At 60.9% G+C, this 57,671-nt stretch carries 48 protein-coding genes and 1 pseudogene (2 of these 49 cut by a window edge); 17 read left to right on the top strand and 32 right to left on the bottom strand.

Annotated elements, in window-relative coordinates; genetic code table 11:
* The 3 genes from CFE428DRAFT_RS33160 to CFE428DRAFT_RS06920 form a co-directional block, all read right to left on the bottom strand.
* Positions 1-342, bottom strand: the 5' end (the start) of a protein-coding gene (locus CFE428DRAFT_RS33160; protein ID WP_006978771.1) for a PVC-type heme-binding CxxCH protein. It extends 1,470 nt beyond the left edge of the window; the window shows 342 of its 1,812 coding nt (coding positions 1-342); the start codon lies at positions 340-342; its stop codon lies beyond the left edge, outside the window.
* 224 nt (positions 343-566) lie between these two features.
* The gene (locus tag CFE428DRAFT_RS06915; RefSeq protein ID WP_006978772.1) at positions 567-1,820 is read right to left on the bottom strand and encodes an FG-GAP repeat domain-containing protein; all 1,254 of its coding nucleotides are present in this window, start codon (positions 1,818-1,820) and stop codon (positions 567-569) included.
* Positions 1,821-2,008: 188 nt separating this feature from the next.
* Positions 2,009-4,975, bottom strand: a complete 2,967-nt coding sequence (locus CFE428DRAFT_RS06920; RefSeq protein ID WP_006978773.1) for a M28 family peptidase — start codon at positions 4,973-4,975, stop codon at positions 2,009-2,011.
* A 139-nt stretch (positions 4,976-5,114) separates the two neighbouring features.
* Here CFE428DRAFT_RS06920 and CFE428DRAFT_RS06925 point away from each other — a divergent pair, with 139 nt between their 5' ends.
* Complete coding sequence (locus CFE428DRAFT_RS06925; protein ID WP_006978774.1) at positions 5,115-5,780, top strand: glutathione S-transferase family protein; 666 nt, start codon at positions 5,115-5,117, stop codon at positions 5,778-5,780.
* Positions 5,781-5,928: 148 nt separating this feature from the next.
* Here the strand turns inward: CFE428DRAFT_RS06925 and CFE428DRAFT_RS06930 are convergent, their stop codons facing one another.
* The 4 genes from CFE428DRAFT_RS06930 to CFE428DRAFT_RS06945 all read right to left on the bottom strand — a co-directional run bounded on the left by CFE428DRAFT_RS06930 (position 5,929) and on the right by CFE428DRAFT_RS06945 (position 9,481).
* Positions 5,929-6,579, bottom strand: a complete 651-nt coding sequence (locus CFE428DRAFT_RS06930; protein ID WP_042724537.1) for a type II secretion system protein — start codon at positions 6,577-6,579, stop codon at positions 5,929-5,931.
* Positions 6,580-6,691: 112 nt separating this feature from the next.
* Positions 6,692-7,351, bottom strand: coding sequence for a type II secretion system protein (locus CFE428DRAFT_RS33165; protein WP_006978776.1), 660 nt, complete (start codon positions 7,349-7,351; stop codon positions 6,692-6,694).
* 42 nt (positions 7,352-7,393) lie between these two features.
* Positions 7,394-8,710, bottom strand: coding sequence for a type II secretion system F family protein (locus CFE428DRAFT_RS06940; RefSeq protein ID WP_006978777.1), 1,317 nt, complete (start codon positions 8,708-8,710; stop codon positions 7,394-7,396).
* Positions 8,711-8,911: 201 nt separating this feature from the next.
* Positions 8,912-9,481 (bottom strand): hypothetical protein, encoded by a 570-nt coding sequence (locus tag CFE428DRAFT_RS06945; protein WP_006978778.1) that lies wholly within the window; start codon positions 9,479-9,481, stop codon positions 8,912-8,914.
* Positions 9,482-10,345: 864 nt separating this feature from the next.
* Here CFE428DRAFT_RS06945 and CFE428DRAFT_RS33170 point away from each other — a divergent pair.
* The gene (locus CFE428DRAFT_RS33170) at positions 10,346-12,955 is read left to right on the top strand and encodes a transglycosylase domain-containing protein (RefSeq protein WP_006978779.1); all 2,610 of its coding nucleotides are present in this window, start codon (positions 10,346-10,348) and stop codon (positions 12,953-12,955) included.
* Between the two features lie 123 nt (positions 12,956-13,078).
* Positions 13,079-14,176, top strand: a complete 1,098-nt coding sequence (locus CFE428DRAFT_RS06955) for a hypothetical protein (protein ID WP_131989888.1) — start codon at positions 13,079-13,081, stop codon at positions 14,174-14,176.
* A gap of 382 nt (positions 14,177-14,558) precedes the next feature.
* Here the strand turns inward: CFE428DRAFT_RS06955 and CFE428DRAFT_RS06960 are convergent, their stop codons facing one another.
* The 4 genes from CFE428DRAFT_RS06960 to ilvD all read right to left on the bottom strand — a co-directional run bounded on the left by CFE428DRAFT_RS06960 (position 14,559) and on the right by ilvD (position 21,313).
* Entirely contained in the window at positions 14,559-16,244 is a 1,686-nt protein-coding gene (locus tag CFE428DRAFT_RS06960; protein ID WP_006978781.1) for a GspE/PulE family protein, read from the bottom strand.
* 15 nt (positions 16,245-16,259) lie between these two features.
* A complete protein-coding gene (locus CFE428DRAFT_RS06965; RefSeq protein ID WP_042724615.1) occupies positions 16,260-17,330 on the bottom strand; it encodes a type IV pilus twitching motility protein PilT in 1,071 nt (356 codons plus the stop codon).
* A gap of 125 nt (positions 17,331-17,455) precedes the next feature.
* Positions 17,456-19,156 (bottom strand): GspE/PulE family protein, encoded by a 1,701-nt coding sequence (locus tag CFE428DRAFT_RS06970; protein ID WP_006978783.1) that lies wholly within the window; start codon positions 19,154-19,156, stop codon positions 17,456-17,458.
* Positions 19,157-19,537: 381 nt separating this feature from the next.
* Entirely contained in the window at positions 19,538-21,313 is a 1,776-nt protein-coding gene (gene ilvD, locus CFE428DRAFT_RS06975) for a dihydroxy-acid dehydratase (protein ID WP_006978784.1), read from the bottom strand.
* A gap of 213 nt (positions 21,314-21,526) precedes the next feature.
* Here ilvD and CFE428DRAFT_RS06980 point away from each other — a divergent pair, with 213 nt between their 5' ends.
* Complete coding sequence (locus CFE428DRAFT_RS06980; protein WP_006978785.1) at positions 21,527-21,751, top strand: type II toxin-antitoxin system HicB family antitoxin; 225 nt, start codon at positions 21,527-21,529, stop codon at positions 21,749-21,751.
* A 38-nt stretch (positions 21,752-21,789) separates the two neighbouring features.
* Here CFE428DRAFT_RS06980 and CFE428DRAFT_RS06985 read toward each other — a convergent pair whose 3' ends face one another.
* Entirely contained in the window at positions 21,790-23,883 is a 2,094-nt protein-coding gene (locus CFE428DRAFT_RS06985; RefSeq protein ID WP_006978786.1) for an acetylxylan esterase family protein, read from the bottom strand.
* Between the two features lie 98 nt (positions 23,884-23,981).
* On the opposite strand from CFE428DRAFT_RS06985, the gene CFE428DRAFT_RS06990 reads away from it, so the two are divergent.
* Positions 23,982-24,401 carry a SufE family protein gene (locus CFE428DRAFT_RS06990; protein WP_042724539.1) on the top strand — a complete coding sequence of 140 codons (420 nt, stop codon included), beginning with the start codon at positions 23,982-23,984 and terminating at the stop codon, positions 24,399-24,401.
* The gene (locus CFE428DRAFT_RS06995; protein WP_006978788.1) at positions 24,398-25,195 is read left to right on the top strand and encodes a TatD family hydrolase; all 798 of its coding nucleotides are present in this window, start codon (positions 24,398-24,400) and stop codon (positions 25,193-25,195) included. The genes CFE428DRAFT_RS06990 and CFE428DRAFT_RS06995 overlap by 4 nt, the downstream gene beginning before the upstream one ends.
* A gap of 391 nt (positions 25,196-25,586) precedes the next feature.
* On the opposite strand, the gene CFE428DRAFT_RS40980 is transcribed toward CFE428DRAFT_RS06995, so the two are convergent.
* The 10 genes from CFE428DRAFT_RS40980 to CFE428DRAFT_RS07035 all read right to left on the bottom strand — a co-directional run bounded on the left by CFE428DRAFT_RS40980 (position 25,587) and on the right by CFE428DRAFT_RS07035 (position 33,171).
* Complete coding sequence (locus CFE428DRAFT_RS40980) at positions 25,587-25,805, bottom strand: addiction module protein (protein WP_006978789.1); 219 nt, start codon at positions 25,803-25,805, stop codon at positions 25,587-25,589.
* A gap of 28 nt (positions 25,806-25,833) precedes the next feature.
* Positions 25,834-26,658 carry a tRNA threonylcarbamoyladenosine dehydratase gene (locus CFE428DRAFT_RS07000; RefSeq protein ID WP_006978790.1) on the bottom strand — a complete coding sequence of 275 codons (825 nt, stop codon included), beginning with the start codon at positions 26,656-26,658 and terminating at the stop codon, positions 25,834-25,836.
* Positions 26,633-27,439, bottom strand: a complete 807-nt coding sequence (locus tag CFE428DRAFT_RS07005) for an Hsp33 family molecular chaperone HslO (RefSeq protein WP_006978791.1) — start codon at positions 27,437-27,439, stop codon at positions 26,633-26,635. The genes CFE428DRAFT_RS07000 and CFE428DRAFT_RS07005 overlap by 26 nt, the downstream gene beginning before the upstream one ends.
* A 191-nt stretch (positions 27,440-27,630) precedes the next feature.
* Positions 27,631-28,254, bottom strand: a complete 624-nt coding sequence (hisH, locus tag CFE428DRAFT_RS07010) for an imidazole glycerol phosphate synthase subunit HisH (RefSeq protein ID WP_006978792.1) — start codon at positions 28,252-28,254, stop codon at positions 27,631-27,633.
* Between the two features lie 96 nt (positions 28,255-28,350).
* The gene (gene hisB / locus CFE428DRAFT_RS07015; protein ID WP_006978793.1) at positions 28,351-28,941 is read right to left on the bottom strand and encodes an imidazoleglycerol-phosphate dehydratase HisB; all 591 of its coding nucleotides are present in this window, start codon (positions 28,939-28,941) and stop codon (positions 28,351-28,353) included.
* Between the two features lie 182 nt (positions 28,942-29,123).
* Positions 29,124-30,491, bottom strand: coding sequence for a PTPDL family protein (locus CFE428DRAFT_RS07020; protein WP_042724540.1), 1,368 nt, complete (start codon positions 30,489-30,491; stop codon positions 29,124-29,126).
* A gap of 119 nt (positions 30,492-30,610) precedes the next feature.
* Positions 30,611-30,991: an N-acetylmuramoyl-L-alanine amidase family protein gene (locus tag CFE428DRAFT_RS40330; RefSeq protein WP_337442645.1), complete on the bottom strand. Its 381-nt coding sequence runs from the start codon at positions 30,989-30,991 to the stop codon at positions 30,611-30,613.
* Entirely contained in the window at positions 30,988-31,869 is an 882-nt protein-coding gene (locus CFE428DRAFT_RS40335; RefSeq protein ID WP_006978796.1) for an N-acetylmuramoyl-L-alanine amidase, read from the bottom strand. The genes CFE428DRAFT_RS40330 and CFE428DRAFT_RS40335 overlap by 4 nt, the downstream gene beginning before the upstream one ends.
* 335 nt (positions 31,870-32,204) lie before the next feature.
* Positions 32,205-32,810, bottom strand: coding sequence for a peptide-methionine (R)-S-oxide reductase MsrB (gene msrB, locus CFE428DRAFT_RS07030; protein ID WP_202797377.1), 606 nt, complete (start codon positions 32,808-32,810; stop codon positions 32,205-32,207).
* Positions 32,811-32,859: 49 nt separating this feature from the next.
* Positions 32,860-33,171 (bottom strand): hypothetical protein, encoded by a 312-nt coding sequence (locus tag CFE428DRAFT_RS07035; protein ID WP_006978798.1) that lies wholly within the window; start codon positions 33,169-33,171, stop codon positions 32,860-32,862.
* Positions 33,172-33,600: 429 nt separating this feature from the next.
* On the opposite strand from CFE428DRAFT_RS07035, the gene CFE428DRAFT_RS07040 reads away from it, so the two are divergent.
* Both CFE428DRAFT_RS07040 and CFE428DRAFT_RS07045 read left to right on the top strand, forming a co-directional pair.
* Positions 33,601-35,406 (top strand): tetratricopeptide repeat protein, encoded by a 1,806-nt coding sequence (locus tag CFE428DRAFT_RS07040; protein ID WP_006978799.1) that lies wholly within the window; start codon positions 33,601-33,603, stop codon positions 35,404-35,406.
* Positions 35,407-35,454: 48 nt separating this feature from the next.
* Entirely contained in the window at positions 35,455-37,251 is a 1,797-nt protein-coding gene (locus tag CFE428DRAFT_RS07045; protein WP_006978800.1) for a tetratricopeptide repeat protein, read from the top strand.
* An 82-nt stretch (positions 37,252-37,333) separates the two neighbouring features.
* Here the strand turns inward: CFE428DRAFT_RS07045 and CFE428DRAFT_RS07050 are convergent, their stop codons facing one another.
* From CFE428DRAFT_RS07050 to CFE428DRAFT_RS07060, 3 genes are all read right to left on the bottom strand, one after another.
* A complete protein-coding gene (locus tag CFE428DRAFT_RS07050; RefSeq protein ID WP_042724541.1) occupies positions 37,334-39,274 on the bottom strand; it encodes a DUF4838 domain-containing protein in 1,941 nt (646 codons plus the stop codon).
* A 110-nt stretch (positions 39,275-39,384) separates the two neighbouring features.
* Complete coding sequence (locus tag CFE428DRAFT_RS07055; RefSeq protein ID WP_006978802.1) at positions 39,385-40,047, bottom strand: prenyltransferase/squalene oxidase repeat-containing protein; 663 nt, start codon at positions 40,045-40,047, stop codon at positions 39,385-39,387.
* Positions 40,048-40,101: 54 nt separating this feature from the next.
* A complete protein-coding gene (locus CFE428DRAFT_RS07060) occupies positions 40,102-40,752 on the bottom strand; it encodes a hypothetical protein (RefSeq protein WP_006978803.1) in 651 nt (216 codons plus the stop codon).
* 174 nt (positions 40,753-40,926) lie between these two features.
* On the opposite strand from CFE428DRAFT_RS07060, the gene hisA reads away from it, so the two are divergent.
* Together hisA and larC are read left to right on the top strand one after the other, a co-directional pair.
* A complete protein-coding gene (hisA, locus tag CFE428DRAFT_RS07065; RefSeq protein ID WP_006978804.1) occupies positions 40,927-41,661 on the top strand; it encodes a 1-(5-phosphoribosyl)-5-[(5-phosphoribosylamino)methylideneamino]imidazole-4-carboxamide isomerase in 735 nt (244 codons plus the stop codon).
* Between the two features lie 147 nt (positions 41,662-41,808).
* Positions 41,809-43,353, top strand: a pseudogene (larC, locus tag CFE428DRAFT_RS35470) (nickel pincer cofactor biosynthesis protein LarC).
* 7 nt (positions 43,354-43,360) lie between these two features.
* Here the strand turns inward: larC and CFE428DRAFT_RS07085 are convergent.
* The 3 genes from CFE428DRAFT_RS07085 to CFE428DRAFT_RS07095 form a co-directional block, all read right to left on the bottom strand.
* Positions 43,361-45,109 carry a tetratricopeptide repeat protein gene (locus tag CFE428DRAFT_RS07085; RefSeq protein WP_006978807.1) on the bottom strand — a complete coding sequence of 583 codons (1,749 nt, stop codon included), beginning with the start codon at positions 45,107-45,109 and terminating at the stop codon, positions 43,361-43,363.
* Positions 45,110-45,153: 44 nt separating this feature from the next.
* On the bottom strand, positions 45,154-46,041 hold the full coding sequence (gene murI / locus CFE428DRAFT_RS07090; RefSeq protein ID WP_006978808.1) for a glutamate racemase: 888 nt from the start codon (positions 46,039-46,041) through the stop codon (positions 45,154-45,156).
* A 121-nt stretch (positions 46,042-46,162) separates the two neighbouring features.
* Complete coding sequence (locus CFE428DRAFT_RS07095) at positions 46,163-47,401, bottom strand: LL-diaminopimelate aminotransferase (RefSeq protein WP_006978809.1); 1,239 nt, start codon at positions 47,399-47,401, stop codon at positions 46,163-46,165.
* A 109-nt stretch (positions 47,402-47,510) separates the two neighbouring features.
* Here CFE428DRAFT_RS07095 and CFE428DRAFT_RS07100 point away from each other — a divergent pair, with 109 nt between their 5' ends.
* From CFE428DRAFT_RS07100 to CFE428DRAFT_RS07125, 6 genes are all read left to right on the top strand, one after another.
* Positions 47,511-48,059, top strand: coding sequence for a hypothetical protein (locus tag CFE428DRAFT_RS07100; RefSeq protein ID WP_006978810.1), 549 nt, complete (start codon positions 47,511-47,513; stop codon positions 48,057-48,059).
* 83 nt (positions 48,060-48,142) lie between these two features.
* Complete coding sequence (locus tag CFE428DRAFT_RS07105) at positions 48,143-48,550, top strand: hypothetical protein (RefSeq protein ID WP_157447447.1); 408 nt, start codon at positions 48,143-48,145, stop codon at positions 48,548-48,550.
* A gap of 127 nt (positions 48,551-48,677) precedes the next feature.
* On the top strand, positions 48,678-49,622 hold the full coding sequence (locus CFE428DRAFT_RS07110; RefSeq protein WP_006978813.1) for a PEP-CTERM sorting domain-containing protein: 945 nt from the start codon (positions 48,678-48,680) through the stop codon (positions 49,620-49,622).
* 517 nt (positions 49,623-50,139) lie between these two features.
* Positions 50,140-50,724 carry an RNA polymerase sigma factor gene (locus CFE428DRAFT_RS33185; protein WP_006978814.1) on the top strand — a complete coding sequence of 195 codons (585 nt, stop codon included), beginning with the start codon at positions 50,140-50,142 and terminating at the stop codon, positions 50,722-50,724.
* Between the two features lie 16 nt (positions 50,725-50,740).
* Complete coding sequence (locus tag CFE428DRAFT_RS07120; RefSeq protein ID WP_006978815.1) at positions 50,741-51,172, top strand: hypothetical protein; 432 nt, start codon at positions 50,741-50,743, stop codon at positions 51,170-51,172.
* 19 nt (positions 51,173-51,191) lie between these two features.
* Positions 51,192-52,316 (top strand): hypothetical protein, encoded by a 1,125-nt coding sequence (locus tag CFE428DRAFT_RS07125; RefSeq protein WP_006978816.1) that lies wholly within the window; start codon positions 51,192-51,194, stop codon positions 52,314-52,316.
* A 131-nt stretch (positions 52,317-52,447) separates the two neighbouring features.
* Here the strand turns inward: CFE428DRAFT_RS07125 and CFE428DRAFT_RS33190 are convergent, their stop codons facing one another.
* Both CFE428DRAFT_RS33190 and CFE428DRAFT_RS07135 read right to left on the bottom strand, forming a co-directional pair.
* Positions 52,448-53,224, bottom strand: coding sequence for a hypothetical protein (locus CFE428DRAFT_RS33190; RefSeq protein ID WP_006978817.1), 777 nt, complete (start codon positions 53,222-53,224; stop codon positions 52,448-52,450).
* 165 nt (positions 53,225-53,389) lie between these two features.
* Positions 53,390-54,019: a superoxide dismutase gene (locus CFE428DRAFT_RS07135; protein WP_006978818.1), complete on the bottom strand. Its 630-nt coding sequence runs from the start codon at positions 54,017-54,019 to the stop codon at positions 53,390-53,392.
* A 237-nt stretch (positions 54,020-54,256) separates the two neighbouring features.
* Here CFE428DRAFT_RS07135 and CFE428DRAFT_RS07140 point away from each other — a divergent pair, with 237 nt between their 5' ends.
* Entirely contained in the window at positions 54,257-55,561 is a 1,305-nt protein-coding gene (locus CFE428DRAFT_RS07140) for an ATP-dependent 6-phosphofructokinase (RefSeq protein WP_006978819.1), read from the top strand.
* Between the two features lie 164 nt (positions 55,562-55,725).
* Here the strand turns inward: CFE428DRAFT_RS07140 and CFE428DRAFT_RS07145 are convergent, their stop codons facing one another.
* Complete coding sequence (locus CFE428DRAFT_RS07145) at positions 55,726-56,667, bottom strand: histone deacetylase family protein (RefSeq protein WP_006978820.1); 942 nt, start codon at positions 56,665-56,667, stop codon at positions 55,726-55,728.
* Positions 56,664-57,671, bottom strand: partial view of a class I adenylate-forming enzyme family protein gene (locus CFE428DRAFT_RS07150; RefSeq protein WP_006978821.1) — the 3' portion only. The gene runs 408 nt beyond the window's last position; only the last 1,008 of its 1,416 coding nucleotides appear in the window; its start codon lies beyond the right edge, outside the window; its stop codon occupies positions 56,664-56,666. Before CFE428DRAFT_RS07150 ends, CFE428DRAFT_RS07145 begins: the two co-directional genes overlap by 4 nt.

A 57,671-nucleotide genomic window follows, 5' to 3' on the forward strand; every position in this document is an offset into this window, starting at 1 on the left:
TTTGCGCGCTTTGCCATCGGGACCGAAGTCCTCGAAGATGATGATCTTGTCCTTCGGCTCGCCAGGACAAACCGGATAGTTCGTGTTTTGGATCACCCACAGACGGCCGCGGTCGTCGATGGTGTAGGCCACCGGCTGGACGATGTCGGGTTCACTGGCCACGAGTTGGGCGTGAAAGCCGGGCGGCAACGTCATCTTCGCCGGCGCTTCATTCGGCGGAACGCTTTTCGTAGTGGCGATAGGACGCCGGGGATCTTCGAGAGGCTTGTACTCGGCGGCACTCAGCAACGAAGACGTGCAGACTGCCGCGAGCAATAGCGCGGAGGTTTTCAGGGGAGGCATGGGGATAGGGAGATGAACATCCAACGCCCAACATCGAACATCCAACATCCACTGGGGCAAGCGCGTGGCCGGCCGCTTTCATTGGATGCTGGGGTTGGGCGTTGGGGACTGGGGTTGAATGTTCTTGAATAGTGAAGCGCAAGACCGCGCCCGGAGCTTGGCGATTCGCGCCAAATTCCGGTGCATTTGCGACATGCCCGAAAACGGAGTGGAAGACTTTCCGCCTACTTGCGCAGGAAGACGAAGGCGCCGCGCTTGTTGCCGACGATCACGTCGGGCTTGCCGTCGCCGTTGAGATCGCCCGCCATCACCTGGCAGCCGACGCCCGATTTGTCGTCGATCAAATGGGCGATCCACTCGACCTTGCCGGCGTTGCGCTTGAGCTCGAACCAGTAGAGCACCGGCGGCGAGTTGGGATCGATGTCACCCGTGGGACCATGCGCCCAGAAGCGTTTGCCAGTGACGAGATCGGGAAGGCCGTCACCGTTCATGTCTTGCAGCCACAAGGCATGCGGCTGGGTGAACATCACGCCCTGCGGGTTATCCTCCGGCTTGTCACCGACGATGATATGCTTGGTCCAGCCTTCGACGCCGTTGTCATTCGTCTGCTCGAACCAGGCGATGCCGTGCTTGTGCGCCTCGAGGCTGGTGATGATGTCCGGCTTGCCGTCGCCATTCACATCGTAGACGTACATTTGCGCGCCGCCGCTGCCGAACTGGAACTCGTGCTTCTTCCACACGGGATCGCCGTCGAGCGATTTCGGCTGCTCCCACCAACCGGTGGCTTCGAGGATGTCCATGCGACCATCGCCGTTCACGTCGCCGATGCCGATGCCATGCGTGTAGCGTTGATAGGTGCCTTTCGGAGAGACCGGGTGGAACTTCCATTTCTCCTCCGGATCCTTCCAATCCGGCTCGGCGTAACCGATGTAGCCGCCCGAGCAGCAGACGAGCACGGGTTTACCGGTGCCAAAGAGATCGGCGAGCATGGGCGATTCATTGTCCACCACGTCCCAGGCGAGATGCTTCGACCACGGCGTGTCCGCGCCTTTCGGATTCTCGTACCAGTAAGCTTCCTTGCCCGGCCAACCGATGACCAGGATGTCCGGCCAACCGTCGCCATTGAAGTCGTAGACGTAGGTGAGGAAATTGTCGGAGTAGCCGTTCTCGTTGCCGAGCGCACCTTTGAAGCCGGGGATTTCGATCTCCTTGCCATCGGCCGTCTTCACCTTCGATTTCTCGGTGTCGGGACGATAGGTGTGCCGCACCTTGAAGTCCGGCCCTTCGAACCAATACGGGCCGTAGACGACATCCATCTTGCCGTCGTGATTGAAATCGCCGTAAGCCGCGCCCTCCGCCCAGAACTGGTCGGTGAGCTGGATCTTGGTGAATTCGCCGGACGGCACCGGCTGTTGAGCAGAAGCGGCGGCGGTGAGAAGCGCGGCCAGGGAGAATACGATGGGGAGTCGGGTTTTCATGAAATGGGGCGGAGTGCGAGCGGAGCAGTTTCAGCGTAGAACCGCCTGCCACGCAAGGGCGTTAGATCCGGCAATAGGGTTTTAAGCCCGCGAATTACACAGATGACGCGAATGAAACAGACTCCATTCGCGTGATTCGCGTGATTCGCGGGCACTTTTCACAGTCTCTCAGAGCGATTCGACCGCGATCATTTGCGCGAACCAGGCGTCACCGTGAGTTCCACGCGCTGGCCGTTACGCTCGACGATCATCTTGACGGGCGTGCCGATTTTCACCGCATCGAGCGCATAGGTGTAGTCGTAGATATTGGCAATCTTCTGGCCGGCAAATTCGACGATGATGTCACCACCTTGGATGCCACCCTTCTCCGCGGGGCTGTCGCCGCGCACGCCGCTCAGCTTCACGCCTTTCACCTCGGAGGCGTAATCGGGAATGGTCCCGAGATAGGCCCGCAAGGAGTCGCGCGAACCGCTCTGCTGCTCGCTGCGCTGGACATGCGCATAGTCGGGGCGCTCGGGGACGGTGGCGAGGTCCGACACGATCTGGCGGGCAAATTTCGCGATTCGCTCCATGCCTTCGATGTTGAGCTTGTCCGGCGTGTCCGTCGGGCGGTGGTAGTCCTCATGTGCGCCGGTGAAGAAATTCAGCACCGGCACATGCTTCGGGTAAAAGCTCGTCGTATCGGTGGGCAGATACGGATCATCCTGCAATACGAGACTGAAGCCCGCGGCGACATTACGCTTCTCCAATTCCTTGCGCCAGATGCGCGAGGAACCGACGCCCTGCATCGTGAGCTTGTTGTCGCGCAGACGGCCGACCATGTCGAAGTTCACATAAGCCGCGATCTTGTCGAGGGGTACAGGCGGATGCTGGATAAAGGCAGCCGAGCCGATGAGCCCGATTTCCTCGCCGGACCACAGGGCAAAGATTACGCCGCGCCGGCGCTTGGTTGCATCCGAGGACGGCTTGGGTCCCCCCGGGGCGGCCAGGGACGCCGCCAGTTCCATAACCACCGCAGTGCCCGAGGCATTGTCATCCGCGCCGGGATGCACTTTCCCTTCCTCGCCAGCGTGCGCCATCGAGCTTCCTTTTCCACCGTGTCCGAGATGGTCATAGTGCGCGCCGACGACGATGTATTCATCGCTGCCGCCCGTCGGGGGCAGGCAGGCCACCACATTGCGATCGGTGCCTTTCAAATGCTCGACGCCGATGGAAAGACTTACCCGAACTTTCGGCAGCACAAGACTGCCTTCGGCGTGCGGATTCTCGGTATCGAGGCCCGTCTGCAGATCCTTCAGGCTCTTGCCGCTCGGCGCGAGCAAAGCATCGGCCACCTTGCTGCTGATCGATGCCGCGAGAATGCCGCTGCCGGTGTGACTGCCATCATCGGTCAACGGCACCAGTTCCCCTGCTCCCGGTGAATTTGGACCCGTCACCACCAGCACGGCTTTCGCTCCGCGTTCGCGGGCCATCATCGCCTTGTAGCGCAGACCGGAATAGCGATTGAGCTGCGCACGACGCGGCGCTTCGACGCCCTCCGGAACATAGCGGAAGAACAGGACGATTTTATCCTTCACGTCGAGATTGTCGTAGCTGTTGTAACGCGAGTTTTTCGCGTCCTCCGGCACGCTCAGTCCGTAGCCGGCGAAAACGATTTCACCATCGACGGAGCCATTCTCGCTGAAGGCCAGCGGGCGAAAATCCTTTTCCAGCGCATACGTCGCCGTGTCCTTGCCCTCGGTGATGGAGAGACTGGTCTTGGACGCCTCAACGCGGGCACCGGAATTGAACTCGAAGGGCTCGCGGAAATCGTCACCGAATGGCTTCAAGCCGAGGTTCCGGAAATAGCCGGTAAGAAAATCCGCCGAGGCGCGCGCGCCGGGAGTGCCCGTCTCGCGGCCCTCCCGCGCCGGGTCGGCGAGCCAGGAATCCTCGTATTTCAAATCCTCCGCGCGGATCTCGGGGGAGAGTTCCTTCATGTCCACCTGCACGGTGGCCGCGGCTTCTTTCGCCGGCGCGGAAGGCTGGGCATTCTTTTCCGTGGTGGCAGCGGCAGCGCTGCTGCCCCGCAGCGGCGATTCCTCGATCGCCTTCAGGGCCGCTTCATGATTCCAGTCCGCGAGGAAAATCTGCGATTTCCCGTCGCTCGTGCGACCGCTCGTCCAACTGATCTTTTTGCCATTCGGCGAAAACACCGGCAAACCATCGAAGCCATCGGTGTAAGTGACGCGCACCGGCTCGTGGTCGCCATTCACGTCCACGATGTAGAGCTCGAAATTCGTGAAGCCGAGTTTGTTCGAGGTGAAGATGATGTACTTGCCGCTGGGATGATAGAATGGCGCCCACGACATCGATTTGAAATCGGTCACGCGATGTTTGTCCGAGCCATCGAGCTTCATCGTCCACACGTCGGCAAACATCCCGCTCTCATCGAAGTGCCGCCAAATGATGCGCGCGCCATCGGGCGAGAAGAACGGACCGCCATCGTAGCCAGGCGCATCGGTCAGCCGGCGGACATTCGAGCCATCGGCATTCATGAGATAGATATCGCCGAAGTAAGCGGGATCCTTCTCGTAACGGGCGCGCTGCTCCGGCGTCAGCTTCTCCAGTGGGAACGCGGCGCGCAGCGAGCAAAAGACGATCTGCTTGCCGTCCGGCGAAAACGAACCTTCCGCGTCGTAACCCGGTGAGTTGGTCAGGTTCACCATTTGCGTGCCGTCCTGGTTGCACGAGTAGATGTCCATCGTCTGGTCGTAATCCCAGGAGTAACGGCGCTGTTTCCCACTGGCGCGGAAATCGAGCTCAGCCTTCTGCTTGGCGAGCGCCTCGGGGTCGGCATGCGTGGAAGCGAAGAGCACGCGATTGGTGCCGGGCTGGAAAAAGCCGCAGGTGGTTTTGCCCACGCCCGTTGAAACTCGCGCCGTCTCGCCCGAGAGCAGGTCGAGCAGATACATCTGGTAGAAGGGATTCCCTTCCTCGCGCTCGCTCTGGAAAATCATCAGGTTGCCGTCCGGATGGAAGTAACCTTCCCCGCTGCGCTTGCCTTCGAAGATGAGCTGGCGGGAATTGGTGATGAAGCGGGCTTCGTTTGCCGCATCATCGGCAAAGGCAGCGACAGTGAAGAGGCAGACGAACAGGAGGAGGAGACGGCGCATGGAGAAGGTTGGATGCTGAAAGGGCGGGAATGTTCGATGTGGAGCCAGCGGCGGGGCGCGGCGCAGTTTGTATGACGCCCGCCACCCTTGGCAATCGAAGCGATTGCAATACAATCATCCCGCGAATCCTCGATTTCTTATGAGTCTCACGATTTACCAAATGGCCTACAGCCCCTTTTGCATCCCGATCACCGAGGCTCTGCGGGCTTGCGGCGTACCGTTCGAGACGAAGGAGATTCCGAATTGGGACCGCAGCGAACTGCTGCGCCTGACCAACGGCGAATACTACCAGGTGCCCGTGCTGGTGCATGACAGCCGGATCGTGACCGAATCCAACGCCGGCAGCGAAGACATCGCCCACTACGTCGACCAACACTTCGCGAAGGGCCGTCTCTTTCCCGAGCGACTCGATGGCTTGCAACAGATCGTCATCGAATTCCTCAGCGACGACGTGGAGTTCCAGACCTTTCGCTTGCTCGACCCACACACCCTCGACAAGATCACCGACCCGGTGGCGCGAGGTCTATTCCTACGGCACAAGGAGCGCAAGTTTGGCCGCGGCTGCGTGGAGCAATGGCGGCGCGACGCAGCGGCGATCCGTGCCGAGGCCGATCGGTTGCTGGGACGCTTCGAAACGACCCTGCGGCATTCCCCTTTCCTCTTCGGTGACGCACCGGTCTACAGCGACTTCCTGCTTTACGGCGTGCTCGGCAATCTGACCTACGGCGGACACAACCGCCTGAACGCCGAGCAAGGCGCACTGCAAAAGTGGTCCGAGAGGCTGCACCGCTTCACCTTCGCGTAGGGACTGTGAAAAAATGCGCCCGCGAATCAAACGAATGACCCGAATGGAGGATTTTTCATTCGGGTCATTTGTGTGATTCGCGGGCCAAATAATCTCGCTGGCGGCTTATTTCACAGTTCGTAAAAGCGAGTGCGGAGCAGTCGACCGATCACCAGTTTTTGACCCACCGGTTCGAATTGCCGGTGGTGTCCCCGCCGGTCGACCACAGATCGAACGTCGGATTGTATCCACGCGTCCCCTTGCTGTTGGTCACCGGTCGTGGGGCATTGGAATTGGTGGCCATTTGCGCCTGGTATTCCTGCTCGAGGAGCAGGCCCGCCGTGGAATACCCGTAGCTGTTGCCAAACGGATCTTTGATGTATTGGACCGAGGTCAATCGGCCGTTCACCATCGGACCGAAGAGCCGCGCGGGTTTGAAGAAATCCGGCGCATAGTTCTTCCCCGTTTCATTCGCATCGATCACGCCATTGTCATTGGTATCTCCGGAAAGGCACTCGTAGAGATACAGGCTCGAAATGGCATACTTGCTCCCCACACCGGTACTCTGACTGGCGGCGGTGTCGCGGGCGTCGAGGGAGTCCGTCTTCGTCGGGTCCTGGGGGTAACCGCCGTTATCGGTTTTGTAGGCCTCCAAGGCGCCGGTCAGCGACCTGATATCTGTCGACGCTTTCGCCTTCGCCATGTTGCGTTGGACGGTCGGATAGACGAGCAGGACGATGCCAACGAGAAGAATGATGACGGCCATGACCATGATCATCTCGATCAGGCTGAAGGCCGCAGAATGTGGGGGACGGCGCATACCGGGAATCATAGCACCGATCCAACAAAACGCGAACGGCAATTAACCGAACCGTACGGCTGCTCATGGGAACCGCCGCTCGTCTACCAGGGACTCTCTTCCCCCGGGCCAACTACCAATTCTTAATCCACTTGGCCGAGAGACCGGCCGTATCGCCGGCGCACGACCAAAGGTCGAAAGTGGGATTGTATCCTTGGGTGCCCTTGCTGTTTTGCACATTGCGGGGCGCATTCGGATTCGTGGACAAAGCCGCACGGAACTCCTGCTCCACCAGCAATCCCGCCGTCGAATACCCGTAAGGGTTGCCGAAGGGATCCATGATATACAAAACGGGAGCGACCTTGCCGGAGCCATTCTTCGTTCCTCCGAGATGAGTCGGCTTCCAGAAATCCGGCGCGTAGTTTTTTCCAGTGTCGCTGCCGTTGCCAATGGTGCCATCTCCATCCGTGTCGCCAGACAACTGCTCATACAGGAACCGGCTGGATTGAGCTACCGCGCCCTGCGGATTTGTCACGCTCGTGGCGACCGACGCGTTACGCGGGTCCAGGGTATCCGTCAGATTCGGATCCTGAGGATAACCGCCATTATCTGTCTTGTAGTTTTCGATCGCCACCGAGATCTCCTTGATCTCGGTCTCCGCCCGCGAAAGGCCGGCTTTTTTCTGCGCCACCGTGTTCACGGCCAAAATGAGGCCGGCGAGAATGGCAATGATGGCAATAACCGTGATCATCTCGACCAAGGTAAACGCAGCGTTACGTGGGGAACGGATCATAAATTTATTTTAGCGCGGCACGCGACAATTTGCGAATGCGAACTAGCCGCCGGCGTTCTGGCCGCCCATCTGCTTGATGATTTCGATCAACGGCATGAAGAGCGCGATAACGATGGTGCCGACGATCAAGGCGAGGAACACGATCATGATCGGTTCCAGCAGCGAGGTGAGACCTTCGACCGCATTGTCGACTTCGTCGTCGTACACTTCCGCGATCTTCAGGAGCATCTCCGGGAGCTGGCCGGTTTCTTCACCGACGTCCACCATCGAAATCACCATGGGCGGGAACACCCCGCTGGCTTCCAGGGGCTGGACGATGGATTCGCCTTCCTTCACCGCGTCGTGCACTTTGGTGACGGCGTTGGCGATCACGGTGTTGCCCGCGGTATCACGAGTAATATTCAGCGCCTGGAGAATCGGCACACCCGAAGTCACCAGCGTGCCCAGCGTGCGGCTAAAGCGCGAGATTGAGCTCTTCCGCAGCAGGTCGCCGAAGAGCGGCGTGTGCAGCTTGACCTTGTCCAGCGCCGCCCGGCCGCCCTTGCTGCCCGAGATCGCCTTGTAACCGATGATGATCACGACCACGGAAACGATCGTGTACCACAGGTAAGGCGGCACAAACATCTTCTGGATGATGTTACTGACGTAAATGACCCACTGGGTGATCGGCGGCAGCGGCTTGCCACCGAGCATGTCGTGGAAGATCTGCTCGAACTTCGGCACGATGAACGCCATGAGGAAGACCATGATGAGGATCGCGATGATGAGCACGATCACCGGGTAGGCCATCGCCGAGACGACCTTGTTCTTCACCTTCTGCGCCTTTTCCTGGAATTCCGCGAGACGGTTGAGCACCAGTTCGAGCACACCACCGAGCTCACCGGCCTTCACCATGTTGATGTAGAGCTTGTTGAAGATCAGCGGATGCTGCGCCATCGATTCCGAGAACGTGCTGCCGCTCTGCACGGCGTCGGCGAGATTGTTGATCGTCTTGGCCAGCACCGGATCCCTTTCCTGCTTGGCGAGCACAGTGAGACCGCGCAGCAGCGGCAGACCGGCATCTATCAGCGTCGCGAGCTGACGGGTGAAAATCATCAGCGTCTTGCTCTTGACCGTCTTCTTCTCGAAGAGCGTGATGCTGCCTTTCTTGGCGCCCTTGGGGGCGGCGACGGCTTTGGCTTGCTTGGCTACGGCTTTGGACTTGGCGGGCGCCTTGCCCTTCCCTTCCTCGATCACACTGGTCGGGAAGTAGCCGGCCTGGCGCAGCTGGCCCACGGCTTCGTTAGAGGAGGCGGCATCGATCACTCCGGTCGATTCCTGGCCGCGCGCATCAAGCGCTATGTAATTAAATCGGGGCATGGCGTTCGGGGGTCAGTTGAAAAATTCTTAGCAGGAAAAGAAAGCGCGGGATAAAAAGTTGCAATAAGGAATTCACCGGAAGGTCACTTTTTTTATTCACGGAACTCATTTTGTGGCCATCGAGCTGCTTTTCGCCGCCGTGAAGGCAAACGGATGGGCCGATTTTTCCGGAAAGCCAACCCCGTTCACTTCAGGGAGGGCCTACTTCTTCTTGGTATGGCTGGTCAATTTGGTGAAACCGGCCGGATCAGAGGCCATCTGCTCGAGTAACGGGTTCGAAGCCTTCACCCGCACGACCTCATCGCCCACCTTGGCGCGAATGACCCAGCCGTCCGCTTTGTCACCAGACGTGTAGTTGTAGCCGTACCAGTAGTAGCCACGGACGGTGTGGGCGGAGAGTCCCTTGGACTCCACCGGCACTTTCAGGAAGGCCCCCGGGGTGACCGAGATTTTTTTGCTGCCCTGATCGTAAAGGAACCGGCCGGACCCATTGGCCGGCTTGCCAAAGAAATACCACTCGATCTCAAACTCGCCGGGGAGCTGGGACATATTGCGCACCGTGATGTCCAGTTCCTTCGAGCTCGTTTTGGTCTGGCTGTAGTCGCCGGAGATGTCGCGCCAATGATTGACCGTCGAGGAGTTGGCTGTCGATTCGACCGCATCGAGGAACACGCTTTTGCTCGTCGCCGGCACAGCCGTTCCCGGGACCTGCCCCTGCCCGCTAAATGCCATGCCGAAAATCAGTACCGAAAGTAAACCCAGCCGTTTCATAAGAGATCTATAGACGAAAATCACTGGGGTAAGGAAAGCGAAAAAGCGCCGCTGCCTTGCTCTATTCTCCGAACGGCATGGGAAAGCCCGTGAGCCAAAGCACCCATCTCGGAACCATCGCGGCAATGGCAGCGGTGAGCGCTGGGCACGAGTGGGGTGCCCATCGCGCTCGGTGATCGCGATCAACCCAAACACCAGACCGCTTCGATTGACCACCCATACCGCAGCTACGAAAGGAGGACTTTTTCTGCTGCGATAGTAATAACGAAAGCCATGTCCGAGAGCTTGGACGGAAATCATCTTCGACCGTATTTCGAGCCATTAAACACGGCCGGAAACATCCCTGGCGCTTTTTACTTTTGCCACGTTTAAGCCGAAGCAAATCAACTATGCAAATACACCGGAATTCCCAGCTACTAAAGTAATTCAATAGCATCACAATCAACTCAACCATAACTTACTACAAACGATTTTACACTTAATTCGCTATAAGTTTGATTGCTCACACCGAAGCTGCACGGCAGCACTTATTCACATGCTGGCTGAACGAGAGATCAATGTAGCCGCCCACGCTCCGTCGGGGTGCAGAGGCGGAACAATGCAGCAGCACAAACGGCGATGCCAGGGACGGCAGAATGACATCCGCGCAAACCGAACGGGCCTTCGCCTGCTTCTGTTCGGCATGAAGCCAGAAACCTTTGCCGGTCCAGCAGCAAAAAAATTTGCGATCTGTCCCGGATGGGCACCCCAAAGCTGGCTCTCCCCCACACATTGATTCGCTCGCCCTCCTCACTCTGGTAGCACGACGAAACCGCCCGGGGCGAAGAAAACCAGCGGGTATGCCCTACGCGATTCATTCGTCGTATGAAGGCGAGATTACGGACTCTTCTGAAGATCACGGCTTGGACTACGGCCGTTGCCGTCATCCTGGTCGCGACCGTCGGGGTCGTCGGCCTGAAGGTCTACTCCGACTATGTGGAGAGGGCGGACCAGTTTGACCTCACGAAGATCGATGGGCTTCCGGAACGTTCCGCGGTCTACGACAGTCGCGGGAATCTTTACGGCTATTTCGGCGGGGAGAACCGGCTGAGTGTCCCGCTGGACAAGGTCTCGCTGTTTTTCGTGAATGCGCTGCTGGCGCGGGAGGACAACCGGTTTTGGGAGCACCATGGGGTCGATACTCAAGGGGTGCTCCGCGCTTTCCTGACCAACCTGCGGGCGGGCGAAACGCGCCAGGGTGGCAGCACCATTACCCAACAACTGGCGCGCAACGCCTGCGGACTGGTGAAGCGTTCGCTCGACCGCAAGGCACTGGAAGCCGTGCTGGCGCGGCGGATCGAGGAGAAATATCCGAAGGAAAAGATCCTCGAGATGTATGTGAACCGCATCTATTTCGGTTCCGGCTTTTACGGCATCGAGGCAGCCTCCCGCGGCTATTTCGGCAAGCCGGCGACGGACTTGACGCTCGGGGAGGCGGCCACCCTGGCGGCGCTCATCCGCAGTCCACGCCGGCTCTCTCCGGCGCGCGATCTCGACGCGGCGAGTCAGGCCCGCAACGATGTTCTTTCCCGCATGGCGGAGCTGAAGATGATTTCCAGCGATGAGGCGACGGCAGCCGAGGCCCAGCAACTCCAGGTCGCTTCGCACAACGCCATGCACGTGACGGATGACGCGATCATGGAGGCGGTGGAAGGAGAACTCTCCACCCTGCTCTCTCCGGACACGCTGGAGTACGGCGGGTTGAAGGTGACGATGACGATTGACCCAGCCCTGCAGCGACTCGCCCAGACCGCAGCGGACCGGCGCCTGAGCGAGATCGAATCGCACAAAGGCTATCCGCATCCCCGGAAAGCCGACTTCGTCCCCGACCCGAAGGCCGAGCAGGAAAAGCCCACCAACTATCTCCAGGCCGCCGTGGTGATGATCGATAATCGCACCGGCGCGATCAAAGCGGCCGTGGGGGGACGCGACTACGCGCAGAGCAAATACTCGCGGGCGCTCCTCGGAAAACGACAGATCGGTTCGACCTTCAAGCCGTTCGTCTATGCCGCGGCTTTTGATCGCGGATTGATGCCCGGCACTTTCGTCGACGACGGCAAGATCGCGGCCGGCGAATATCCCGACATTCCCAAGAAATGGTCGCCGGCGAATTCCGACGGTCACTATGGCGGCTTGGAACCCGCCTCCTACGGGCTGGTCCATTCGCGCAATACCATGAGCGTGCGGGTCGGGGAGTTTGCCGGGCTGCCGATGATCCGCGGCCTCGCGCAGAAAGTCGGCCTCAGTGACAACGTGCCGGAATATCCGGTCGTGTTTCTCGGCGCTTTCGAGACCACCGCGCGCAATCTCACCTCGGCCTATACGATCTTTCCCAACGGCGGCGTTTATCGTCCTTCATACCTGATCGCGAAAGTGGAGGATCGCGATGGGCACGTGCTCTATCAGCCACCGCATGCGGAGAAGCGCATTATTTCTTCCGACACCGCCGCGATGGTCACCGGCATCCTTCAGCAGGTGATGAAACACGGGACGGCGGCCAAAGCCGCTTCGCTTGGGTGGAAGAAGAACGGCGCGGGAAAAACCGGCACGACGAACGATTTCTTCGACGCCTGGTTTGTCGGTTACACCTCGTCGCTCACTTGCGGCGTGTGGGTAGGCATGGATAAGCCCCAGACTATCATGGAAAAAGGCTACGGTGCGGCGCTCGCCCTGCCCATCTGGGTGGACGTGATGCGGGAGGCTCCGGAAAACGAATACCCGACCGCACCGCTCAACGAAGGCGTGAAAATGGCCAAGGTTACCCTGTGCGCAGTGTCCGGAAAACTGGCGACCGCCGGCTGCGCGGAACAGCACTACGCTTATCAAGTGGAGCTACCAGCTTCTCGCGTTCCGAAGGAGTATTGCCAGACCCATCCTGAAATGACCCCGCCCATCGCCGCCGAGCCGACCTATCCGAGCGCTACCCCATCAGGGCAGGCGGCTCCTTACCCGACCAGCAATCCGCCAATGTATCCCTCGGGGACAACCTATCCGGCATCGAGCACCGGCACGGCCGTCACTGCCATTCGCCCACCCGCGACATCGAACTCGCCGAGCATTGCCTTCGGCGGTCGTCCGCTTTCCCGTCCGGCGCCAGCACCGATCATCGGTGAGGCGGGTGGCCCGAGTACGCAGTATCCGGCGCGCACCGTTTATCCGCCAGCCACGGCCAGCACTCGGATGGAACCGCCGTCAGTGGCGGAACCCGTAACAACTGGCCCGGTGGAAGTGCGACGGGCGATCCCCGTTACGCGGTCGACAGAGCCACGCACAAGCAGTTCCACCACGCCATCCACCTTGCCGCCCGGCGTGACGGAACAGCGAATTGTCACTCGAACTCCGGACGGGCGGATTCACACGACGATCATTCGCACCACGCACGGCGGGAGGGGCTATCGCACATCCATTCGGTCAGCGCAGGACGGAGAGGAGTAAAAGGCAGGCGTCAAATCGCGGAGACATCCCCCTCCCTTCTATATTTAGCTTGCGGAACGCGCCCTCTCACCAATGCTGGTCGGCGGATTCGTCACTATGAGAATAATCGCGATTTGGCTGGCTGTGTTGGTTCTGGTTCTGGTTCGGGCGCAAGCGGCGCCGGAAAATGCCACGGCTGTACCGGAACTCGACGCCCTGCGAAGTTCATACCAGCGAAACATCACCGCCATTACCAACGCCCGCGACACGCGCACGGAACCCATCCGCCGCAGCTACGCCGGCGAACTCGAGCGCCTCCAGCGGGAAATCACCACCAGCGGCGACCTCGATGGCGCGCTGCAGGTGAAAGCCGAACGCGAGCGGTTGACCAGCAACCAGGAACCAACGGCCACGGAACGCGCAGCGATGGCTCCAGCCCTCGCTGCCCTCCGGACTCGCTACGAAAAAGAACTGGAGCCGATCGTCACCTTGATTCGCAACGCGGAAGACCAGCAGAAGCGCGACTACCTGGCGGCGCTCGATCGTCTGCAACGCCAGTTTACCACCCAAAACCAACTCGCAAAGGCCACCCTCGTGCGCACGGAGCGAGACGCCATTGCCGGTCCCACCCTGCCGAAAGCGAGCCCCGCACCGACCGCCGCGACCAACGCTCTTAGCCCTTCCGCCGTCGCCGGTGCGGGGCAGCTCGACCCAGCTTTTGCCGAGAAGATCGCCGCCGCGATCCGCGACAAAAAGCTCGCTCTGTCCGAACTCTCACGGCCCAAGGGAGGGGCGGGCAACGACGTCCCCGCCGAGGGAGCGGTTCTGGTCGGGTTCGAGTTCTTCGAGACCAGATCCAACGGTTTCCCCGACATTCGTTCACTACGCCCCATCTTTCTCACCACAGCCGGGGTCAAGCCGGGCATGGATCGCGGCAAGATGGAAAAGATCACCAACAAAGTGATGGCGCGGCCCGGTTACGCGGTGGGCGGCATCCACGTTTACCACACCAACAATGACGGTCGCATTCAAGGGCTCCAGGTCATCTTCATGAAAATGGTCCCCGCCGAGGGCCGCCTCGATCATAGCTCGAGCAGCACTTATCGAAGCCTCTGGTTCGGGACGCTTCCCCACAAAGATAAACCCAAGGAATTAGGCGGCGACGGCCGGCCGGTTGTCGGCGTCTATGGTTTTCACGGCGCCGATTGCGACTGTATCGGGCTCGTTCAGACGTCGAATTGACACGGCACTGGCTTCCCCCGCTCCGCATTGGGCTGAGCGGCGCATCACGCTTGCGTTTGTAGTGCTGCGCTGCTGCCTAAGCATGACCCACATCTTTGGTCAGTAGTGACAGCGATGAATTCGGCTGCGGCTCACTGGGAGGGGCGACTTTCCAGTCGCCCTGCGTCGCGGAGCGACGCCCCAAAGAAGGCGCTCCGCGCGTTTGTTTCGGTCGGCGACTGGAAAGTCGCCGCTCCCAAAGCGCTATCTGTATCGACGTCCAAACACTGAGCAAAGATGGGGGTAATGCTTAGGCAACAGCGCCGCGCCAAAAACGCCAGCGTTGATGGCTCGCCGTTTCGAATTCGCAGACACTGCGTCGGACCGCAATGGCAAACCCTACTTACGTGTACTTCAAAATCTCTTCGATCGTCGTCTCACCGTCGAAGATACAGCGCAGGCCGTCCTGGCGCAGGGTGGTCATGCCCAGCTCGATGGCCTTTTGCTTGAGCACAACCGAGGGGGCGCGCTTGTTGATGAGTTCGCGGATCGGGTCGGTGATGTCGAGCAACTCGTAGATGCCTTTGCGGCCTTTGTAACCGGTGTGGTTGCAGGTGTCGCAGCCGGAGCCGTAGTAGAAGGTCTTGTCGCCGATTTCGTGGATCGAAAGACCAAGCTGGGCGAGCGTGTTTTCAGTCGGCTCGTAAGGAGTCTTGCAGTTGGGGCAAATCTTACGGATGAGGCGCTGGCCGAGCACGCCTTCGAGCGAAGACGAAATCATGAAGGGCTCGACGCCCATATCGATGAGACGGGTCACGGCGCCGGGGGCGTCGTTGGTGTGCAGGGTGGTGAACACCAAGTGACCGGTGAGCGATGCCTGGATGGCGATCTGCGCTGTTTCCACGTCACGCGTTTCACCGACCATGATGCGGTCCGGGTCCTGACGGAGGAAGGCACGCAAGGTGCGGGCGAAGGTCAGGCCGATGCCGTCATTCATCGGCACCTGGATGATGCCTTCGATGTCGTATTCCACGGGGTCCTCGGCGGTCAGCACCTTCGAGTCGATGGTGTTGATCTTGTTGAGGCAGGCGTAAAGCGTGGTGGTCTTGCCGGAACCGGTCGGGCCGGTGACGATGAAGATGCCGTTCGGCTTCTCGATCGTCTTGAGCAGGTAATTGTAAATGTAATCGGGCATGCCCAAGGACTCGATGTCCAGGTTCACCGTGGTGCGGTCGAGCACACGAAGCACCACCGATTCGCCGAACTGCGTGGGCAGAGTCGAGACACGAAGATCGACCTGACGGCCGGCAATATTTTTCTGAATACGCCCGTCCTGCGGGAGGCGGCGCTCGGCGATGTTCAGGTTCGACATGACCTTCACGCGCGAGATGACGGGCAGCGCGAGGTGCCGCGGCGGCGGGGACATTTCGTAGAGCGAACCGTCGACCCGGTAGCGAATCTTGAACTCGGTCTCGAACGGCTCGAAGTGAATGTCCGACGCGCGGTCCTGGATGGCCTGGTAGAGAATCAGGTCGACGTAGCGGATGATGGGCGTCGCGTTCGCTTCCGCTTCCAGGCTCTTGAGATCGATGCCGCCCCCGCCTTCCACCAACTCGACCTCACCGCCGAGTTGCTTGAGGATCTCATCCATGCTCCCGATGTCCGTGCCGTAGTACTTCTTGATGAGCTCATCGATCTGGTGGACCGACGCGACGATAGGCTGGATTTCCTTGCCGAGGGCAAAGCGCAGCGTTTCAGGCGTATCCTGGGCCAGCGGATCCGCGAGGACGACTTGCAGCGTGCCGGCGTCGATACCGATGGGGAAAACGCGATTCAGCAACGCGAGACCGGCGGGAATGAGGCGCACGATCTCAGGTGGCGGCTCGAAGCCCGTGAGGTCCACATACTCCAGACCGAGATACGCGGCGATGGTCTGGTAGAACTGTCCCTCGCTGGTGATCTGGTAGTCGACCAATACTTCAAGCAGGCTTTTGCCGGTCGAGTTGACCTCCTGCAGGATGTCTTCGACCTGGGATTTTTCGACGACGCCCTGGTCAACGAAGATTTCGAGAACTTGTTTCGGATTCATGTGAGGGAGGAGTTTTTACCGCTTGTTGGCGGGTTTCTGGCCGCCGATCAACTGGACGGCGGCCTGCGGGTCTTGCGCCTTGCCCAGGACCTGCTCGTAACTGATGAGCCCATTGAGGTAGAGCTGCACGAGCGAAGTCTCGAGCGAGACCATGCCGTACTTGCCGCCGGTGAGGATGTCGTTGGGAATACGGAAGGTCTTGTTGTCGCGGATGAGCGCGGCGATCGAAGGCGTGTTGACCATGATTTCGAAGGCCGCGACGCGCCCGGTGCCGTCCAGCGTGGGCAGCAGCAATTGCGAAATGACTGCCTTGAGGTTGGCGCCGAGCTGCACGCGAATCTGCTCCTGCTGTGTGGTGGGAAAGGCGTCGATGATACGATCGACTGTGCGCGCGGCGCCGGTAGTGTGCAGCGTGGAGAAAACGAGGTGGCCCGTTTCCGCCGCGGTGATCGCCGTTTCCATGGTCTCGAGGTCGCGCATTTCGCCGACCAGAATCACGTTCGGATCCTGGCGCAGCGCGCGGCGCAAACCCTCGGCGAAACTGGGGACGTCGACGCCGACTTCACGTTGGTTGACGATGCCGAGCTTGTGCGGGTGAAAGTATTCGATCGGGTCCTCGATCGTCATGATGTGCCCCGCGCTGCGCGCATTGATGAGGTCGAGCATGGCGGCCAGCGAGGTCGTCTTGCCGGAACCGGTCGGGCCCGTGACGAGGATCAATCCGCGCGGCAGGAAGAGCAATTCCTCGACCGACTTCGGCAGGCCGATTTCGTCGAGCGTGAGCATCTTCTTCGGGATAGTGCGCAAGGCGATGCCGAGATGGCCGCGCTGCCGATACACGCTACCGCGAAACCGGTCATTGCCGCGGAAGGAGAAAGCGAAATCGACGCTCCCCTCTTCGCTCACCCGCTGGAGATTCGCGTCGCTGGTGATTGCGCGCGCGAGCGATTCGGTATCTTCCGGCGCGAGCGGCGGAAGCTGCAGCTTTACCAGCTTGCCATTGATACGCACCGCCGGCGGGGCGCCGACCGAGAGATGAATATCCGAGGCGCCTTCGTCCACGACGAGCCGCAGCAGGTCTTCCATCGGCACCAATTTGTGCGGACCGGAAGGCGGCAGCGGGGGTGGCGGTGGCACGGCCGAGGTCGGAGCCGGCGCCGGGGGCGTCGGTTTGCGGGAATCGAAAAGGCCCATGCGATTTGGCGAGGGGGTTAGTTCGCGTCGGACATGGTCACGCCGATCACTTCCTCGGCGGAAGTGAGGCCGGCCAATACCTTGCGAATACCGTCTTCACGCAGCGTCCGCATGCCCATCTCGCGGGCGCGCTTGCGCAGTTCGACCGTCGACGCCTTCTCGTTGATCATGTGCCGCACTTCGTCGTCGATCAGGAAAATTTCGAAGATGCCCATTCGGCCCTTGTAGCCGAGGCCCTTGCACTTTTCGCAACCAGCGCCCTTCATGATCGTGGCTTCCGCGAGTTGCGTGGAATCGAGACCGAGCGTTTCGATCTCCGCTTCGGTCAGTTCGTAGGGTTCCTTGCAGTTCTGGCAGAGCTTGCGCACGAGGCGCTGGGCCATGATCGCGCGCACGGCCGAAGAGACGAGGAACGGCTGGACACCGATGTCCACGAGACGAGCCACGGCGCCTGGGGCGTCGTTGGTGTGCAAGGTGGAGAAAACAAGGTGACCGGTGAGCGCGGCATTGATGGCGATGCTCGCGGTTTCCAAGTCACGAATTTCACCGATCATGATGATGTTCGGCGCCTGACGGAGCATGGAGCGGAGCGCCGCCGGGAAGGTCATGCCGATGTCGGAATTGACCTGCACCTGGTTGATGCCGGCCATCTGATATTCGACGGGATCCTCGACGGTAATGAGCTTCTTGTCGGGCTTGTTGATGTAATTCAAGCAGCCGTACAGCGTGGTCGTCTTGCCCGAACCGGTGGGGCCGGTGACGAGCAGAATGCCGTCCGGCAGCGTGATGAGACGCTCGAAGATTTCCTGGTCATCCGAGAGGAAGCCAAGCTGCGGCAAGCCAAGCGAGAGGGAGGATTTATCGAGGATACGCATGACGATGCTTTCGCCATGGTTCGTGGGGACGGTCGAGACACGGAGGTCGATCTGCTTGCCCTTGCCCATTTTCACCTGGATACGTCCGTCCTGCGGGAGACGTTTCTCGGCGATGGACATCGAGCCCGTCATGATCTTCAAGCGGGAGATGATCGCCGTCTGCAGCTTCTTCGGCGGGTTCTGCATCTCATGGAGCACACCATCGATGCGGAACCGCACACGGAAGCGTTTCTCCAGCGGCTCGAGATGAATATCCGAGGCGCGCATGTTGTAGGCCTCGAGGAGCATCATCGACACCATCTTGATGATCGGCGCGTCCGCGGTGTCGCCCTCGGCCTGGCCCGTGCCACCTTCACCGGAGATCTCGATATCAGTACCCAGCTGTCGGGCGAGCTCATCCGCGGCATCCTCTGCCGTGCCGTAGTATTTGCGAAAGGCGACCGTGATGGCCTCCGGTGTCGCACAGACAAACTCCAGATCGCGCTGCAGCATGTGATGCAACGAGTCGAAAGTGTCGAAATTCAGCGGGTCGCCGACCGCGATCATGAGCCCGGTCTCGGACTCCACGAGCGGGATGACCTTGAAGCGCTTGGCAACCTCGCGCGGCACCATGCCTATGACTTCGTCGCTCACCGAGAGCGCGGAGAGGTCGACAAAGTCCATGGCCGCATGGGCCGCCAGGGCGCGGGTGACATCTTCCTGGGTGACGATACCCTGGTCGATGAGCACTTGCACCACGGTTTGCTCGCCCTGTCGCTCGGCGCGGGCACGTTCCAATTGCGATTTCGTGATGAGACTCGTCTCGAGGAGAATCTCAATAATGTAGTCTTCGTTCTGGGCCACGGGGAGGAGTTGGGAAATTTACAGGAGGAAAGCGATGGAATCGAGTGAAAATCAGCGTCGGACACCCGTCGCCTTGAGATCGCCGAGGTAAGTAACGGAGGCAGGTGGGGGTGTCAAAAAACTTAGCAAAAAAATGCGAGAAAGGCGGGCCAGTCGAGGAGCCCTTGGTTGGCCATCGGCGCCGTGGATCCAGCAGAATGACCGCGTTCCTTAAAGGAGATAGCGAATCTCGTCTGATGCGGGGGAATGACCACGGATTTCACGGATTTCGCGGATTTTTGGAGCGGTAGCGACCGGAAAAATCCGTGTTATCCGCGTCATCCGTGGTCAAAATTTCTTTTTGTCCGATTTCCGGTAGATCTCTGGCGGAAGAACGATCCGTTAATCCGTAACGGCGCCCTTGCTGGCGGTGCTGACCTGCTTGGCGTATTTCGCCAGCACGCCACGGGTGTAGTGCGGCTTGGGGGCTTTCCATTTGGCGAGACGGGCGTCGAGATCGGACTTCGGGATATCGAGCGTGAGCTGGTGCTTGACCGCATCGATCGTAATGGCGTCGCCATTTTTCACCACGGCGAGCGGGCCACCGAGGGCTGCTTCCGGCGTGATGTGGCCGACCACGAAACCGTGCGAGCCGCCGCTGAAGCGACCGTCGGTGATGAGCGCCACGTCCTTGCCCAGCCCCTTGCCCATCACGGCGCTGGTCGGCGAAAGCATTTCGCGCATGCCGGGGCCGCCCACCGGCCCCTCGTGGCGGATCACGATGACGTGACCCTTCTTCACGCGGCCATCGAGGATCGCCGTGAGGGCGTCCTGCTCGTTTTCGAAAACGATCGCCTTCCCGCTAAAAGAGAGGCCTTCCTTGCCGCTGATCTTCGCCACCGCACCTTCGGGAGCGAGGTTGCCGTAGAGGACCACGAGATGGCTGTCCTTTTTAATCGGGTTATCGAAGCCACGCACGATGTCCTGACCCTTCGGGTAGGGTTTCACGCGCTTGAGATTCGCGGCGATGGTCTTGCCGGTCACGGTGAGGCAATCGCCGTGGAGCAACCCTTCCTCGAGCAGCATCTTCATGAGCGGGGTCTGGCCGCCGATGCCGACGAGTTCGCTCATGAGGTAACGGCCGCTCGGCTTGAGATCGGCCAGCACCGGCACCTTGCGGCCGATGCGGGTAAAGTCGTCGATCTTCAGGTCCACGCCGGCCGCGTGGGCCATGGCGAGGAGATGCAACACGGCATTGGTCGAACCACCGAGAGCGATGACCACGGTGATGGCGTTTTCAAAGGCCTGCTTGGTCATGATGTCCCGCGGACGAATGCCGGCCTTGATGAGGTCGAGCACCGCGCCACCCGCCGCGCGCGCGTCGGCGGCCTTGGCCGGCGAGACGGCGTTCTGCGCCGAGCTGTTCGGCAGGGACATGCCGAGCGCCTCGATCGCGCTGGCCATGGTATTCGCGGTATACATGCCGCCGCAGGAGCCGGCGCCGGGGATGGCCTGCTCCTCGACGAGCGCGAGTTCGCGGTCGTCCATGTTGTGATTGGCATAGGAACCGACTGCTTCGAAGCAGCTCACGATGTCGAGATTCTTGCCGGCAAACTGTTCGCGCCGGTCCTTGCGCAGCCGCTTCTCGGCGAGCACGCCGGTGATGCAGCCCGGCAAAATCGTGCCGCCATAGACAAATACGCTCGGGCGATTCAACCGCGCCATGGCGATGAGACAGCCGGGCATGTTCTTGTCGCAACCACCGATCGCCACGAGGCCGTCGAAGCCTTCGCAACCCACCACGGTCTCGATGGAATCGGCGATGACCTCACGCGAAACGAGCGAGTATTTCATGCCCTCGGTGCCCATCGAAATGCCGTCGGAAATCGTGATCGTGCCGAAGATGACGGCCTTGCCGCCGGCGGCGTTCGAGCCGGCCTCGGCCTGACGGGCAAGCTGGTCGATGTGCATGTTGCAGGGCGTGACCATCGACCAGGTGCTGGCGATGCCGATCTGCGACTTCTTGAAATCCTCGCGAGCGAAGCCCACCGCGTGCAGCATCGCCCGGCTGGCCGCGCGCTCATAGCCATCGACCATGTGTTTGGAATAGACGCGGTGGAGGCTGGCGCCGTTCTTGGAAGCGGCTTTTTTCGACGGGGCTTTGGCAGGGGTGCTCATAAAAGACAAGAGGGGCAGCCTAGACGTGAGAAGCGGGATTTGGCAAGGGAGAGACGGGGATAAACACCCGACATCCACCCTCCAACACCCAACATCCAATGAAAGAACCGCGCCCACCGCACGCCTGCGCCATTGGATGTTCGATGTTGGATAATCTTTCAGATGAAAGCGACTCGCCTGTATTTCCGATTCGCAAATTTAGCGAAAAGGACTATGACGTTTGTAGCTATGGAACTGAATTTCGACGTCCATGAAGAAGACGGAATGCTGGTCGCTGTCTGCCAGGACCCCGACATGGCCACGCATGGACGGACGCTCGAGGAACTAATCCAGATGGTGAAAGAGTTGATTCAATGCCATTTCGATGAGGGAGACGCACGACGGACGGCCAAAGCTCGCCTGCACTTCCACGAGGAATCCATTCTCGCTTACTCTTAAGATTACTGAACGCGTAGCCTCGGCGACGGCTCAAACCATCAATGACTCAGCACCCACCCCACCGGGTCGCTGTTGCTCTCCCCTTCTCCGAGCACGAGCAGCTTCGCGGCGTTTTGCTTTGCCAGGGTGATGGCTCCCGGCAGGTCGCCGTATTTCGCCGAGGCGGGCAGGAATCCGGGTGACCACAGGTCGAGCACCTTGCCAAAACGGAATCCGCCGGTGTTGATGACCGCATCCTCGACCTTGTCGCCCATCACGGCGAGCGCTGCGGCAGCCAGCGGGCCGGTACCGTCCAGAGCGATGATGTTGCGCTGGGTCGTGGCCTTGGTCATGCCAATGCGGGTCAGCGTCTCACAGATATCCTGCACCCGCTGGGCGAAGAGGGCCGAGTTGTAGCCGAAGGTGAAGCAGGCAGCCTCGCGCGGGTTCTTCACCCGGCGAGTCTGCGTGACGGGCTGGCCATCCTTCAAGAACTCGCCCTGCTCAAACAGATCCACACCTTCCACGCGCCAGCCCGCTTCCAGAAGGCGGCAGACTTCCGGGCGCAACTCCCCGGACTCGGTGAAGAGCCCCGCCTTGCCATGCTCATCGAGCCACAGGGCGGCGCGGCCATTGGGCTTCGCCGGATCGATGGTGATGCTCGGCAGGTCCAACCCCGCCTTGGAATCGCGCACCGTGTAGATCAGTGCGTGATAGTCCTTCCCCTGCCCTTTCACGGTGAGCTCACGATGATGCTCGAACGTCGTGCCCGGGTGATACCCGGTCCAGCCGATGATCGCCTTCCACGCGGGACCCGCGATCTTTTGGAAATTCTCGGGCGATTTTTGGAGCTGCGTCTCGGCATCACTCGCCCACCAATGCAGCAGCTTGCGCTCGAAATCAGGGCCGCCCGCCGGCTGCGGATGCTGGGCATCCCACACGGTCAATTGCTCACGAGTGACCACCGGGTGATCCTGCTCCTTGAGCCGGTCGCCCGACAGGCCGAGGTGGAAGTGCTCGTTGAACCACGCGTAGATATTCTCGCGGCTGACGACGTTGTAATTGTGGCCGAAATTCAGGTGCGGCCAGAGCGTAACATTGTTCGGCGCGCCCATCATGGCGTAGTGGCGCTGCAGCTCGGGGAAACCTTTCGTCTCCATCTCCTTCGTCCAGTCATTCGCGGCGGTCATGCCCAGCGGTTTCGGCGCGAAGAGCGCGGCGAACTCGATATTGCCGGTGTTCACCCGAAGCAGGCTGGCATTTTCGCAGGTGCAACCGCCCTGCATCGCCGTACTGACCATCACGGCCGGGCACTCCACGGTCACGCGCGGATCGACCGCGCTGAGCAGCATGGTCTGCGTGCCGCCTCCGCTCGCGCCGGTGACGCCGATGCGAGAGGCATCGACATCGGGCAGCGAGGTCAGGAAATCGATGCTGCGGATGGAATTCCAAGTCTGCAGCCCGGCTATGCTCTCGACATGCGTCTCCGCCTGCGGACTGAAGAGGCCCCAGTTCTCGGCGGTATTCATCTCGGGCCGTTGCTTGGCAAAGCCGTGGGCCAGTTCGCGGCTGATCTGCTGCGAATCGGAATTGCCCAGCATGTCGTAGACGAAGGCGACCATGCCCATGCGCGCGAGCTGGATGCCCAGCGATTGGAACATGCTGCGCCCGCTTTCCAGCGAACGCTCGCCGCCACTATCGAGCTCCTTCTTCATCTCCGCATCGCCCCGCACGATGAACCGCGCATCCGTCCAGTGGCCATGCGGGCAAAGCACCACCGGATGTTTTCCCTCGGTGCGCGGGCGGAACAGGCTGCCGGTGACGAAGAATCCCGGCATGGATTCGAAATAGACCTTCTCGATGGTATAGCCGTCCCCTTCGATCTTGCCATAGACCACGGGATTCAGCGGCGTGCGGGTGGGCTCCGGCCAGACGCCCAGCGCCACCTTCACCTGCATGCGGACTTCCTCAGCGCGCCTGGCCCAGACTTCCGGCGACGATGGGACGGTAAACGGAAAATAGCCGTCGAGCTCCTTCAACGGCCCCAGCCGGATATCCTGGGGCACCTGTCCTTGGGGCAGGGCTTGCGGGATTTCCGCAGCGAAACTGGAAAAACCAAAGGCAACAGCGAGGGTGAAGAGGGGGAACTTCATAGGGCGGATGTTTGCAGGGGGTAACAGCCATAGCAACCGCCGCGGGGCGGCAATATTGGGTATTGGATGTTGGACGCCGGATGTTGAATGTTCCTTTCATGTCCACCCTCGCGGAAAAGCAGCTCCGATTGATCGCCCGTTATCAGACGATCGAAGACGCCCATGAGCGCCTGGCCGCCATCGTTGCCCGAGGCAAAAAATGGCCGGCCCTGACGGAGGATCAGCGCACCGATGCCAACCGCGTGCACGGCTGTTCCTCGCGAGTCTGGCTCATCGGCCGGGTTGAACATGGACACTGCCATTTCCAGATGGATGCGGACTCCACCTTGGTGAAGGGACTTGTCGCTCTGCTCTGTGAGCTCTACGACGGCGCCTCGGCCGCGGAGGTGGAGTGCATCGAGCCGGAGATCATCACCGCGCTTGGACTGGAGCGTCAGCTTTCCCCTACTCGTTTAAACGGCCTGGCCAGCGTCAGAGCCACCATGCGCGCCTTCGCGGAACGCGAGCTCGCCTCATGAAATACCTCGACGCGCACAATCATCTGCACGATGCGCGTCTCGCCCCGCATCGCGCGGCCATCCTCGAGCAACTCGCGCAGCTTCCGATCGATCGCGCCGTCGTGAATGGCACTCGCGAGGAGGATTGGGAGTCTGTGACCGCGCTGGCTCGCGAGCAGTCTTTTGTGGTTCCATCCTTCGGCCTGCACCCATGGTATGTCGCCTCGCGCACATCGCAGTGGCTCGAAAGGTTGCGTGGGCAGCTGGAGGCGCATCCCAACGCCGGTGTAGGCGAGATCGGCCTCGACCGGTGGATTGAAGGCCACGATCCCAAAGTGCAGGCGGAGGTTTTCCTTCCACAACTCGCGCTGGCGGCGGAGTTGAATCGCCCCGTGACCATCCATTGCCTGCAGGCCTGGGGCGCGCTCGATGAACTACTGCGCGCCCATCCGCTCCCGCGGCGCGGCTTCCTCATCCATGCCTACGGTGGCCCGCAGGAAATGGTCGCCGGCTTTGCCAGGCTCGGCGCTTACTTCTCCTTCAACGCCTACTTCCTCCACGAGCGAAAATCCCGGCAGCGTGAAGTCTTCCGCCACATCCCGGAGGACCGGCTGCTCATCGAAACCGACGCGCCGGATATGCACCCGCCGGAAAAGTTCACCGCTTTCCCCCTGCGCGATGGTGACGATAAGCCGATCAATCATCCGGCAAATATCGCGATCACTTACAGACACCTTGCGGAAATTCGTGAAGTGTCGCCCGAGTCACTAGCGTCGTCTGTAGCGACGAATTTCGCCCGGCTTTTCGGAAACTGACGGGATTTGCAGAAAGCGCCATTGTAGGGCGGGAATCTCGCCGCCACGTGTGGAAAGACGGTCCCGGAACGGGTCAAAGCGGCCAGCGGTATCCGTTTAGCGTGCGTCGGTGCCAGCCCGGAGGGCCGATGGACCGTAGCCGGGGGTTGAGCGAGCTTGCGAGCGATACCCCCCGGAAACCATCCAAAAATGAATGCCCCCCGGAGGTGGTGCTGGAATTTTTCGCTGATGTGAGATTCCGCCATCCCTCCGGGATGGAATCCGTGGAGGACAGGCGTCCGGGGGTGGCACTCGCGGAGCTCGCTTACCCCCGGCTACGATCCGGCAGCCCTTCGGGCTGAGACCAGCGCTTGCTCAACGGATACCAGCCGGGATGGCCGCCCTATAATGGCTAATACCGTAGGAGGCGCGCTTTCACTTCAGTCCAATCGTGAAATTTCGCTTCTCCTTCCGCCACACGCTCAGCTCTAGCCGTCAGCACTTCGCCATGCCAGGCAGGTGAGGTTACGCCTTCAGGTGAGCGGCAAAGATCGTCCCAGAGCTCCTCCATGACGCGTAGTTTGTCCGCGTGGGTCATTTCGCTGAGAGGCAAAGTCGTCGCAACGCTCATTGCCAGAGCTTATTCGAATCAGGATCGCTTAGCAAGAAGTTGACTTGGCATGACCATCGGCAATCCGCCGCACCACTTCACCCGCGGCCGCGAAACCGAAAGCACCAGTGACAAACGTCGCCGTGCCAAACCCGCTCGCGCAATCCAGGGTAAGACTTTCGCCGCCCGGCTCCGGTTCGGCAGCACAGGTGCCATTCGACCACGGGAACACCGGCTTCTCCGCTGAATAGACACAGGACACGCCGAAGTCCTGCTGAAGACCGCGCGGAAATCCGCAATCCCGCCGCAACTTCCGGCGAACCTGCCGCAAAAGTTCATCCTGCTCCGAATGCGCGAGGTCCGCGACACGCACCATTGTGCCATCGCGTTTGCCACCCGCTCCGCCAAACGTCAGCACCGGCAATCCCCGTTCCCGGCAGCCGGCAATGATTACGCATTTATTCGTCAGCTTGTCCGTCGCATCGATGACGAAATCATACCGTGGGGTGAGCAATTCAGCGGCATTGGCCCCGGTGAAAAAATCCGCAATCGTCTCCACCTTACAGGTGGGCTGAATCAGCCGCACCCGCTCGGCGAGCACATCCACCTTGGGTCGCCCGATCTGCCCATCGAGCGCGGGCAATTGCCGGTTCACGTTGGTGATGCAGACGTCGTCGAGATCGATCATGGTCAGCCCACCGATCCCGGAGCGAGCGAGCGCTTCGACCACCCACGAGCCCACCCCGCCCACGCCGACGACACACACCCGCGCAGCACGCAGGCGCTCCAAGCCCGCGCGCCCATAAAGACGCGCCACGCCGCCAAAGCGCTCGGCAAAATCGTCCACGCTACTTTCCTTCCTCAGCACCGACATAGGCTTCCAGCGCTTCGCGCGTGATCTTATGCCGCGCACCGCAGCGCGGGCAGCTGATGCGAATGACCGGGTCCTCGCCAAACAACCCTTCCGGGTCCGATTTCATGACCGACGCCAGCACCGCCATCATGCGCTCCTGGGTGCAACCGCACTCCCAGCGATAGGACCGTATCTCGAGCAGACTGAGTTGCTCGGAACTATCGAGCATCTGGATCTCCTCCACGGTGAGTTTCTCCAGCCACTGCAAGTCGCACTGGGGCTGTGCGGAAATGAAAACGAAGTCCTCCGGGCCGAAGGAAAAGAAACGTCCCACGCGCTGCTCACTCTGCAGGTAATAGCGCTCGACCGCGCGAAAGATATCATTGCCGGTGAAGTCGACCGCGCTGCGTTGAGGGGCTTCGTTGCCACGCACCACATCAGCGAGAAAAATCTGCGCCGCGTCGGCCTTCACATTCTCGGTAAAGAGCTGGCCTACGACGGTGCTGAGGCGATTGTCGCCGGCGACGAACAGGTTGAGCAGCGGCGCCTGCAAATGGATCGTCCACGCCGAGGACTCGTTCCACGGGCGGCTCGCGCAGTGCAGCGTGATCGCCGCAAGGGCCTGCTTGAAGAGTTCGTCGTGAAAAGGGTCGTGCTGATACCCGTGCTGCCCTTGGTGGAGATAGTAATCGACGTAGAGGTCCCCGAAATCCGCCCGCGTCACGAGCGCATTGCGCCCGCGGACAAAATGACTGCGCACTTCGAGTCCGGCCTCCGCCGGCAATGGTTTCGGATCGTTCACAATTCCATAATGCCTCGGCGAAATGAGGGCTGCATCAATTTCCGAACGAAAAAATAAATTTTTCCAGGAGGGATGCGCCGTTTCGACAGGCTCAAGGCCCCGAGCCTGCCGAGGGGCTCCTGCGCGTTCCCCAATCTTTTCCTCCACCTCCGCCCGCTGGATGGGGATCGCGCGGGAGCGCGTCCCTCCGTTCAGCGCGCGGCCGCGCTGGCGGGCACCGACGCGATGAAATTGCGCAGGATGCCGAGGCCGACGGCCTGGCTTTTCTCCGGATGGAATTGCACGCCGGCCACGCGGCCACGCGCCGCGCTGGCGGCGAAGGTCTCGCCGTACGTGGAGAAAGCGGTGACATCGGCATCCACCTGCGGCGCCGGAAAGTACGAGTGCACGAAATACACGTGCGGCCGCACCGGCAATCCGCGCCAGAGCGGGTGCGAACGCAGGTCGAGTTGGTTCCAGCCGATCTGCGGCACTTTCAGTCCCGGCGTGCCGAAACGCTTCACCTTGCCGGGGAAAAATCCAAAGCCACGAACGCCGGGTGACTCTTCGCTCTCGTCGAAGAGCATCTGGTATCCCACGCAAATACCGAGGAACGGCTTATCCGCCGCCAGCCATTCGGCAATCGGCTCCCAAATGCCGCGCGATTGCAGCCCCTGCACACAATCCCCAAACGCCCCGACTCCCGGCAGCACGACGCCCTCCGCGTCGGCAAGACGCGCGGGATCGCTGATCAACTCGACATCGGCATGCTCCCGCCGCAGCGCGTTGATGACGCTGTGGATATTACCGGAGCCGTAGTCGATGAGAGCGAGCATGGAGAAAATGTGGAATGCGGAATGCGGAATGCGGAATGATCGCTGAAGGCGAACTGATTACTGATTACTGAGAACTAAGCACCAAACCCCTCAAACTCAAAGCGTCCCCTTCGTGCTCGGGATGTCTTCGACGCGCGGGTCGAGCTGGCAGGCCTGATCCACCGCCTTGGCCAGGCCCTTGAAAACGGCCTCGCACATGTGGTGGGCGTCGCGACCGTAGAGAATCTCCACGTGCAGATTCACCGCCGCATTCGTGCAGAAGGCGCGCAGAAATTCCTCCAGCAATGTGAAAGAGAAACCGCCGATCGAGGCTACGCCTTCCGGCGCCTTGTAGTGCAGGAAGGGGCGTCCGCTGAAGTCGATGACCACGCGGGCGAGCGTTTCATCCATCGGCAGATAGGCCCAGCCGTAGCGGCGGATGCCGCGCTTGTCGCCCAGCGCCTTGGTAAAGGCCTGGCCGAGCGCGATGCCCACATCTTCCACGGTGTGGTGAAAATCCACCTCGACGTCGCCATCCGCGTTGACCGTGAGATCGCACAGGCTATGGCGCGAAAAGAGCGTGAGCATGTGATCGAAGAAGGGAATCTTCGTCGCAATCTGGCTCGTCCCCCTGCCATCGATCCGCAGATCAATCTGGATCTTGGTTTCGCTGGTGCGGCGGTCGATCTGGGCTTGGCGGCTGGTCATGGAGAAAATGCGATGGCGTTTAAAACGCTTTCAATAACCCCGCAACCGGCAGAGGGGAAGAAAAGGATGAAGGCGGAAGGATGGAGGATGAAAAAATGAGTTCTTCGGCAGCGAATGCTTTCTCTAAAAAGCCGCGTAGCGCACTTCACTTCATCCTTCCTCCCTCATCCTGACCTCGTGACTCAGGCTTCCTCGGCTTTGCGCTTCTTCATCTTGACGACAAAGTTCGCGCCGCCGAGCACAATGGCCAGACCCACGACAATGGCCACCGCGCCGGGCAGCGTCATGTAAAAGGGCGGGGCGTCTTCCACATCCTTTTTCGCCGCCACTGGCGCCGACGATCCGTTGGCCTCCGCCACGGCCGCCGAAGGACGCGGTGTGCTGGCCTTCGGTTTCGGCGTCATCTTCTTGACGGGCCCCTTCGGTTCCGGAGTCGCAGCCGCTGCCGCAGCAGCAGGCTCCGAGGCAGCCGGTATGCTGACCGGCACCGACACGGTGGTCTTCTCCGCCACCATGTCCGCCGACAACCGCTTCGCGAGTTCATTGGCCTGCCAGAGCCGGGATGCATCTTTCAACTCGGCTTCGGCGCCTACTTTGTCTCCATTGGCCAGCTTCTGTCTGGCGTCCTCGGCCAATTTCACCGATTCCCGCATGGGCCCCAGCTTCAAAGCCAGCAATCGCTTTTCTTCGTTCTCGGCTTTCTTTTGCAGCGAAATCAGGCACGGGGCGCTGATCTTGATGAAAGGCGCCCAACGGCCCGAAGTATCGGCCGCCTTCGCCGCGGCTTCCGCCGATTCGTCCTCTTTTTTGACCGCCGCCTCCATTTCGGGACGGTCCGTCGTCGACGCCGTCTTGACGCCCTTGTCGCGCTGGTCCTGCAGGATTTTTTGTTCCGGAATCGCTCGCTCGACCTGCGCCTTCAGCGCCGGGATGATCTTCAACGCCAGCTCGACCGCATCCGGCATGGTCGTCGCCCCGGCATAGGATTTTTGCATCGTGGCAAAGGCATTCAACGCGTCCACATAGTCGCCCGCCGCGCTCCGGGCCTTCATGTAATTGAAAGCGATGCGACCGTCGATCTGCACTTTCTCCTTCTGCACCTCCGCTTTGCTCAGCCAATTCCCATCGAGCTTCACTTCCCCGCCCTCCACCCGCTTTAGTTCCGCTTGGAACGCGTTGAGGGTGGTCTGCACGTCGATCGTGCGCACGCTGTTCGGATATTGCTTCACAAAGGCGTCCAGCGCCGCGATGTACGGTTCATACTGGGCCGCCGGAAACGAATTCAGCTGAAGCCGGATGCGATCGATGGCACGATAAGCCTCCACTTCAGGGGAAATTTTGTCGATTTTCTCGATTTCGGCCTTGGTTACCGTCCGTTCATCCACGACGCCACCCGAGCGGATCTCGATCGTCACGTCCTTGTCGGTCTCTTTGGTGATCTTACCCTCGATGTGCTCGCCGCTCTTCAGGGTCACGGTGTCGGCAAAAGCGCTGGTCACGAACATCGCGATCGTCAGCAGACGGGTAATGGAGGGAGAAATTTTGGGCATGGAGCCGCGAGTTAAGCAGAGCATTTTAGAAGAAGAGAAGAATTTATTACGAACTGTGATAAACAGTTTGTCTATCCGCGCTTTTCGGAGGTCAGGCAACCCCCGGATGCCTTTTTTTCTCAGGGCTTCCCTGTCTGGAGGCCGTTGCCGTCGCTGGTCGCCGCCCGCCGATAGTCGGCGATCACCTTCGGCCGGGCCTTCGTTTCGGCCAGTTCCTTGTAGCCGCCCACGCCGTCCACGATCGCATTCGCCACGTGCTCCCGCCAGGCTGCGGAACTGATGAGCGTGCTCTCGGCATTATTGCTCACGAATCCGCACTCGACGAGAATGGCCGGCTGGGTGCAGAGCCGCAGCACGGCAAAGCGGGCATGCTTCACCCCGCGATCCACCATCGGCACCTGGCCGAGCAGCGCATGAAAGACGCTTCCCGCCAGCGCGCCGCTGGGCAGATCGACCGCATTGCCCGGCTCCTCCCGCAGATCGCGTTCGCGTGGCATCACGTCATTCGTCGAGGGCGCGCCCCGGGGGGCGATGGAGAAAATCTCAAATCCCCGGGCGTCAGATTCGTGCTCGAGGAGTTGAAATGGATGCTTACGAAGATGGAATTCGGGATGTGATTGGCGACCGCCGGACGTTGCTCGAGCGGAATGAAGACATCCGTAGCACGCGTCATGACAACCTTATAGCCTTCGGCCTCCAAAAGCTTGCGGGCACGTAGCGCCACATCGAGGGCGAAATTCTTTTCGTAACCGTATTTCGAAACGGCCCCGTTATCGTGTCCCCCGTGGCCGGGATCGAGCACCACGGTAGTCACCGGTGTCATGCCGGGAATCAACTCCGGTCGCAGGTTGGGCTCGATGATCTTGCTCAAGTCGAGACGGGAAACGAGCACCTGCCCATCGTGAAAAGCGACCGGGAAGGCCAGCCAATGCTTCACGCCATTGATCGAGGCCTCGCGTAATCCGACCGTCACCTCGAGTTGCGATTTCCCGGAATCCAGGGTGATCGTCTTGGAAAGCGGCGTGGCCGGCGGCGGTTCCTTACTGCTAATCGGGGCAGGTTCGTCAGAACTCTTCTCGCTGGCGGCGATGGATACCGGGGCTACAGGCGCGACCTGGATGGTCGCGGGCTTCGCCGCGACGTTCAGGCTCGCCACGGTCGGCGCGAGGGCAGGCGCGGCGTTGGCGGCAGCGGTGAAATGGCCGGTTAAATCAACTGGGGGTGGTTTCGGGAATCCGTAAAACTGCGCGATGTTATCGAGCGTCACATATTCGCGGCTCTCGAATCGCACTAGATTCCACTCTGCCGCCGTGGCATGCATGGCGAGCACCGCCAGAATCGTGCAGCAAAAAGCTGGGACCCATGGGCTGGTCTTCATGCCCCCATTCTCCCACGGGGATTTCCGACGCGCAACCACACGCGGAACCTGAGCTGGACCGGCATCGACAGAGGATGAATGCATCGCTGTTTGAAAGGCATTCGTTTGCCTCCCAGTCCGCGGTTGTCCCGTCCGATGCGCAAGGCTGCGGATATCCGGGAATCGCACCCGTCCCCAGTGCTGGCGAAGGCGTCTCGCCTGCGCGAACTTTTTAAGGATTTTTGCCGCTCTTCTCCTGCCCCACAGAGGGAAGTTCGTTTCGGCGAGACGCCGAAACCAGCACCCGAGACGGGTGCGCTGCCCAAAACTCTGCGGCGCTGCGCTCCCTAACGAGCCTACTTCTTCGCCGGCTCTTCCGCTTTGGCCTCCGGCTTCGCCTCCCCCGCTTTTTCAAACAGCGGCAGATACTCGCCGTAGCCCTTCGCCTTCAACTCCGCCACCGGGATGAATTTCAGCGACGCCGAATTGATGCAATAGCGCAGGCCTGTCGGAGCCGGACCATCATTAAAGACATGCCCCAGATGCGCGTCGCTCTTCGACGAGCGCACCTCAGTGCGGACCGCCCCAAAGCTCTCGTCGCGCTTCTCCACAATCGCGTCCTTTTTCAGCGTGCGCGTGAAGCTCGGCCAACCGGTGCCGGAATCGAACTTGTCCAGTGAAGTGAACAACGGCTCGCCGCTGATCACATCCACATAGATCCCTGCTTCGTGATTATTCCAGTAGGCGTTGTGGAAAGGCGGTTCGGTGCTGCCTTCGCAGGCGACTTTATACTGCTGCGGGGTCAGTTTCTTGCGGAGTTCGTCTTTGTTCATGTTCACGGTCACGTTCACGGTTTCCTTGGCCTTCTCTTTATCGTCCGTCGGGGTCGGGTCGGCGGCACGGACCTGCATCGCAAATGCAAAAGAAACGGCGAGAAGAGAGAAACAGAGGCGGTTTTTCATGACGGGGAGTGAGATGGATTTGCGGAAGCAGTTGTTCAAAAATCCGGGATTAATTAATGCGTTTCATCCGTTCGATGTCCACGCGTTCTTCGTCGGTCTGGCGCAACCGGGACCGGACATCGCGGAAGAATTTGACCAGGGTCAGTCCCCCGAAAGCGACCGGCAGAAGCAGGAGTATCAGCGCGCGCACCGGCAAAAGGAGCAGCGCGGTCAGGCCCAAGAATCCCACGAACCAGAAGAAAATCGACGCCCGCACGGTAAAGAAGCGTTCCTGCACCGTCCGGCTGCGCTGCACACTGCGGTTCGTCTTCCAGATACCGAAAACGAGGAGGGCCAGGAGCAGATAGGTTTCGAACTTCACAGGGATAAATTACGCCAGTTGCGTCAAATACCACCATGAAAGAACGCCGGGCTTAGAGAGGAACTGCCACGCGGAGTTCGAAGGAAGCAAAATGACCGGAGGATAAGCCGGTAAAAAAAGCGGAACATCCAACATCCAATCCGACTCCGGGGAGAACTGCCGCAGAAGAAGCAGTGGCTATCAACTATCCACTCTCAACTATCAACTTTTGCATGTCCCCCCAACAGAATCTCAGGCAAGAGTCCTGCTGAAGCACCTGCATCTTCTCACTCCCTTGCCCGCCGTAAGACCAACTGAACCCGTGGAACGGACTCATCGCGAAACATCCCCTTCGGCCTCGGCGAAAACCGCTTTCACCCGGCAAGTCGTCCTCAGGGGCGCGCTGCTGGCCGGCGGACTTTGGCGCCGATCACCGGAGGGCCACGCTGCTTGAAGTACTGGAACGATAAAACCCGCGCGATCCTGCTCTTCGCGCTCGCCTTCCTCATCTACGGCTTTGGGATCACTCGCGGCTTCGATTTCGACGACGTCGTCTACATCCGCGACAATCCGCTCCTGCAGCGGCCCGATGCCTTTCACACGTATTGGTTCACTTCCGAAGCGTTCAACTACTACCCGCTTTTCTGGTCGCTATTGCGCGTGCAATGGCTGTTCTGGGGCACGAACCCGATCGGCTATCACCTCGTCAATCTACTCATGCACAGCGTCAATGCCGTGCTCGTCTGGCGGATCGCACGCGAGTGGCGGCTGCCCGGTGCATGGTGGGTGGCGGCGCTCTTTGCGGTGCATCCAGTGAATGCCCAAACCGTGGCCTGGGCCGCGGAGCAGAAGAATACCTGGTCGTTCTTTTTCATGGCGCTGTCGCTGCTGGCCTTCATCCGCCAGAGACACGGGGGCAGCGCGGCGCAGTATGTCCTCTCGCTGCTCTGGTTCGCCGCGGCGCTGGCTTGCAAGACCTCGACCGTTTTCCTGCCGGTCTTCCTCGCCATTTGCTACGGCTTTCGCCGGGAAAAAGGCACGCTCGCCGTATGGCTGCGTCTCGCGCCTTTCTACGCGCTCGGCCTCGCCGCGGGGATGACCACGGTGTGGTTTGAGAAGCATCGCGTCGCCGCCAAATCGCTCCTCAGCACGCTCAGCCTCTGGCAGCGCCTCGAAGTCTCCGGCGCGACCTTCTGGTTCTATCTCGAAAAGGCGCTAGTGCCTATTCATCTCACGCCGATGTATCACGGCTGGGTCGACACCTCGGCGGCGACACACACCGCCCTGCCGGGCATCCTGCTGGTCGCACTGCTGCTGACCTGCGCATTGGGCTGGCGCCGCATCGGGGCACCGATCGCGCTTGGGCTCATCTACTACGCGCTGATGCTCTTCCCTCTGCTCGGCATCTTCGACACGAATTACTTCGCCTACTCGCTGGTCGCCGATCACTGGCAATACCACGCGCTGCCGGGCGTGATCGTCGCCGTGATCGCCGCGTTGCACCGCCTTGCCCAACGCTGGCCCCGTCTGGCCACGTATCCCGATGCCATTGGAAGTGCGGCCGTGCTCGGACTCGCGGCCCTGGCTTCGGCGCACTTTGCGCACTTTGAAGATCCGCGCAGCCTGTGGACCTATGTGGTCGAGGAGAATCCAGACGCGTGGATTGGCTGGTACAATCTCGGCATTGTGCTGGCCGATGACCATCAACCGGCGCAGGCCATCGCGGCTTATCGACGGTCGATCCAGGTCAAAGCCGACTATTTTCAAAGCCACTACAACCTTGCCAATTCACTCTCCAAAGAAGGCCAGGTAGCGGAAGCGGAGCGCGAGTATCTCGCCGCCGAGAAACTGAAGAGCGATGACGCCGATGTGCATAACAACCGCGCCGTCGCGCTCATGCGTCTCGACCGCGAAAACGATGCCATGGCGGAATTCACCCGTGCGCTCGAACTCGATCCGACGGAGACATCCGCGCGCGTCAACTTGATCGCGATCCTGCTCAAGCGCGGACAGATCAAGGAGGCCATCCAACATCTCGAGAAGACGGGCCCATTGAACGAAGCAAATGCGCATCGTATCGCCGACGCTATCCGCGCCGGAGGGCAAATCCCCAATCCGCCGATCCACGACCTCGGCGAGTTTGCCGCGCGCGCCTGTGCTCTGAATCCCGGGCAACCCGAACTGCGCTCCGCCTTGGACACGGTGTCAACGAAGCCCATTCTGTCCGTGCCCGGCGGCGCGGCTCAAAAGCAGTAAATCGGGCCAGGAACCTGCTAACAGTCTGCGCCGCTCAACCCTCTTTGCATGAAATACTGGAACGACAAAACCCGGACACTGCTCCTCTTTGTCCTCGCCTTTCTCATCTACGGCTTCGGCGTCGGGCGCGGCTTCGATTTCGACGACCCAATCTGCATTTCGCAAAATCCACTGCTCAGCAAACCAGGCGCGTTTTACGACTTTTGGTTCACCTCCGCCGCGCCGAATTACTACCCGCTCTATTGGTCGCTGCTAAAAGTGCAATGGATGATGTGGGGCATGTATCCGCCGGCCTATCACCTGGTGAATCTGCTGGTCCACTGCGTGAATTGCGTGCTCGTCTGGCGGATCGCCCGCGAGTGGCGATTGCCCGGCGCGTGGTGGGTTGCGGCGCTCTTCGCTGTCCATCCGGTGAATGTCCAGACCGTCGCCTGGGCGGCGGAGCAGAAGAATACCTGGTCCTTTCTTTTCATGGCGCTGGCGCTGCTCGCCTTCGTCCGTTACGCGCGGGATCGCCGTGCGGCGCAGTATTTCCTCTCGCTGTTCTGGTTCGCTACGGCTCTGGCCGCCAAGCCGTCCACGATCTTCCTGCCGGTCTTCCTCAGCGCCTTCTATCTTTTCAGTCCAGGCAAGCGCGCTCTGTTGCTGCGCCTCATCCCCTATTACGTCCTCTGCGTGGCCTCAGGCCTGACCACGCTCTGGTTCGAGCGTAATCGGTCGGAATCCTTCTCCCTGCTCAGCAGCCTTTCCCTCTGGAAGCGCATGGAAACGGCCGGCGCGGATTTCTGGTTCTACCTTGGCAAGGCACTCTTTCCCGTGGGCCTCACGCCGATGTATCGCGGCTGGGTCGATACCACGGCAGCGGCGAGCACGGTATTCCCCGGCCTCCTTTTGGTTGCCTTGCTTTTGTGCTGTGCGCTCTTCTGGCGGCGGATCGGCGCGCCCGTCGCGGCGGGCATCGTCTACTACGCGCTCATGCTTTTCCCGCTGCTCGGGGTCTTCGATACGAACTACTTCACGCTCTCGCTCATCGCCGACCACTGGCAATATCACGCGCTACCCGGCCTGCTCGTCGCCGTCGTCGCCGCGCTCCAGCAGGTGGCACTGCGCTGGCCCAGGCTGGCCGCCTATCCCAATGCCGTCGGTGCGACCGCCGTGGCCGGTCTGACCGTGCTGGCCTCGATGCATTTCGCCCACTTCGAAAATCCCGCGACCCTCTGGAGCCACGTCGTGACGAAAAATCCCGAGGCGTGGGAAGGTTGGTACAATCTGGGTAATATCTTTGCCGAGGATCACGAACCCGCCAAAGCGATCTATGCCTACCGCAAGTCGATCACCTTCCGGCCTCACTACTATCGGAGCCATTACAACCTCGCCAATTTACTCTTCGACAAAGGCGACATCGCCGGCGCGGAGCGCGAATACTTCGCCGCGGAAAAGGTCAATCTCCAGGAACCCTCGGGCCACAACAACCGCGCCGTCGCCCTGCTGAAACTCGGCAACGAGGACGACGCGATCGTGGAATTCGCGGCCGCGCTGAAATTCGATTCCAGCCTCACGCAAGCAAAGATCAATCTCATCGAGCTCCTGCTCAAGCATGGCCGCCCGAAGGAAGCGGAGAACTACCTCGAACAAATCGGCCCGCTTTCCTCCAGTAACGCTACCCGCATCGCCGAGGCCATCGCCATGAGCGCCAAAAGCGGTTCGGCATCCGCACCGGATCTCCGCCACTTCGCCCAACGCGCCCACGAACTCTACGCCGATGACCCGGCGCTGACAGCGGCGTTGGCCACACTAGCAGCGCCTCCATCCGCAGTTCACCAAGCTGAATCGACATTCAACTGACGGTTGCGGCGGCGGTTCATCTTACCGCTACGCGATACACCTCTTTGCTACCTCGAATGTCGGTTCAGCCTCGTACTCGTCGCTAATTTGCCGAGACCGTCGCCACGCTGGCGCGAGCGGCGGTGCTGGGCCCTTTCCAACCCAAGGGCTTGAAGCGATGGTCTTCGGCCTGAAGAAGGCCAGCCACGTTCACGGCGTAATGATCTTCGGTGAAAATCTTGCGCATCGTGACCCAACGACGATCGAGCAGCTTGACGGCTTCGGCCTTTTCGTCGGCGTTCAACTCTTTGGCCCGCCGCAGGAAGCTGTGGGCGGCGGCTTCGATTTCGGTGAGGTCGAGGCCGCGGCGCAGGAAGGCGATGCGACGTTGGGAGGCCGCGTCGCCCGCGGTCGCGCGATCCGCCGCGTCGAGGTAGCCGCGCAATTCGGCGAGGACTTCCGGCGTGTAGGGGATCATGATGGTTCCGTTGGGCGTATCCGGGCCGGGCGCATGATTCACGGCGGCGGTCTGGTTCATCAATGCCTCGAGCCGGGCGAAGTAGTTCTCGATTTCCTTCCATCCATTGCCGAAGCCGGAGCGACAGTAGGAGTCTATCTCGGCGTCCACATCGAGGTTTGGATCCCAGAGCAGCTTTGCGAGCACGTAATAGGTCAATCCCTGCGTGGACCAATTTTGCATGCAGGCATCGAAGTCGGTGCTGACCAGGCCGCGCTCCGCCATGTGGCGGATGTCTTGCGCGAGTTTGTGCACATAAATGGTGGGCACACCTTCGCGACGGCCGGCGAGGAGGAAGTTCGGCCGGTACTGCACCATGGAGGCAGCTTTGACCCAGCCATCCCACTCGGTGAGGCCCGTCTGGCGTTCCGGTGTCGCGTATTGTAATCCATGCCCCGCGTAACGCAGCCCTACGTGAGGGTGCAGTTTGATGTGCAGCGGCGGGGCCGTGTAACAACTGTAAGCCGAGCCGCAGAACAGCACGTCCGGAAATTCCCGGGCCACGCCCTCTGCGATCTGATTGTTGAACCAGAACATGCGGTCGCTCAGGGAGACGTACTGCATCTTTTGGACCTGAGACAGTTGGTGGTCGTAGGTCCAGATTTCCGTGGGGCGACCTTCGGCCGGGTCCAGCGCTTTGCACGCTGGGCACAGGCAGAAGCCGGTTCGCCCGCCATCGTGGGTGATCAGTGACACGCTGCTCTGCTTCGGATTGGCCCGCAATTCCTTGAGCTTTTCCTGCACGATGGCGTCGATGAGGGCGGGGTTCGATTTGCAAAGCCGCAGCCGCTCTTCCCCGGGCGCCGGCTCGCGTGAGCCATCCGCCTGCATGGCAAACCACTCGGGATGCTCTTTCAAAAAGCGGGTCCAGGCCTCGCGCGGAATGATGGAGCCATCACCTGCTCGCAGGCCGAGCGAGCCGCCCATGCGCTGCCACACGAACCAATCGGGCGTGGTGATCTTGCGGGCATTGTCCCACGCCTTTTTGTCGAGCAGCAGTTGATCGAGGCCCACTTGGATGCGCTCGCCGTATTCGTTGGCCCGAATGTGTCGCTCGACAATGACCGGAGTGAACTTCCGATCGAGCGCCGGCACCTTCACGGTGTCTTGCGGTGGGATCACCAATCCGGAATCCCCCGGCCACAGATACCGGCACCCGAGCACTTCGTCCAGGAACGTGGTCACCGCATAGCGGCTGCCGCCGGAATCGGAAGGGGTCTTCGTGTCTGCGCCGAGCAGCGCCAGGGCATTGGGCAGGGTGCGAATCAGGATGCCGCCGGGGCCGAGGCCCTCGCTGGTCGCGCCCAGTTGTTTGGCGAGTTCGCTTTCGCCGATGAGAACGTACGGGCCTTTGGACGGATCGCTTTCGGCCTTCGGTTTCTGCAAATCGGCTTCGTGGATCACCGGAAGTTTCGCACCGGAGATCCGGAACACCATATCGGCCATCAGCTTGGCGCCCGCCGTGGCTGCGGGGGAAGGTGCATCGGCGAGCACGATGACGGCCTTTGGTTGGTGGGATTCGACCAAAGTCAGTCCCGAGTCCGCGATTGCAGAAGAAAGAGCTCCAAAAAGAAGAGCAACGGCAAACGCGAATTTAGCGGGGGGCGTAGTCATAAGGCGTTGAATGTCGATTCAGCCTAGTCACTGATTCGGTATTTGTAGCGGTAGTAAACCTCAAGCATGAGGATGCACAGATTGGTGCGGTAGAGCTGCCCAGTAATGTTTGTGCTTCTTTGCAGGTCACCCCCGGCCGATTTTCCGGATAACACCGGCCAACTTCCATCGGCGCTTTGATTGTGCACGAGTTCGCGCTGGATCAGCCTGTTCCAAGTATTCCAGGCTGACCCTCCCACATACGCACAGGCCAGCGTATCGTAATACCATGCATAAAGATCGGCCTTATCGTCGGCGTAATCTACGGGAAAATACAGGTCTTTCAGACTGCGCTTCGTCGTATGCTCCATGATGTACTCGATACCATCGCGGACCAGTTTGCTCTTCTCCTGTTTCCAGAAATAGGTGCACAGCACACCGATACCCGTGAGGCTGTATTTTTCCTGCGCCGCGTTGCGATAGCCAAAGCCGCCATTTCTGCCCCTCACCCGCTCAAGGTTATCCATCGCTTTATCGAGCGTCGCATGGACCCCCGCGATATCGAGACCGCTCACATGTGCGGCCTTCAACGCTTGTATCTGCCAGCCACTCACCGAGGTATCGCTTTCCGTCTTATCGTAACCATACATCCAGCCTCCGTCCGGCCCTTGGCCATCCACGATGTAACCGACTGCCTGCTTCAGCAAATCGACAACCCGTTCGTCCTTTGGTCATCGAATAGTATTCGCTCAGGGCGTAGGTCACGATGGCGTGTGCGTAGACGCCCGTCTGGGCTGAAGTTTTTTTCCATGCCGAGATGCCCCCTCATTTTTTCCACCTTTCTCAATCACCCAATCGATCGCCTTTTGCACTGCTGGGCCGAACTCTGGAGACGTGGGCGTCTCCCCATGTCCGACGAGAGAAAGAATACTGAAGCCTGTCATCGCCGCCATCACCGGTCCACCACCCGTCCCCCAGGAACCGTCCGCGTTCTGATTCGCCACCAGCCAGCGAAGCCCCCGCACCACCGATTCCTCGCTCTCGGGTTTTCCGCCATTGACCTCCATCGCCTTCGCCCGCTGCGCGGCGCCAGCCCGTGCGGCAAGAATCAGCGGCACCAGGCTGGGCGTCGGCGCAGGAGCCATCTGCACGGGTGTCACCGCGTCTTCGGCGATACTGAGCGCGATTTCCTGCCCGTTGGCCCCGCGCGAGGACACGTACACGCGATGCTCCGCCGGTCGATCGAGCAACACCGTAAAGCGCTCACCCTTTTTGCCAACCCGCAGGGTGGCCTGCTTGAAGAGCAGCGGAGCGTCCTGGGTGAGCTCAATCTGGTCGCCTTTCGAAAACTGCGCTACCGCAGAAAAACTGGCCACGCACACGCCAAACAAAACACCGAGATATCTCTTCATACGCCAGATTCGAGTTGGGGAACACCCGAGTCTTCCCCGCCCCGCGCAAAAAAGCGAGCCCCGAACATTCGTCATTCGTCCCCGCTCCTCGGGGTCATTCGTCATTCGTCATTTCATCCCGGGTTGCATCCCCCGCCCCATTACCTACACTGACACGCTTTTCCCTATCCTCTGATGATCCTGCTGCCTGCTATTGACCTCATGTCCGGCGAAGTCGTGCGACTGCGCCAGGGCAAAGCCGACCAAAAAACCGTTTACTCCAGCGACCCCGCGGCCTTTGCCCAGCGGTGGGAGGCGGAGGGCGGCGACTACTTGCACGTCGTCGACCTCGACGCGGCTTTTACCGGCGAGCAGCGAAACATCGAAGCCGTGCGGGCAATCTGCAAAGCGGTGAAATTCCCGGTGGAACTCGGCGGCGGCATTCGCCATCTCGCCGCCGCGGAACGGGCCATCGACGCCGGCGTCTCGCGAGTCATCATCGGCACCCGGGCGGCGGAGTCGTTGGATTTCGTGGCGCAACTCGCGGCCAAATTTGGCAGCGCCCGCGTGGCTGTGGGCATCGATGCCAAGAACGGCCAGGTCTCGGTGAAAGGCTGGACCGAGGAATCCAAGCTGACGGCCCTCGATCTCGCCAAGCGCGCGGAGGCCGCTGGCGCCGGGACGATCATTTACACCGACATCGCCACCGACGGCATGATGGCCGGCCCGAATTTTCCCGAGACCGAGAAAATGCTGAACTCGATCGGCTGCCAGCTCATCGCCAGCGGCGGCGTGAGCAGCGTGGCCGATGTGCAGCGCCTCTCGCAAATGCCCGGTCTTTACGGCTGCATCATCGGCAAGGCTCTCTACGATGGCGCCATCAATCTGCGCGATCTCGTGGCCACGCGCGCCGCTTCATCGAACAAATAAGCCCTATCCCGGGTCTATCGTGCCAAAGCACGCCAACCCTGCAGGGTTGTAACCCGTGCAGCATCTGTCACGCTTCTGTCCCCACCTTCCCGCAGCCTCTCTATGAAAGTCCTCTTCCTCGATTGTTTCTCTGGCATCTCCGGCGATATGACCGTCGGCGCTCTGGTCGATCTCGGCGTCAAGCCCTCCGCCCTCGAATGGGAGCTCTCCAAGCTCAACCTCGGCGATTTCCATATGCACTTCGACCGCAAGCAGCGGCAGCAGGTGGAAGGGGTGAAGTTCGGCATTCACGAAGGCACGACGCACACGCACGACCAGGACGAGGAACACTGCGAGCATTGCGAGGGGCACCATCATCATGAGCACGAACATGGGCATGCGCACTCCCATGAACACGAACACGGGCACGAGCATCATCATCACGATGAGGAAAAGCATGATCATGACCACGATCATGAGCATCATGATCACGGCCATTCCCACGAGGAGCATGAACATGGGCACACCCATGAACATGAACATCAACACGAGCCCGCCCACGCTCATGCCCACGAGCATGAACATGCACACACTCATGAGCACGAGCACCATGAGCATGAGGATGAACACAAGCACGAGCACGAGCATCACCATGAGCACGGCCAGGAGCACGATCATGACCACGGTTGCGAAGTGGACGACGACCATCATCATCACGGGCATGAGCACGCCCACGGCCGCACGCACAAAGAGATCCGCGAGCTGATCCAGAACAGCGAACTCTCTGCCTTCGTGAAAAAGCACGCGCTGTCGATCTTCCATCGCATCGCCGAGGCCGAGGGCAAGATTCACGGGCAATCCGTCGAGGACGTCCATTTCCACGAAGTGGGCGCGCTCGATTCCATCGCCGATGTCGTCTGCGCCTGTGTCGGTATCGAGACGCTCGGGGTCGAGAAGGTTTTCGTGTCCAAGCTGCACGATGGCTCCGGCACAGTGCACTGCGCCCATGGCATCTTCCCGCTGCCGGCTCCGGCCACGCTGGAGATTCTGAAGGGCATCCCTTTCAGCCAGATCGAGGAACCGCACGAACTCATCACGCCCACCGGCGCGGCCATCGCCGCGGAGTTCGGCGCGTCGTTTGGCCCCATGCCGCAGCTCAAGATCGACAAGATCGGTTACGGCGTCGGCTCACGCGATCTGCAGTCGCGCCCGAACGTGCTGCGCGCCGTCATCGGCACTCTCGTCGAGGACTAAGCCATGTCCGGCGGTTACGAGACAGACACCGTTACCCGCCTCGACACGAATCTCGACGATTCGTCGCCCGAAATCCTCGGCGCGACGATGGACAAGTTGCTCGCGGCCGGCGCGCTGGATGTGTGGTTCACGCCCATCCACATGAAAAAGAACCGGCCGGCGGTGATGCTCTCCGTGCTCTGCGAAGTCGGCCACGTCGAACCGATGGCCGACATCATTTTCCGCGAGACCAGCGCCTTTGGCCTGCGCACCGAACAAATCGTCCGCCTCAAACTCGAGCGGCGCTTCGAAAAGGTGCAGACGGAATTCGGCGAAGTGATCGTGAAGCTCGGGCTCAAGAACGGTGAGGTCGTGCAAGCCGCGCCGGAGTTCGAATCCTGCCGGGCGGTGAGCGAGAAAAGCGGCCAACCGCTCCGCGCTATTTACGAGGCCGCGACGAGGAGTTGGCACCGCAAATAGCTCGCTCTCAAAACTCCGGGTAAGCCCCCAACCCGCTCATTCCGCCTTCCACCTGCTTCAACGCCGTCGCGACCTCGGGTTGCCCGGGTGCCAACCGCGCCGCTTCGCGCAAGTGCGGCAACGCTTCTTCATGCCGGCCTTTGCTCTCCAGCGCCCGCGCCAGATGATACTGCACGCCCGCCGACTTGGGCAGATCCTGCACGAGTTGCCCGAGTCGCGCGATCGCTTCATCGGTCTGCCCGATTTTCTCCAGCGTCACCGCAAGTAGATAGCTGGCGTGTAAATCCGCGGGATCGTATTTCAGCGCCACGCGAAATGCCTCCGCCGCAGCCGGCGCTTTGTCGATGCGCAACAAGGCCGCGCCAAACTCCCGCCAGATCGCCGGCTGGTCTGCCTTCATCCGGAGCGACACTTGAAACGCCGCAATCGCTCGCGACACATCTCCTTGCCGCACCCGATGCATGCCGGCCAGCGCAAAAGCCCACGCGTTGTTTTCCGTCACTGCGGCAGTGTGCTCAAAGAGCGTCGCGCCATCCAGCCAGTAAGCAACTTGATGCGCACTCACCAAGGCACAAGCAGCGAGCACCGGTCCCGCAACCAGCCGCAACGCGCAGGCGGATCGCGACCAGCGCTCTTTCACCAGCCAGGTCACCGCGAGGAAAATGCCGAGTTGCGGGACGTAAGTGAAACGATCCGCCCGTGCCTGCGAACCGACCTGCACCAGACCAATCACCGGCACCAGGATTCCCAGAAACCACAGCCAGCCCATGAGCAGCCACGGTTGCCGCTTCCATTCGCGAATGGCGATCACCGTCACCGCGAGCAACAAGAGCGCGGCAATCACCACCAACGCGGTCTGCGGATGCTGTGGATAGGGATAGAAGACGCCGAGGTTGACGGGCCAGACGAGCTTGTCCAAATACGTGAGGTAGGAAACGAGAGCATTGCTGATCCGCTCGGTGAACGGAAGCGTCTCGGCCGTCACCACGGCTTCCGCACGTCGGGCGTGAACCGCCATCCAACTCGCTCCCGCGCTCAGCAAAAAGAACGGCACTTTCTCGAGCAACAGCCGCCGCCAATCGACCGTGCGCCAGCGTTCCAGCGGCCAGAAATCCAGGAGCAGCAGCGTGCAAGGCAGGGTCACCGCCATCGGCTTGGCCAGCAGCGCCAGCGCCGCACCGACGAGGGCCGCGAGATACGGCAGCGCCCGCGGCTTTTCTGCGTAGCGCGCATACGCCGCGATGGATGCAAACCAGAAGAACGTGCTCAGGACATTCTTGCGTTCGGCGATCCACGCCACCGATTCGACATTCAGCGGATGCAGACCGAAGAGCGCGGCGACGAACGCGCTCGCCCAGAGGTGGCGGGTCATGCGCCGCAGCGTCAGAAAAAGCAGCACCGTGCTCGCTGTGTGCCAGGCAAGATTGACCGCGTGCATTGCTCCGGGATTCAGCCCGAAGAGGCTCACATCGGTCATGAACGAGAGCCACGTGAGCGGGACCCACAGGCTGGCGTGCGGATGCGCGAAGGCCTCGATCACGCCACGCCAGGAAAGGCCGCCCCGGACGAGCGCGTTTTCGAAGACGTGGCTATTGTCGTCGAATTGAATGAAGTCCGCGCGAACGATGCGGGCATAAGTGCAGACCACCGCGACGATCAAAGCGATCACCACATAGGCGACGACGCGGGATTCCGGCAGCGACGCGCGCAGGGGCGCAGCGTTGGCCGGGGCGGAGTCGGAAGGAGCGGCGGACATCAGGGGAAAGGGCTACCCGTCGCACGAGTTGTGCCAGCCGATTTTCAGCGGACCACCTGGCCCACCGGTTCGCTGTCCTCGGGGCTCGAAGCCAGCCGGCCGTTTTGTTCGGCGATATGTTCCACCACGGAAATCGGTTCTCCCAGAAAACGCGCGCCGTGTTTGGCGAAACGCGCCGCATCTCCGCTGGAAAGAAAGCGCAGCCGTCCACTGCCCGCCGGGGCGAAGCCGGGATGCCGCTCGCGCCACGCGCGGAAACGCTCGGCGACTTCCGGGGCGGGATTGAGCACCTGAACCGGCGCGGGCGTGAGCTCCTGGAATTCGCGTTCCAACAATGGGTAATGCGTGCAACCGAGCACCAGCGTGTCCACGCCATCGAACATCGCCAGATACCGCTGCACGGCGAGGCGCGCGATTTCGGTATCCTCCCATCCCTCCTCGACGATCGGCGCGAGCAAGGGCGCCGGCACTTCGGTCACCTTCACCTCCGCATTCAGTTTGCGCACCTCGGTGCGAAAGGTGTGGGAAGCGACCGTCCGCGCGGTCCCCACGAAACCAATGTGGCCGCGCGTGCGATTTACCGCGGCTTCCGCCGCCGGAATCGTGACCCCGAGAATGCGCCGTTCCGCCGAGCCGTAGCGATGCTGCAAGTGTCGCAGCGCCACACACGAAACGGTGTGGCACGCGACCACGACCACGCGGCAGCCTTCGGCGAAAAGCCGCTCCACGCACTGCTCGGCGAAATCGAGGATGGTATCGACATCGCGTCCGCCGTACGGCGCGCGACCCGAATCGCCGAGATAGATGTAATCGAGCTCAGGCAGCGTGCGCCGGAGTTGCCGCAACACGGTGAGGCCACCGTAACCGCTGTCGTAGACGCCAACCGGGCAGCTGATCGGAGAAGAAGCGTTCGGGAAAAAATCAGCGGGCATACGGAGGGTTTTCTTAATCGTAATCGTACTCTTACTCTTAATCCTTCCCGCTCATCGTAGAGATTAAGATTGAGATTACGATTAAGATTAAGAAGGGAAGCCGCCAGTGGCGGCCGTTACCTCACCACTGAATGGCCTTCATCCGCCGTGCGACTTCCTCGGCATTGGCGCGGGAGTTGAAGGCGCTGATCCGGAAGTAGCCTTCGCCCATCGCCCCGAAGCCGCTGCCCGGAGTGATCACGACGTTCGCTTCATTGAGCATGCGATCGAACATCTGCCAGCTCGTCGTGCCGGCCGGCGTGGAAACCCAAATGTAAGGGGCATTCACGCCGCCGTAGACGCGCAGACCGACGGCCGCCGCGGCTTCGCGGAGGATCTTCGCATTGCCCATGTAGTGATCGAGCAACGCCTTCACCTGCTGCTTGCCTTCCGGCGTGTAGATCGCCTCGGCGCCCCGCTGCACAACGTAGGAAACGCCGTTGAACTTGGTGGTATGCCGGCGCGCCCACAGCGGGTGCAACGGCTTGTGCTCACCCTTCGCGGTCGAGGCCAGCAGCGTCTTCGGCACCACGATGAAGGCGCAACGCGTCCCGGTGAAACCACCGTTCTTCGAGAAGCTGCGAAACTCGATCGCGACTTCGCGCGCGCCGGGAATCTCGTAGATCGAGTGCGGCACCGCCGGATCGCTGATGTAAGCCTCGTAGGCCGCATCATAGAGGATCACCGATTGGTGTTCCTTCGCGTAAGCCACCCAGGCCTCGAGCTGCGCCCGCGTCGCCACGGCGCCGGTCGGGTTGTTCGGGAAGCAGAGGTAAATGACGTCGACGTGCTCCTTCGGCGGTTCGGCGACAAAGCCGTTCTCCGCCGTGCACTTCAGGTAAACGAGCCCGGCATAGGCGCCACTCTCGTCGGCCTCGCCGGTGTGGCCGGCCATCACGTTCGTATCGACATACACCGGATACACCGGGTCGGTGATCGCCACCTTGTTCTGGCTTCCGAGGATGTCGAGGATGTTACCGCAATCGCACTTCGAGCCGTCGCTGACGAAGATTTCGTCCGCCGCGACTTCGATCCCCTTCGCGCGGTAGTCATGCTCCGCAATGGCCTGACGCAACCACTCGTAGCCCTGCTCCGGGCCGTAGCCGTGGAACTGCTCGCGCGTGGCCATGTCGTCCACCGCCTTGTGCATCGCCGCAGTCACCGCCGCCGGCAGCGGCTCGGTCACGTCGCCGATACCGCAACGGATGATCCGCTTGGCGGCCTCGGGATTCGCTTCGCCAAACGCCTTCACCCGCCGCCCGATCTCGGGGAACAGGTAACCGGCCTTGAGCTTGAAATAGTTGTCGTTGAGGAAAGCCATAAATAGGAGCGGGACGGTGTAGCGCCACTGGGAGCCCGGCTCAAGGGCGAAACGCGGCTGGCCTTTTCTACAATTGCCACTGCGCCGTCCTTTGGGTAAATGCGGCCGCATGTGGCTTCGCTTCGTGCTTCTCAGTTTGCTGGTGTTCGTGTCATGGCCAGCCTCGGCGCAATTGCTCGGCAATCTGAATGATTACCCCAAGCTTTTGATCTCCATGCACTACCAACCGCCGGAGGGCTCGGCAAACGAAGGCATGCAGTTCGAATGGCAGGACCAGCCTTCCGGTGGCCAAAAGGTAACTGGAACGGTCCAACCCCTGAAAGCCCCCACCACGAGGTCCGCTGCGCTTCAGAATGCCGCCGAAAAGCCAGTGTCTTCCTGGGTCACGGGAGAACTTCCCGAGACGGCGATCGCTCCCATCTTCAACGAAGTCCGCAGCCTCACGGCACTCTTCCGCATCCCGGCGTCGAGCAGTAAGACGCGCGTGAGTAACGAGCAGTTCACGCTCGGCATCACTCATCCCAATCTCGATGTCGATGTGGTCCTCGTCATTCAGCGCAATGATCCGGCGGCCTGGAACGCCGCGGCCACTCTCTGGAGCCATCTGCGCGCCACCATGCCTTCCAACGGGAAAGATCTGATCCATGACCATCGCTAAATATCTTCTCGGAACCTGGCTCGCTCTTTTGCCGCTTTACGGGCAATCCGCCGACCTGTTCGAAACACCGGATCACTATTCCCGTGTTCACGATTGATATGACCCTGGCCGGCCAGGGGCGCGACATGGTGAACATGCACATCAATTTGGTGCCACATCGCAGCCCCGGTCTGCCGAACGACGGCATGCTCGATCTTTTTCATCACAATCGGCACCAAGCTGGGCAGCCGATCGACAAGAAGCATAGCCTCGCCATCTGCCGTTCCCTGGCCATCGCTTTGGCCAACTACCGGCTTCCTCCGAGTACGCTGGCGTCTCCGGGAAGAGTCGCCGAGAAATTGACCATCTCCATTTCCGGCGGCGAGTTGAGCCACGGATCGTTCTGCTTCATTCGGGCCGACTCAGCGCAATGGAAGAAAGCCGGCGATTTTTGGAATGCCCTTCGGGCAATGCTGCCTCCGGCCAACGCGGGAGACCTCCCTACGTTGTAGATTCCGCGGACGTCCGGCGCCGAGGGCTCGACATGCCCTTCGCCAGGACTGTCCTAGCGTCCTGCTTTTCACTACGTATTCAACCCATTGACAATCGCGCAGTTTCTCCGATTTATTCCCTTCGTCCATGTCCTCCCGTCCCAGCATCCTCTCTTTCGGTCTCGCGATCGCATGTATTCTGCTGGCGAGGGAACGGGCTCAGGCGAACCTCATCGCATTGGATAATTTCGAGACGACTTCGACATCCTCGTCCGGCTTTTATCTAGCGGGGAATATTAACGGGCAAACCGCCACTACCGATACTGTCGGCTATTACACTGGATCCGCCTCTGGGAACCAGATTGCCGGCTGGCAATCCGGTACCGGCGCCTTTCTCGCCCAAGTGGGCGGTCTCACCAACCCGCTGCTGGTCAGTCCACCCACGACCAACGACGGCAGCTTCCTGGCGGCGGGCAACGCCAACCCCCGACTGCAATACCGGGACCTGGCTTCCATAAGCCCCCCCGTTTCCTCCGACTATTATTTTAGCCTGCTGCTCTCGGAATCGGCAACATCCTACACTGGCAGCGTTTACGCAGGGCTTGGCTCTTCTCGTCCCAGCGGTGCCAATGCCACGATCCCGGCCAATGGCTTCAATATCGGTTTCAATAACGGTGCGCTTTCGCTCTTTTACGGCAACGGCAGCGCCAGTTATGCCACGGAATCCCTGCTGGCGGCTCCCACAGCAAACCAGACCTATCTCGTGGAGGTGCATCTCTCGCTTTCGGGTCCCAATGCCACTTTCACTCCTTCCATCTACGACAGCACGGGCACGTTGGTGAACAGTCCAGGAGCACAAGCGGTCACGGGGACGATCAACTCCTCCACCGACCTCGGCGCGTTTCAAAGCTGGATATCGACGAATTTCACCAATCAGTCGCCATCGAAGGTGGTCTTCGATGACTTCCGTTTCGGCACGGCAGAGAGCGATGTGATCAATCCGCCCAGCGTGCCCGAGCCCGCGTCCGCCGTTCTGCTGGCGCTGGGGAGCTTGGGGATCGCCGCCCGCCGGCGGAAGCGTCAGATGTCGTAGCTTGGGGGAGTGCCCTGACCTTTACCCACATTTCAGTTGGCGTCGATCGAGTTGAGTTGGCGAAGCCGCAAACTGTCCCGGAGGGACGACGGAATTTAGCCGGTGCGCAAGCCTGTGAGCTTCAGGCGAACAGGCGCAACCACCGGATATCCGTCCCTCCACGGACCCGCCCTGGAGGGGCGGAGGAATCTCCCGCGAGCGAAGGATTCCCGCGCCGCCTCCGGGGCGCATTGATGTGGGGGGACGTGTTCCGGGGGTGTCGCTCGCAAGCTCGCTTTACCCCCGGCTAAATTCCTTTGTCCCTCCGGGACAGCCTGCCTCTGCACCGCAACGACTCGGACGCGTCCGGCAAGATGTGGATAAAGATCGGGTCAGTGCCCCCCGGAACCGGCCTCACTGAGGCCGGCTACCGCTTCGCACAGCCGCGCGATTTCGCCGGAACGGAAGCGCGGAAAGAAGATTCTGGAAGATTTTGTGAACCTCGTGGCTATGGCGCGCCATTAAGGTGCAGCACCGCATGTCCGCCACCCCTTCCGAACAACACGCTGACCTGATCGCGCTCGCGCGGGGCGGCGACCTCGAGGCCTTCTCGCGGCTCATGGAAGAGTCGCAGCCGCAACTCATGGGACAGGCCCTGGCCTTCTGCGGCGACCATCAGCGCGCGCAGGATCTCGTGCAGGAAACGATGATCGCTGCGTGGAAGAGCCTGCCTCGGTTCGATGGCTCGTGCCGTTTCTTCACCTGGCTTTACGTCATCCTCCTCCGGCAACACCGCCGGGCCCTCGGTTGGTTTTCGCGGCGGCTGCCGCTGGCCACGCTGGAGCAACAGGCGGCCGCGAATCGCGTGGAAGCAGCCACGACCAGCGCGGCTCCGAACCCGGAAGCTGTCGAAGCGGAACTGCTCCGCGCCATGCTCACCGCGCTCCCGGCGCGGCATCGCGAAGTCGTGCGCCTGCGCTTTTACGCCGAGGCCAGCGAAGCGGAGATCGCGACCGCGCTGGGCATCTCGCCCGGCACGGTGAAGAGCCGTCTGCACCATGCGCTGACCAATCTCCGCCGCATGAAGGAAAAAATGAACCAACTGCGCCACGGCGCTCATTAACCCATAGAACGAAGTCATGAGCACTCCGAACCCCGATGCCGATCAACCGATGCGCGACGCACTCCAGCGCGACGCTGCACAGCTGCCGAAGCCCGATTTCGATCCCCGACTGCACTCCACCGCGATGCGCCGGATCCGCGAGCAGGCCGAGCCCTCGATACCGCAATGGAATTTGGTTCCCTTACTCACTTCCGCGATGGTGGTGGCGCTGCTGGCCTCCATCGCCTTTTGGCAGATCCATTCGTCACCAGAGAACAAGATCGCCGTTCAATCCCAGCCGGACCATCCGCTGCACCCGCCGGTTGCCCCCGCAGTTCCTCGCGCTTCCCTGCTCGCCTACCGGACCGCCGCAAACGAAGGCGATGCCGCCCTTTTCGCGCTACTCGACCGCGATGCTGCTTCCTTGCTGCCCGCATCGGCTCCTGTTTTCCGCGCTCCACTTCCCTAAACCCACCCACCCGTCTCCAATGAAAATCCGCCTGTTCGCCCTCGCGTTGACCGCCCTCACCCTCACCCCGATATTCGGCGCCGAAGACTCGAAAACCATCAACCCCGCCCTGCTCTACTGGCAGGCCGCTGCCAAATTGCCACCACTCAGCAATGAACAGGCGACAGAACTCGTGGAGATGGCGACCGGGCAGCGCGCTTTTGATGCCGCAAAAGGCAACGATTTCCTGAAAAGCGAAGCGACACTGCGGCTGCTGCGCAAGGGGGCGGAATCCACGGCGGATTGCGACTGGGGACTCCCTACTGAAGACGGGCCGGCCACATTGTTACCGCACCTCGCCAAAATGCGCCAAATGTCGAGCCTGGCCATTGTGCAAGCCGAAGCCCTTTTCGCCGAAGGCAAAGTGAAAGAAGGGATCGATTGGCTGCTGGTCGCACATCGCATGGCGCGGCACGCGGGCAGTGGCGATTTCCTCATTTCCTATCTCGTGCAAGTGGCCATGGAGACCAGTGCGATTCACGCGGCGGCGCGCCATTGCCTCGCTTGGGACGCTCAAAGCCGGCACGAATACGCCGCCGCGCTCAAGGCCCTCCCACCATTGCACTCCATCCAGACCGCTTTCAACGGGGAGCGCATTTTCATCGACTGGGTCGAACGTCACGCGGCGGCCGACGGCAAACCGGACGCTCAGCTCCAGGCGGCCATCGCCAGTGCGGAGACGAACAAGCCTGGCGACAAGGAAGCTCTGGCCACCCTACGGGTGACAAAAACTACGATCGCCAGCTGGCGTGACTTGCAAGACCGTGTCGCAGCCGCCTTTGGCAAGCCGTGGTCCCAAGCGCAACCGGAGCTCAAAGCGCTCACGGACGAGGCGGCGAGAAGCCCAAATCTTCTCGTGCGCATCGCCTTCCCGACAACCACAGCCGTGGCGGAAAAGAACTTCATTCTCGCGACGCTCCAAACGATGCTCGATGCCGCTCTGCAACACGGCCCGCAACTCGATGACGCCGCCGCGGCGACTTATCACGACTCCCTGGAAGGCGAGCCACTGCGCCTGCAGAAGGATGCGAACGGGACGATGACGCTGATGGCGGCACGGCAGCATCCGGCGGGCAAGGATCTCAGCCTGCAACTCGGCAAATAGGCAAATAGGCCTCGAAGAGTTCATCCAAAAGAAATTGCGCCGGTGGTTCGTCACCGGCGCAATTTCGTTTTTGGAAAATCACTCAGCCTTCCATCGGGCAAGCCCGGCCGCAGCCACCTCTGCTCACGTGGCTAATGAAGCTGAGAAAGTTGGTTGTTAACGTCGGTGATTTGTCTTTCCAAGCCGTTGTACTGCTCGAAAAGCTGGTAGACCACCGCTGATTTCTTCGCAGCCAGCGCCCAATTGCCACCAAAGTGAGCACTCGCTTGATTGAGCGAGAGCGACAATTGATCGACCTGCGCCATCAGGGCTTTCTTTTTCTGCATCAGTTCCTGTCGCGCCGCGACATTCGGAGGCAAAGGCTGCGCCGCAGCGGCGGACGACGGCGAACCGGCTGACGTGTTCGCAGCCGATGCTGCGGAGGAAGCAGCGGATGCCGCTCTCACCGCCGCGAGATGCTGTTGAATGGCGGCCTGGGTCTGCTCGTCTTGCGCCGCGACGCGGCGGGCGATAGTCAGGTCATTCGTCACCTGATCGGGCCGCAGGGTCACTTCATTGTTGTCCGCCTTGTAGACGCCCGGGCGCACTTGCTTGAGCAATTGCCCCGGCTTGAGGCCGAGAATGCCATCAGAAGTCTCCACGGAAACCGAGGTGACCAAATAGAAGATGCCAGGTGGTGCGAGTTCCGGAGCCGGCGTCGCCGCGGGCTTTGGAGCCGGTGTCGCGACCGCCACCGAATTCGGTTCCGGTGTGGCCGGCTTGGGCTTGGATGCCGGCGCCGCCGCGGGGGCTTCTTCCGGCTCCTCGGCTACTTCCTTTTTCTTGCAGCCGGTGAAACCGACGGCCAGTCCCAACACCAACGCACAGGTCAGTGCCCTCACGTAATTCTCCCGATCTCTGGAAACCATAACGCGGAAGATTGAGCGCCCGCGCGCTCCAATAAGCAAGAAGGAAAAATGCAACGATTTCATGTCAGTTCTGACGAATGACGCTGCAACCGCCACAAATATTAGAACGCCGCACCGAAATCCGGTGCGGCGTCCTTTAAACTACGTATTAATCTGGATCGCGCCTTACTTCAGCGCGGCGAGATAATTCTCCTCGGCCTGGGCCCAATTGATCACGTTCCAGATCGCCTTCAGGTAATCCGGACGGCGGTTCTGATAGTGGAGGTAGTAGGCGTGCTCCCACACGTCCACCCCGAGGACGGGCGTGCCTTCGATGCCGGCCACGGCCTTGCCCATGAGCGGGCTATCCTGGTTCGCCGTGGAACCGACTTCGAGCTTGCCGCCATTGACGACCAGCCACGCCCAGCCCGAACCGAAACGGCTCCCGCCGGCAGCGTTGAATTTCTCCTGGAGCTGCGCGAAGTCGCCAAAGGTGCTCTTGATCGCCTCGGCCAGCTTGCCGACCGGTGCGCCTTCGCCCTTCGCCTTCAGGAGTTTCCAGAAAAAGCTGTGGTTCACATGGCCGCCGCCGTTGTTGCGCACGGCGCCGCGAATGGCCTCCGGCACCCCCGAAAGATTCTTGATGAGGTCCTCGGCGCTCTTGCTCGCGAGATCCGGCGCGCTTTCGAGAGCCTTGTTGAGATTGTTGACGTAAGCCTGGTGATGCTTGGAGTAGTGAATCTCCGCGGTCGCCGCATCGATCGTGGGTTCGAGGTCGGTGTAGGCAAAGGGAAGTTTTGGTAATTCGTGAGCCATAATGAGTTCAGGTTGGTCGGTCGCCTTCTACTGAAGGGACCGGGTTATTCAGTTTCGTTTCCATGATGGGAAGCGGATGCCCGCTTGGTCAAGCGGCGCGTGTGTTACGGCAGAAAGAACTTCGCCAGCAAATTGCTGCGGCCCTCGATTTTTCGCCGCGCTGTGCCAATTTTTACGCGTACGTATCATTCGTTTCTTGAGCTTGTCAGGGAATACCCCCATTCATTCTCCTTCGCCATGGACACCACGATCAAATCACTCGGACCGTGTGAAATTATTTCACCCCTGCATCACGTCGGGGGCGGTGTCGAAGTCAATTTTCGCAAAGACAACGAGCGCGTGCTTTTCAGCCACACGCTGGACCGCGATTCCGAGCCCCATGCCGATGCCAGCCAGTTCAGCTTCGAAGCGTCCGGCCCGCGGGAACACATCTTTTTCAATCCGGCCAAGACCACCGCAGCCATCGTCACCTGCGGCGGTCTGTGCCCGGGGCTGAACGACATCATCCGCGGCATCGTCACCCAGCTCCACTATCGCTACGCGGTCACGAAGGTCTTCGGCTTTCGCTACGGTTACGAAGGCCTCATCCCGCGCTACGGCCACACGCCGATGCTCCTCAAGCCGGAATCCGTTTCGCAGATTCACAATTTCGGCGGCACCATCCTCGGTAGCTCGCGCGGGCCGCAGAAGATCGGCGAAATGGTCGATCTGCTGGAGGAGATGAATATCGATCTCTTCTTCGTGGTCGGCGGCGACGGCACGTTGCGCGGCGCGGTGGAAATCTCCAACGAATGCGAACGCCGCGGGCTGAAGAAAGCGGTCATCGGCATTCCGAAGACGATCGATAACGACATCATGTATCTCGACAAGTCGTTCGGCTTCGAGACGGCCTTCGCCGTCGCGGTGCAAACGGTGAAGTGCGCATATGTCGAAGCCACCGGCGCGGTCAATGGCATCGGCCTGATCAAACTCATGGGCCGCGATTCGGGATTCATCTCGTGCTATGCGGCGCTCGCCGGTGGCAACGTGGATTTCGTGCTCATCCCCGAGGTGCCCTTCCAGCTCGAAGGCGAACGCGGCCTGCTCGAGGCCCTGCGCTACAAACTGGCGAAGAAGAAAAATGCCGTCATCGTGGTCGCCGAGGGCGCCGGGCAGGATTTGATTCCCAGCGCGGGGAATACCGACGCCAGCGGTAACCAGAAGTACGGCGACATCGGCTTGTTCCTGAAGGACAAGATCGGCGCCTTCTTCAAGGAGCGCCGCACTGAGTGCAATCTCAAGTATTTCGATCCGAGCTACATCATCCGTAGCGTGCCCGCGAATGCGCAGGACAACGTCTACTGCTCCCAGCTCGCCCAGCACGCGGTCCACGCCGCCATGGCGGGCAAGACCTCGATGCTCGTCGGTCGCTGGCACGGCGCCTTCGTCCACCTGCCTATCGCGCTGGCCACCCAGGGCCGCCGCAAGGTCGATCCGAGCAGCGAGCTCTGGCATTCGGTGTTGGAGAGCACCGGGCAGTCGGCACGGCTGTCGGATGGGTAGTTTTGGGGGGAAGTGGAAAGTTGAGAGTTGATGGTTGAGAGTTGAGAGTCCGCCGCGTAGCCGCCGAAATGGCCGCTCCGCGGCGATGTTGATCGATCTATTCCGGCGCGGAGCGCCCCTTGAAGCGGAAAGGCGGCGGACTCTCAACTCTCAACCATCAACTCTCAACTTTCCGTCATCAATTCCCTCACATGCGCCACCACCGCATTGGCCAGCCCGTTCAAGCTATAGCCACCTTCCAGAAGTGAGACCACGCGGCCCTTTGCGTGTTTATCGGCAATGCCGCGGACGATTTTCGTCAGATCGGCGAAATCACCGTCGGTAAGCAGGAAATCACCGAGGGGATCGCCGCCGCGTGAATCGAATCCCGCCGAGACCAGGACGAATTGCGGCTGGAACTTTTCCATCGCCGGCAGGAGTTGTTCGTTAAAGGCGACGAAAATCTCCCGGTGGCCGGAGCCCCCGGGCAGCGGGCAATTCAGCGTGGTCCCCCTCCCCTCACCTGCGCCCGTCTCGCGGGCATGACCGGTGCCGGGATACCACGGCGATTGATGCGTGCTGAAGAAAAACACCGAGCCGTCTTCGTAGAAGATATCCTGCGTGCCGTTGCCGTGATGCACGTCCCAATCGACAATGAGCACGCGCTCGATGCCGTGCCGCCGCTGCGCGTGCCGGGCGGCGATGGCGATGTTGTTCAGCACGCAAAAACCCATGCCCCGATCCGTCGATGCGTGATGCCCCGGCGGGCGCCCAGCGCAAAAAGCATTCGCCACTTTGCCCTCCATCACCGCATCCACCGCCGCCATGGCGCCACCGGCCGCGAGCCTGGCCGCATCCCAGGAAGCTTCGCAGACCGAGGTGTCCCCCGTGCTCAACTGCGAAGCGCCCGCGCGGATTTCGCGCTCCGCGAGCCGGAGATAATCCCTCTCGTGCACCAGTTCCAAATCCTCGCTCGTCACCGAGCGCGGCTCGATGGGTGTGAGCTTTTCCCACAGGCCGGATTGCTTCAACCGCTCCATCACCGCCGCAAAACGCGCCGGCGATTCCGGATGACCACGACCGGGATCGTGTTCCTGGCAGCGGGCGTCGGCGAAGAGACCGGTCATGAGAGATTGGAATGTCGCGCACGATAGCTCTCGGCCAGCGTGCGGCGGCTGATCTTGCCGCGTTCATTCGTCGGAATCTCGCCCACCAGCCACACATCGCGCGGCACCTGCCACGGGCTCAGCTTCTCCTGGCAAAAGCGCAGGATCGCCTCGCGCGCCAGGTCATCCCCCGCGATACAGGCCACGGGCTCCTCGCCTCGCAGCGGCGACTTCACGCCGAAGACGACCGCCTGTTTCACCCCGGGAAATTCGGCCAGCCGGGCCTCCACTTCGTGCGGGTTGAGCTTGCGCCCGGCCACATTGATCACCTCCGAAGTGCGTCCCACGATGAAGAGACCACGCGCCCGGCGCTCCACGAGATCCGCCGGCACGAAACGCCCCACGCTCAACACCGCCCGATCGTCCTCCGGGAAATACCCGTCGCCCACGGCTTCGCTGCGCACCTGGATCGGCCCCGCCCCCTGCTCCGCGTGAAAATCAATCTCCACTCCTTGCATCGGCGCGCCGACAAAGCCGTCCTCATAGTTCGGCTCTTCCGTGGTATCGTAGGCGATGCCGCCGCACTCCGATGAACCGTAGAAGGTGTGAATCTTTCGCCCAAACTTGACGCTGAACATGCTTCCCGCCCGTTTCGTGAGCGGCGCACCAGCCGAGATACACACGCGAAGCGCGGGCAAATCCGGCGTCTGCTCGAGTTCACCCAGCTTCTGATAGAAAAAGGGCGTCGCCGGAAACACCGTGGCATTCGTGACGAGAAGGCCTTCCAGCACCGCTCGCGGCATGCGGTCGCGACTCACCACCATCGGCACGCCCCGCGCGATCAGCGGAGTGATGAGATTGCTGAAACCGTAGCTGTGCGAGAGCGGGATCACGGCGTAATTGAGGTCCGCGTCACTGAATCCCATCGTCTTGCAGATGTTCTCGCAATCCGCGAGCAACTGGCAGCAGCGGAAACGCACCGCCCGGGGGGCGCTCGTCGTTCCGGAGGTGAGCTTCAGGAATTC

The organism is Chthoniobacter flavus Ellin428 (genome assembly GCF_000173075.1).
Classification (GTDB): Bacteria; Verrucomicrobiota; Verrucomicrobiia; order Chthoniobacterales; family Chthoniobacteraceae; genus Chthoniobacter; species Chthoniobacter flavus.

Coding starts and splice junctions, on each gene's coding strand:
- CFE428DRAFT_RS07000 (WP_006978790.1), bottom strand. CDS start 26,658: ATGTCGGTGCTGAGGAAGGAAAGTAGCGTGGACGATTTTGCCGAGCGC.
- CFE428DRAFT_RS07120 (WP_006978815.1), top strand. CDS start 50,741: ATGAGCACTCCGAACCCCGATGCCGATCAACCGATGCGCGACGCACTC.
- hisB (WP_006978793.1), bottom strand. CDS start 28,941: ATGACCAGCCGCCAAGCCCAGATCGACCGCCGCACCAGCGAAACCAAG.
- CFE428DRAFT_RS07110 (WP_006978813.1), top strand. CDS start 48,678: ATGTCCTCCCGTCCCAGCATCCTCTCTTTCGGTCTCGCGATCGCATGT.
- CFE428DRAFT_RS07095 (WP_006978809.1), bottom strand. CDS start 47,401: ATGGCTTTCCTCAACGACAACTATTTCAAGCTCAAGGCCGGTTACCTG.
- CFE428DRAFT_RS06930 (WP_042724537.1), bottom strand. CDS start 6,579: ATGCGCCGTCCCCCACATTCTGCGGCCTTCAGCCTGATCGAGATGATC.
- CFE428DRAFT_RS07100 (WP_006978810.1), top strand. CDS start 47,511: ATGTGGCTTCGCTTCGTGCTTCTCAGTTTGCTGGTGTTCGTGTCATGG.
- CFE428DRAFT_RS06965 (WP_042724615.1), bottom strand. CDS start 17,330: ATGGAAGACCTGCTGCGGCTCGTCGTGGACGAAGGCGCCTCGGATATT.
- CFE428DRAFT_RS07060 (WP_006978803.1), bottom strand. CDS start 40,752: ATGAAGAGATATCTCGGTGTTTTGTTTGGCGTGTGCGTGGCCAGTTTT.
- CFE428DRAFT_RS33190 (WP_006978817.1), bottom strand. CDS start 53,224: ATGGTTTCCAGAGATCGGGAGAATTACGTGAGGGCACTGACCTGTGCG.
- murI (WP_006978808.1), bottom strand. CDS start 46,041: ATGCCCGCTGATTTTTTCCCGAACGCTTCTTCTCCGATCAGCTGCCCG.
- CFE428DRAFT_RS33170 (WP_006978779.1), top strand. CDS start 10,346: ATGAAGGCGAGATTACGGACTCTTCTGAAGATCACGGCTTGGACTACG.
- CFE428DRAFT_RS06945 (WP_006978778.1), bottom strand. CDS start 9,481: ATGAAACGGCTGGGTTTACTTTCGGTACTGATTTTCGGCATGGCATTT.
- CFE428DRAFT_RS06925 (WP_006978774.1), top strand. CDS start 5,115: ATGAGTCTCACGATTTACCAAATGGCCTACAGCCCCTTTTGCATCCCG.
- CFE428DRAFT_RS07085 (WP_006978807.1), bottom strand. CDS start 45,109: ATGTCCGCCGCTCCTTCCGACTCCGCCCCGGCCAACGCTGCGCCCCTG.
- CFE428DRAFT_RS06980 (WP_006978785.1), top strand. CDS start 21,527: ATGACGTTTGTAGCTATGGAACTGAATTTCGACGTCCATGAAGAAGAC.
- CFE428DRAFT_RS06990 (WP_042724539.1), top strand. CDS start 23,982: ATGTCCACCCTCGCGGAAAAGCAGCTCCGATTGATCGCCCGTTATCAG.
- hisH (WP_006978792.1), bottom strand. CDS start 28,254: ATGCTCGCTCTCATCGACTACGGCTCCGGTAATATCCACAGCGTCATC.
- CFE428DRAFT_RS40980 (WP_006978789.1), bottom strand. CDS start 25,805: ATGAGCGTTGCGACGACTTTGCCTCTCAGCGAAATGACCCACGCGGAC.
- CFE428DRAFT_RS33165 (WP_006978776.1), bottom strand. CDS start 7,351: ATGATCCGTTCCCCACGTAACGCTGCGTTTACCTTGGTCGAGATGATC.
- msrB (WP_202797377.1), bottom strand. CDS start 32,810: ATGAAAAACCGCCTCTGTTTCTCTCTTCTCGCCGTTTCTTTTGCATTT.
- CFE428DRAFT_RS07135 (WP_006978818.1), bottom strand. CDS start 54,019: ATGGCTCACGAATTACCAAAACTTCCCTTTGCCTACACCGACCTCGAA.
- CFE428DRAFT_RS07045 (WP_006978800.1), top strand. CDS start 35,455: ATGAAATACTGGAACGACAAAACCCGGACACTGCTCCTCTTTGTCCTC.
- CFE428DRAFT_RS40335 (WP_006978796.1), bottom strand. CDS start 31,869: ATGAAGACCAGCCCATGGGTCCCAGCTTTTTGCTGCACGATTCTGGCG.
- CFE428DRAFT_RS06940 (WP_006978777.1), bottom strand. CDS start 8,710: ATGCCCCGATTTAATTACATAGCGCTTGATGCGCGCGGCCAGGAATCG.
- CFE428DRAFT_RS07125 (WP_006978816.1), top strand. CDS start 51,192: ATGAAAATCCGCCTGTTCGCCCTCGCGTTGACCGCCCTCACCCTCACC.
- CFE428DRAFT_RS06920 (WP_006978773.1), bottom strand. CDS start 4,975: ATGCGCCGTCTCCTCCTCCTGTTCGTCTGCCTCTTCACTGTCGCTGCC.
- CFE428DRAFT_RS33185 (WP_006978814.1), top strand. CDS start 50,140: ATGTCCGCCACCCCTTCCGAACAACACGCTGACCTGATCGCGCTCGCG.
- CFE428DRAFT_RS06985 (WP_006978786.1), bottom strand. CDS start 23,883: ATGAAGTTCCCCCTCTTCACCCTCGCTGTTGCCTTTGGTTTTTCCAGT.
- hisA (WP_006978804.1), top strand. CDS start 40,927: ATGATCCTGCTGCCTGCTATTGACCTCATGTCCGGCGAAGTCGTGCGA.
- ilvD (WP_006978784.1), bottom strand. CDS start 21,313: ATGAGCACCCCTGCCAAAGCCCCGTCGAAAAAAGCCGCTTCCAAGAAC.
- CFE428DRAFT_RS07140 (WP_006978819.1), top strand. CDS start 54,257: ATGGACACCACGATCAAATCACTCGGACCGTGTGAAATTATTTCACCC.
- CFE428DRAFT_RS07020 (WP_042724540.1), bottom strand. CDS start 30,491: ATGCCCAAAATTTCTCCCTCCATTACCCGTCTGCTGACGATCGCGATG.
- CFE428DRAFT_RS06960 (WP_006978781.1), bottom strand. CDS start 16,244: ATGAATCCGAAACAAGTTCTCGAAATCTTCGTTGACCAGGGCGTCGTC.
- CFE428DRAFT_RS06915 (WP_006978772.1), bottom strand. CDS start 1,820: ATGAAAACCCGACTCCCCATCGTATTCTCCCTGGCCGCGCTTCTCACC.
- CFE428DRAFT_RS07145 (WP_006978820.1), bottom strand. CDS start 56,667: ATGACCGGTCTCTTCGCCGACGCCCGCTGCCAGGAACACGATCCCGGT.
- CFE428DRAFT_RS06995 (WP_006978788.1), top strand. CDS start 24,398: ATGAAATACCTCGACGCGCACAATCATCTGCACGATGCGCGTCTCGCC.